This window comes from Mycoplasma suis str. Illinois, assembly GCF_000179035.2.
GTDB classification, from domain to species: Bacteria; Bacillota_I; Bacilli_A; order Mycoplasmatales; family Mycoplasmoidaceae; genus Eperythrozoon_A; species Eperythrozoon_A suis.
Map to the genome: position 1 here is coordinate 173,014 of NC_015155.1, position 57,671 is coordinate 230,684.

The following is a 57,671-nucleotide window of genomic DNA, read 5'->3' on the forward strand; positions in this document are numbered from 1 at the left end:
TTCTAAGCAAGAACAACTTCAAGCAAGTTCTATTTGCGGTAGATGAATTGATGGTAAAGCTGAGCTTTTGAAACCAAAAGAGTGTGAAAAATTAGCTAAGCAAAAGTGGGGAGAAAAATTAGAAAATCAGCCAGAAGTTTGATTTAAATCCAATGATTCAAGCCTTGAACATGCAATTTCAAATTATTTTGAAAATGAACAACAATCTTTATTGCCATTATTAAAGAAAACTTCTTCAGGTTGAACATATGGAAGTTTGGAATGCAAAAGAGAAGAACATAAAGATTTGGAAGGAAATATTCAAGTGAATTGCAATTATTCTTAAAAACTAAATTTAAAAAATGATTGGAGGGATACTAACCAAAAAATTAATTCCTTCAATTCTTGGGATTGCAGGAGTTTTTGGTGGAGGTGGAATTGGTCTTACAAGTTTATTGATGAGAGGTACTGAAGAAGTTAAATACAATTCAGGACCTTCAGTTAAATCTGAAGTTCCTAGAGAAGCTCCGAAGAAAGTAGAAGAACAAGGATATAAATATGCAACAGAAAAATCTAGAGTTGCTGCAGTATTTATATATAGAGATCAAATTAAAAGTGGAGATAATGACAAACCTATTTGTCATTATTGAGTTGATACTGTTTCTTCTAGAGATGGAGTTCAGGGAACAATTGAGGAAAAAGAATGTTTAGAAGTTATGAAAGAGGTTGGTAATGAAGTAGATATGGATAAACCTTTTAAGTTTGTGTGAGCAGATAGTATTCATATTTCTAACATTCTTAAAAGATTTTTCTCTTCAGCATCTTCGAATGATGCGGTAGAGAAATACTATCTTACAGAAAATGAATGAACTCTTAATGAAGAGTGAAAGTGTAATAATTCCAGAGATTCAAAAAATAAAGAAATAATAAGTTGTAATAAGTTAGAAGTAACTAAGACTTAATTAGTAATGTTTAGGGTTTTAAGTGGTTATGGATGATCTTTAATTGCTGGAGGAGTAAGTGTTATGGCTCTAGGAAGTTATGGAGCTATTAGTTTATTAGGGGGAAGTAATAAAGGTTTATCTATTGAGGATTGATATAAGAGCGATGTACAAAATAATGAAAAGATTTCTTTTGCTAGATATGTAGCAAAAGAAGCTAGAGAAGGAGAAAAATCTATTTGTGGTCAGTGAAAAGATGGAAGATCAGAACTTATAGATTACAGAGAATGTGAGAGATTAGTTAAGGAAAAGTGAAATAATGAGTTAGAAGCAAGTCAACCAGAAGTTTGACTTGAATCAAATAAAGAAGTTATTGATGAGGTAATTTCCAGTTATTTCAAAAATGAATTTTCTAATACAACAATAGAAAAGACATTAAAGGGTTGGAAAGTTGGAAGTTTAGAGTGCATCAGAGAAAATTTTTCTGATGTAGAAAATAGAGTGCAAGTTAACTGTAATTATGAAAAAAATACAAGAAGTGATGTAAGTTATTCACTATTACTTCAGGGAGTTAGTTAGGATTTTTTAAATTTCCCTACGTTTGTAGGGAAAATATTTTTTTTAATAAATTTTTAGAGTTTTGTCCAAGAATAGGACAATTCTAAAGTAAAATTTATGTAATTTGTCTAATTTTTCTAAGAAAATGCCTGAATTTATAGTCATAAAAAATTCTTTCTTGGGGGGGGCATTACCACGAAATTCTTCACATAAAAATTACTTTGTAGTTAAGTTTTAGGCCGGAGTTTTCTCCGGCTTCTTAAAAATTAAAGCTAAAAAATGCTAAGTTTTTCTAGTACTTTAAAAACATTAATTACAACAATTTCTCTAAGTGGAATTGTTGCTGGAGGAGGTTATAGTGCAGTTAATTTACTTGGAAGAGAAAGAGGAATAGATTATGCCTCTTTCGATATGGACGATACTTCTAAAAAAGTTAATCAAAAAATAACTTTTGCAGAATATATTACTAGAGATCATGTATCTAATGGAAAAATAAATGGAATTTGCAAAGAGTGAAGAAATGGAAAAGTAGTTAGATTAGAGCAACTTGAATGTGAAAAAAAGATTAAGGATAAGTGAAATGATTCTTCTGAAAAACAACCAGAAGTTTGATTTAGAGCTGATGAAAAAAATATATTTGAAGCTTTGAAGGAACATTTTTCTTCAAGTAAGAACTTTGAAGAAGGCCAACCTATAAGGGAAGAATGAAAAGAAGGAGGGTTAACTTGTAAGAAAAAAACAGAACCTTCAAATGAAGGAAAAATTGAGGTTAATTGTAGTTTTGAAGAGACAAAACCTTTTGTTTCTAACTAAAAAGTGTTAGGAGATTTGTTATCAGCCAAAAGGCTGATAACTTCATTTTTTGGTATTGCTGTAGTGGCTGGTGGTGGAGGAATAGGTCTTACGAGTCTTTTAATGGGAAAAGATTCTACTGGGAGAGTTGAATTGCCACCTAAAGAAACTCCTTCAGGAAGATTGGAAAGAGATCCGGAAATTAAGTTAGAAAAAGAAAGAATAGCTGAATATATCTATAAAGATGAACAATCTGAAAAACCTATTTGTAGATTTTGAGATGCTTCGGGGATAACTAGAAAAGCTACAAGCTTAAAAATGACTGAAGAAGAGTGTGAAAAGTTAATTAAAGAGATTCCGGAATTAACTAGTTTAAATAAACCTTTTAAGTGATTGAAGACTGAATGAACTTATATATCCAAAACTTTAAAAGAACTTTTTATCCCCTCATTATCAGAAGATCCTGTTAGCAAATATACATCTCCAGAAAAAAATGAACAGTGAACTTTCAATAAAGAATGATTATGTACTAATTCAAGTTCCGAAAATAAAGAGATAGTAAGTTGTCAAAAAGTGGGCAGAGAAGAATTAATTAAGCAAGGTTTTCAAATTAACAACTAATGCTTTTTAAGGCATTAGGTAGTTATGGTTGAACTTTAGTGACTGGAATTTCTACAGCAATTGTTGCTGGTGGAGGATATGGTGTATTTAATTATTTTGGAAAAGATAGTCCAATAAATGGATTCTTAACTGATTGGCATGAAGAAAAGAAGGTTAATGAAAACATAACTTTTGCTGAATACATAAATAAGGAATATAGCGGAGTTAGAAGAGGTTCTTGTAAGAGATGGAAGAATGGTGTTTTTGGTGGAGTTAATCAAAGAGAGTGCGACCAAATGATTCAAAAATATTTAGATAAAGATTTTGAAAAACAACCTGAAGTTTGATTTAGAGCTAATAAAGCAAGCATTGAAGAAGCTTTATTAGATCATTTCTCTGGAACTCAAGAAGTAGAGAGAAGTAAATTCTTTCAAGAAACTTGAGAAATAAGTCAATTGACTTGTGAGAAAAAAGTATCTTCTGATAAGGATTTAGTTGAAGTGAGTTGTCACTTTAAAGAAGAGTCAACTCCTAGAAGAACAAATTAGAGAATGATTGGAGATTTATTCTCAACTAAGAAATTAGTAACTTCTATTCTCGGAATAGGAGGAGTTTTGGGAGGGGGTGGCTATGGAGCAGTTAATTATTTGGGAAATCAAAAACTATTGGATGTGTCTTCTTTTGATACAGAAAATATATCTGAAAAAGTTAATGAAAAAATAACTTTTGCAGAATACATTACTAAGGATTATTTATCTGGAGGAAAAATTAATGGAATCTGTAAGAAATGAAAAGGCGGAAGAGTTGTTATTGAAAATCAAGATGAATGTGAAAAAAAGATTAAAGAAAAATGAGATGGAAAAACCAATAAACAACCAGAAGTGTGATTTAATGCTGATTCCAAAAACATTTTGGAAGCACTAAAAGATCATTTTTCAGAAAACACTTCTTTTGAGGAAAGTATGTTTTCTGAAAATCAGTGAAAAGTTAGTGAACTAACTTGCAGAAAAACAACACATTCGGATAAAGATCAAATTGAAGTCAGTTGTGCTTTCGAAGATAAAGAGGAGTAATTAATTACTCCTAAAAAACTTAAGAAATGCTAGGGGGTTTACTAACTAAAAAATTTATGACTTCAATTTTCGGTATTGCAGGAGTAGCTGGAGGAGGAGGTATGGGATTAACTAGTTTATTAATGAATAATTCTGGAAAATTTGAATTTAATGTAGGGCCTGAAGTGAAATCTGAAAAGTATAGTGAATCTGCAGAAGATGTAGAAAGGAAAGGCTATAAATATGCAAGAGATAGTTCAAGATTGGCTGCTGTATTTATATATAGAGAACAAGAAAAAAGTGGAGAAGATGAATCAACCTATTTGTAATTATTGAATTGATACAGCAGCCATAAAAGATGGAACTTTAGGGAATATGGATAAAGGAGAGTGCTTAGAAATTATTAATAGTTCCGGAAAAGGAATAAATTTAGAAAAACCTTTTAAATTTGCTAAAGCAGAGCAAAAACATATGTCCAATATTATTAGAAGATTTTTTAAATCTTCTATAGAAGGTGAATTGCCTTGAGAAAAATATTCACTAACAGATAGTGAATGAACATTTAATAATGAGTGATTATGTAATAATTCAAGAGAAGAGAATGAGAATATAGAAGTAGTAAGCTGCCAAAAATTAGGGCAAGAAGAATTAAAAAAGAAATTTAGTTAATAATTAATGTTTCTCAAAGAATTAGGAAGTTTGGGCTGGTCTCTTATCGTCGGGGGGGGTGCGTTAGCGTAGCAGCTGTTGGTGGCCTCGGGGCCATCAACTTCTTAGGAAAAGAAAGAGCTCCTCAAGAAAAGCAAAAAACTATTCTAGATTGGTTTAAGAGTGATGTAAAAAATAATCCAAAAATATCCTTCGCAAGTTATATTGCGAAGAATCAGGGAAATCCAATTTGTGGTAGATGAGTTAATGGTCAATCAGAACTATTAATTCAAAGTGAATGTCAGAAATTGGTTGCTCAAAAGTGAGAAAACAAACAAGAAGAACAACCAGAAGTGTGATTTGAATCCAAAGAATCAATAATTCAGGAAGCCATTTCTAGTTATTTTGAAAATGAATCACAATCTTTATTGTCTACAGTAACTCCAACCGAAACAGGTTGGAGTTACGGAGGACTAGAGTGTAAAAAATCAGAAACTAGAAATTCAGAAGAAAACATTCAAGTTAATTGCAATTACTCTGGATAATTAATGTTCCTTAAAGAATTGGGTAGTTTCGGTTGAACTCTTATGGCCGGAGGGGCTAGTGTAGTTGCTGCAGGAGGTTATGGTGCAATCAATTTCTTCGGAAGAAATAGTGAGTCCCAAGAAAAAATAAAAACTTTGAGAAATTGATTTCAGGAAACTGTTAAGGATAATGAGGGAATATCTTCTGCTCAATATGTTGCGAAGAATGAAAGAGATGAAAGTACTTCAATTTGCGGGAAATGAGCAAGTGGTAAAGCATCTCTTTTGGATCCAAAAGATTGCGAAAAATTAGTGCAAGAGAAGTGATCTAAAGATTTTCAAAAACAACCAGTTGTTTGGTTTGAATCTAAGGATGACAATAGCATGAAACATGCTATTTCTAGCTATTTTGATAATGGTAATTCTCACTTTATGGAGGTGAAGGAAGAAGAAGGAAATTGAAAATATGGAGGTTTAGTTTGTTCAAGAGTTAATTCTGAAAGTACAGAAGGAAAGATTCAAGTAAATTGCAATCATTCCAATTAGTTTTTTTCTTCCCTTTTGATTAGTTTTTCACATATAAGTATTGGGGGGAAAAAGTTGAAAAATGAATAGGTTTGTTTTTGTTAATTAAAAAATAGTGTTTCTTAAGGAGATTGGAAGTTTAGGCTGAACTCTTTTAGCTGGAGGGGCTAGTGTAATGGCTGCAGGAGGTTATGGAGTTGTTAATTTTCTGGGGACAGGTATTAAGTCAGAGGAAAAAGTAAAGACTTTGAGAAATATTTATGAAAGTGATGTAAGAGATAATTCAAAAATTTCTTCAGCCCAATATATTTCCAAGAACGAAGGAGGAGATGAAAAATCTATTTGCGGAACATGAGTTAGTGGAAAATCCACTCTTTCAGGAACACAAGAGTGTGAAAAGTTAGTTAGAGAAAAGTGGGGAGATAATCCTCAAAATCAACCAATAGTTTGATTTGAAGCTAATCAAGAAAGTATTAAAGAAGCTATTTCTAGTTACTTTGATAATGGAAAAACTTTCTTCACAGAAATAGAAGAGACAGAGATGGGTTGAAAATATGGGAATTTATCTTGCACAAAAGTAATTCCTGTTGAAGTTGGAAAAAATATTCAAGTTAACTGTAATTACTCCTCAGATAGTTAATAATTAATGTTTCTTAAAGAATTAGGGAGTCTAGGATGATCTTTTCTTGTTGGTGGAGGAGTTAGCGTAATGGCTGCTGGTGGCTATGGAGCCATCAGCTTTTTAGGAAATGACAGAACTCCTCAGGAGAGACACAGAACAATTAGGGATTGGTTCGAAAATAATGTAAAAAACAATGATTTAATAACTTCTGCAGAATATATTTCGAAGAATGAAGGTAACGGTGGAAAACCAATTTGTGGTAGATGAGTTAATGGAAAGGCAGAAGTTTTAGAAGCTAAAAAATGTGAAGAATTAATTAAACAAAAATGAGAGAAAAGTTCCATAAGCCAACCGGAAGTTTGATTTGAAGCTAATGAACAAAGTATAGAGCACGCTATAACGAGTTACTTTGATAATGGTCAAGCTCATTATGCTACAGTCTCAAAAATTTCTAATGGTTGAAAATATGGAGGAATAGAGTGTTTAAAAGTTGAACCTAAGTTAACAGGACAAAATATACAAGTTAACTGTAATTACTAATTAAGTTAAAGAAAATTTCCTCTTAAGTCTGTTTAGGGGAATTTTTCTCAGTAAAATTTATGTAATTTGTCAAGCCTTTCTTTCAAAATGTTTGATTTTTCAGAACTAAATAACTTGTTGCTGGGGGGGGGCATTCAATGAATATTTTTCATATAAAAATCAACCTGTAGTAGGTAGTTTTAAGTCGGAGGAAACTCCGACTTTTATCAACTAAATCAAAGAAATTATGGGAGGATTATTTCTTGTTAAAAAATTAATACCTTTAGTATTGGGTATTGTTGGGATTTTCGGAGCCGGAAGTTATGGAGCCTTTAATTATTTTGGTAGAGAAATATTGGAAGATATTTCTCTAAATAAGTGATTCAATGACAATACAGATAATGATCCAGAATTAATTTCTGCCGAATATATTGTCAGAAATAGAAATAGAGGGGAATCAGATATTTGTAAGAGATGAAAAGGAGGTAAAAAAGAAGAAATTACTAAATATGATTGTGAAGAAAAAGTTAAGAAAGAGTGAGGAAGTAATATGGAGAGAAGACCAGAAGTGTGATTTAAAGCTGATGAGCAAAGCTTAAGACCACTATTACTTAAATATTTCCCTGAATACAAAAGTCAATTATTAGGGCAAGAATCTTTCCCTAAGGGAAGTTGAAAAGTAAGCGGTTTAGTTTGTAGAGGGAATGAAAAAGATGAGACAGAAAAGAAATTTTTCGAAATTAGTTGTGAACATCAAGAATCTGATGAACCTACAACAAATTAATAAAAAATGTTAGGAGGTTTAAGTAAAAAATTTATATTAATTTTTCTGGGAATATCAGGAATTTTCGGAGGTAGTGGAGTTTATTTAATGAATAATTCTGGAAGTAATTTGAAATCTATTCCCAAAGTTGATCCCAACACAATTGCTGAATATATTTACAAAGATCAGGAATCACAATTGACTTGTGATTACTGAATTAATAATTTGAAGGATAGTTCTAAGAAAACAAAGACACAAGAAGAGTGTCTTTCTCTAATCAAAGAAGTTGTCGGAGAAGAAAAGAAAGATAAACCAATTAAGTGGTTGAGAGTTCAGTCTATTCATTTCATAAATATTTTCAAAAGACTTTTCTTTTCTTCCGCAACAAATGATGTTCCTTGAGAAAACTATTTGTCATCTGAACAATGAATTTTTAAGGGTAAAAGTGAAGAGGATAAGTGATTATGTTCGAATTCAACTGATAGTAGCGACAAAGTAATTATCAGTTGTGAAAGAACAGATAAGAATGAAATAGATTCCAGCTCTTTAAGTAATAAATAATGTTTAGGGGAATTAGTGGTCTTTGATGATCACTTATTATTGGAGCAAGTAGTGCTGTAGCTGCCGGCGGTGCCGGCGCAATTAGTTATTTTGGTAAAGAGTCTATAGTTGATTTATCTCACTCTACTTGATATGATCAACAAGTTAAAGATGATAAAGACATAACTTTTGCTGAATTTATTGTTAAAAAACCTAAATCAGATGATAAAGAAATTTGTAAGAGATGAAAAGAAGGGAAAGTTGTTTCAGTAACTCAAGAAGAGTGTAGACAAATTATTAAAGATAAATGAAATGATCGAGATGATCGACAACCAGAATTATGATTCAATGCTGATGAAAAAAGCATAGAAAAAGTTTTATGAAATCATTTTTCTAATGAACATTCTGAATTAGAAAGAAGTGTTTTTTCCGGAGAAACTTGAAAAGCCGGAAATATGAAGTGTACTAAAAAAGTATCTGAAGAACCAAAAAGATATATAGAAGTTTCTTGTGCATTTGAAGAATCTCGAGAACCGGAGGTAAATTAAAAGATTTAAGCTTTAGAGACAAAAAATATTCCACTAATTTAAAGTGGAATGTTTTTCTCAGTAAAATTTATGTAATTTGTCTAGTTTTTACTTCAAAATGTTTGATTCTTCAGAACTAAATAACTTGTCGCGGGGGGGGCATTCAATGAATATTTTTCACATAAAAATCAACCTGTAGTAAGTAGTTTTAAGTCGGAGGAAACTCCGACTTTTAATAACTAAGACAAAGAAATTTTGGCAGATTTATTTCTTACTAAAAAATTAATTTTTTCAATATTCGGGGTCACAGGAATTTTTGGCGTTGGAGGATATGGAGCTATTAATTATTTAGGAAAAGAACATAAAGTTGATACCTCAACTTATGCGTGATATAAGGAACATACAAAGGATGTTCAGGGAGTAACTTTTGCAGAATATATTTCCAAAGATCATCAGGATGAAAATAAATCAGTTTGTGGAGAATGAAGGGATTCAAAATCAAAAATCTTAAGTCCTGAAGAGTGCAAGAAAAAAGTTCAGGGAAAGTGAAATGGGCAAGATAAAAAGCAACCAGTAGTTTGATTTAATGCTGATAAAAATAGCATTCAAAAAGCTCTTGAAAGTCATTTTTCAAATGACTATTCAAATGTAGAGCTAAAAGAATTAGAGGGAAATAAAGGTTGGGATACTGGAGGATTGAAATGTATTAAAGTGGAAAACTCTTCTGTAAATACAGAGGAACATGTAGAGGTTAATTGTGTTGAAAAAGAAGATACAAGTAATTGAGTTTCTAACTAATGATTTTTAAAGGTTTGGGAGGTTATGGTTGATCTTTGATGGCTGGGATTGTAGGTGCAGTTTCAGCCGGAGGTTATGGAGCAATTAGTCTTTTGGGAAAAGAACCCTCAGTAGATTTATCAGCCTATAAATGATATAGAGATAATACAAAAAATGTTCCAGAAATAACTTTTGCTGAATATATCGCAAAAGATCAAGAAGTAGAAAAGAAAGAGTCAGTTTGTGGCGGTTGAAATAATGGTCAAGCAGTATTTTTAAATCCTTCTGATTGTCAGAAAAAAGTTAGTGAGAAATGAAAAGATCCTCTTGAAAAACAACCAATAGTTTGGTTTAAGTCAGATCAAAAAAGTATTCAAAAAGTTCTTGAAAGTCATTTTTCAAATGACTATTCAGAAGCTCAATTACAAGTAACAGATAGAGGTTGAACTGCAGCTGGAGGATCTTTGGAATGTATAAAGAAAGTTTCTGAACAAGAGGAACAACAATATATAGAAGTTAGTTGTTCTTATAAGGAAGAAGAAAAGGGACCTCCAAATTAATGTTTAAAGGTTTAAGTAGTCATATATTATCTTCAGTTTTTGGTTTAAGTGTAGTTACTGCAGGAGGTTATGGTGCAGTAACTCTTTTAAGAAAAGAAGTTAAAGAAGATAATTCTTTTCTTAAGTGATATGAAGGGGATTCTGAAAAAGTTTCAGAAATAACTTTTGCAGAATATATTGTTAAAGGTCAATCTAATGGAGAGGGACAAGTTTGCGGAAGATGAGAAAAAGGAAAACAAAATTCTTAGATTCAAATAATTGTTCAAAAAGAATTAAGGAGAAATGAGAATATAGTTTAAGCAAACAACCAGAAGTTTGATTTAAAGCTACAGAAGAAGATATGGAAAAAGCTCTTTCAATTCATTTTTCTAATGAAACATGAACTGTAGAAGTTAAAAAAGTTGGTAATGACTGGGAAGTTGGGCCAATGAAATGTTCTAAAAGTTCAAGCTCTGTAGAAGATTTAGATAAAAAATATGTTGAAGCTAGTTGCTCTCATAAGGATGAGGATTCAAAGAATCCTAATTAGTTATTAATGATTAAAGGATTAAGTAGTTATGTTTTAACTGCTTTCTTGGGTGTTGGTGGAGCTGCTGCCGCAGGCAGTTATGGAGCCGTTAATTATTTTGGAGGAAAAAATCAATCTAATTTGGAAAATAAAGATTTAGCTTCAACAAGATCTTCTTTTGACGGGGTCGGAAGAGAAGATTCTCCGACTGATGATAGTCATTCAGTTAACTCTCAACAAGAATTAACTGAAGGTCAGAGTGACGATATGGGAGATAGTTTGCAAAACTTAGAAGAATCTGGTAGAAATGATGAGTCCTTGAATCATTCTCGACAAATACAACATGAAGATCAATCATTTGAATCTACAGAACAAAGAAGAATTGATTTAGTTGAGGAAAGTGAAACAATAATTTCGACAAATAAGGTTGCAGTTTCTGGAGTTAATGATTCTATACAACAACAAGATAAAGATTCTCTTACTTTTGCAGAATATATTTACAGAGGAGAAGAAGTTTCTCCTTTTTGTAGCAAATTAACTTATAAGGATAATGAAAAGAAAGAATATATCAAGAAAGAAATGGAAGATAATGAATGTTTAAGTTTGGTTAGGGAAATTTCTGAAGATTGAAATTCTCCTAACAAAATACCTGTACAGTGACTAAGAGTTGAAAAAGATGGATTTAGTGATGCAATAAAGGAATTTTTCTTTCCTTTAGAAACTGATAAAGATAACTTAACTTTTGAAAAACTTAAAGATGGAATAGATCTTGGAAATTTAGATTGTCCTTTTATTGAAGAAAATACAACAGGAAAAGTAATTGTTAATTGTTATCAAAAAGTAATAGAAGTGGTAGATTAAATTAATAAGTTTTTATGGTTAAGGGAGTAGGGAGTTACATACTTTCCGCAGTTTTAGGAGTTGGTGGAGCTGCAGCTGCCGGTAGTTATGGAGATGTTAATTACTTCAGCAGAAGTAATCAGGTAAATGTAGAAAAAATAAGGATTCAGGAGGGGTAGATTCTAGTGACTCTAGAGGAGTTGAAGGGGTTTTGGGAGATAGAAGTAATACTGATATAAGTCCAGAAGATGGAAGAGTTGAAGATAGCTCAAACCATATTGATAATTCTCGCCCCGAGAACACTCAAAGATTAATTGGCGATCAAGTAAATATAGATAGTGACTCTCCAAATTCAAAAATTCTTGAAACAAGTGATGATTCCTCAACTTACGCTAATCACCCACAAACTGATGGTCAAGGTGATGAATTTTTAAAAACACCTAAAAGTCAAGATATTGAGTTAACTGTCGAAAGCAATCCTTTAGATTTCTCAGTTAGCACAATAAATTCTGAAATTAGTGATTCTATAAATTCACAACAAGAAGTAAGTTCATTACCTTTTGCAGAATATATCTACAATGTAGGAGATAAATCTTCTTATTGTGAAGAACTAATTTATAGTTCTTCAACACAATATAGAAGAAAGGATATGGGAAATACAGAATGCTCTAAATTGATGGAGAAAGCAAGAGAAATGTCCGGAAATCAAGAAATACCTTTAAAGTGATTTAGAACAAATGATTCTGGTTTTAAAGATTCTGTGAAGGAATTTTTATCTTCAGGTAGAGAAGATATAAATTCCTTTACTTATGAGAATTTTTCAAGAGGAAAAGAAATTAATGGTCATAATTGCTTTTCAAGTCAGGGAGATGATTCTGAAGAATTAATAGTTAGTTGTTTTGGAATTTCACCAGATTCAGAGGAAGAAGATCTAAGAACTTATGAAGAAGTTAATTTCACTGAAGAAGATAGAAGATTTAATTTACAAGAAAACTAGAAAGTTTTCTTAGTACTTTAGCTTTAGTAAATGATTAAGGGAATGGGAAGCTATATATTGTCAGCAGTGTTAGGAGTTGGTGGGGCTGCTGCCGCAGGCAGCTATGGAGCTGTTAATTATTTCAATAATAGAAATATTCAAGTGAAGGGAGAAATTGAAATTAAATCTTCAACAATTTCTTTAAATGAGAAAGGAGTAACTCCTAGCGTTAATGATCTTAGCGGAATATCAAAAGAAAATAATGAACATTTATCAAGTCAAACTCCCAGAACAGAGGAATCTTTAGGAAATGAATCAGATTTAAATTCTGTAGGAATTCAACCAAGAGATAATGTTTTAGGGACTGAAAATCTTGATAGATCAGTTTCAGATAATGATTCTGTTATTCCTGAAGACAAACAATTAGAAGGTGAAGGATCTCTTGCAGGAGAAACTCAAGAAAAAACTAATCTCTTTGGGAAATTCATTTATAACGGAAAAGATCAATCTTCTCATTGTGAAGAATTAATAATTGGAGTTGATAAACAACCAAGTAAAAGAGATTTGCAACATCAAGAGTGTTCTGAAATTTATAAAAAGGCTAAAGAAATGTGGAGTTATGGTTATGAACCTAAAAAATGATTAAAGACAAATCAGGAAAGCTTTAGTGATTCTGTAAAAGTATTTTTACTCCCAATAGAAGAAAAGAGAAATGATTTATCTTATGAAAAATTATCTAATGGTTGAAATATTGAGGACTCTAACTGTATTGTTAGTTCAGGAGATTTTGATGGAGAAATAATAGTTAGTTGTTATGAATCTGTATTAGAGACAGAAGAAGATAATAATACTGGAGAAATTGTAGATTTCAGTGAAGATGATCAAGAATTTGGAGAACCACAAGCTCAAGAAAGAGAAGATTCAGAATAGATGTTTTTATTTAAAATCTAGGTAATTTGTCAAGAAATTAATCATTTTTTAGTTGCTGGGGGGGGCAAATAAAAAAAGAAAAAATCAAATTGTAAGGGAAATATGAACCGGAGGTAACTCCGGTTTAATAAAAGACCTTTAAAAGATGGGCCTACTAGCTTTATCTAAATTAACAGTATCTTTATCTACAGTAGGAGGAGCTCTTTTAGGGAGTTATTTTGCGGTACCTTCCCTATTGGCTGGCGAAAACGGATCTACAAACCCTACTGTTCCTGAATTAAGTAAAGTTAGTCAAAATGTTGGAAGTGTAGATTCTTTACCTTTAAATCAACAACCTTCTAATACTCCAGAACAAGGATCTCAAGGGGCACAGGAAACAGAAAAGAGAGAAGAATTAGGTGGAGTGGAAGCTCATAAAGAAACTTCACCAACTCCAGAAAAAGAAGGTGAAGGTCAAATCTTGAATTCTTCCCTAACAAGAAGTGATGAAAAAACAAAAGATCGCCAAGAAGATAATTGAAGAAATATTGAATTTTCAGATGACACTCTCAAAAATGAAGATACAACAATAAAAGAAATTGATGGATTAGGAGGTAATGAATCAAATGACGAAAATGTTTATCTTTCTGATTCAGAAGAATCTGAAGAAGATAAGGAGGAAATAGAAGAAGAACTCCAATCCTTTGAGTATTATGAAGATGATTATTCAGATGAAGAAGATGAAGAAGGAACAACTAATACAAGATTAAATGTCGCTAAATATATAAAGAAGGTTGGTGATGATTTGGGGAATTCAGTTTGTGAAAACTGAATGAGAGGTTCAGGAGTGAATATTAAGAAGTTAGTTGATCAAGAAAGTTGCAAAAATGAAGTTAGAGGTAAAAGATGAAATAGAAAAGGAGACTCAGAACAACCTACAGTATGATTGGAGTCTGAATTAAGTCAAACTAAAAAATTGTTATTGGAATATGGACTTTGAACTGAAGGCCACCAATTTAGATCTGATTCAAACAGTAAATGAGATATCGAGCATAAAGAAAATTCAGGACTTCAATGAAGTTGTAAAAGAGAAATTTCTTTAGATGAAAGAGATTTTTGAATTTCTTGCGATTTATTTCAAAAATCTCATTAAAGACTAAAAAATGGGAATAATTTCTTTAACTAAGGGAATAGTTACTCTTTCCACCGTTGGTGGAACTTTAATAGGAAGTTATTTTGCAACTAATACATTAAGTAATAGTGAAAAAGAATCTCCTGCACAAGTAGTTTCAGTAGATAATGGTGGAAGTGTTGGAGCTGTAAAAAAAGATTCAGAAGAATTGAGGGGAAAGGAGGAAGCGGAACAAAGTAAAAGTATTTCTTCAGATTCTTCTGAAGGGACTAGAGAAATTAAAAATCCTGCTAAGACTGAAGATTCATCTCCAGAAGTAAAAGAAAATAGTAATACTTCTGCCGAAGATTCTTCACAACAAGAGGGAGAACGACGAGATATAAGTGGGAAAGAAATTCAATTTACAGATGAATCTTTAAGAAGCGAAGATACTTCTTCTTCAGATATTTCTAGTTCGGAGGAAGAAGATAATACAGAAAATTTAGAGGTAATTGAAGAAGAACCAAAAGAAGTTTTTGATAATTTCGATGACTACGAAGAAGATGATTTAGATGATGATGAAGAGGAAACTAGGATACAACTATCGATGATAGTTGGAGAATATATAGCTAAATTACAAGAAAATGATAATGGTGATGTTCTAGAGGTTTCTTGTGATAACTGAATAAGAGAAAGTGATCAAAGAATAGGAAAAAGAAAAGTTGAAGAAGAAACATGTAAATCTAGAAAAAATAGAAGTAGTTGAGGTAAAGGAGGGAGAATTTCTCAACCTACAGTATGACTAGAGGTTGAGAAAAGCAAATCTAAAGAAATACTTAATCACTATGGTTTGTGAAGAGATGGAATCTCTAAATTTAGTGATACTGAGAAAGCTAAGTGAAATACAAGAGATAAAGATAACAATGGAAATTGATCTTGTTCTAGAGAAACTTGTCAACAAAATAAAAAGAAGTTCTTAATTTCTTGCGATCTTTTTGCAGAACAAAACAAATAAATAGATAATTTTTCTGGGTTATTCCCAGAAAATTAACTAATTAAAGAATTTAGAAGTTTTGTTTTTCGTAAAATTTATGTAATTTGTCAAGTTTTTAGTTAAAAATTGTTAATTAATTTTCTAAATATTTTTTTAGCGGGGGGGGCATTCAGAAAAAAGACTACTTGTAAAAAGTAGAAAGGCCGGAAGTAATTCCGGCAAATATTAATTAAAAAAACTAAATAGTGGGAGTTTTTACTCTAGCAAAAGGAATAATAACTCTCTCCACTGCCGGCGGATCTCTCTTGGGAGGTTATTTTGCTTCCAATTTATCTACTGAAAAAGAAAATGTTGAATTAGTATCTCCTGAATTACCTCCTCAACAAGATCAAGAATCATCTATTAAAAACGATTCAGATGAAAGTTTAAAGGGAGAAAAAGAACAACCTTCAGTTGATGAGTCCAGAGAGTTAGGGGAGAGTGAAGACAGAAATAAAGATGAGGGAGATCGCTCTTCAGGAGATATTTCTGATGAAGAAAATTCTCAAATTACTGAACCAGAAATTGATAACAATAATGTAACTTTTGATAGCCCTTGACTTAATCAAGCACTAGAAGGAACTGAAAAATATGTTCCTTTAAAAGAAGAAGAAAATGATAAAGAACGAGAAGATGATGGGGAAATTTTTGAAGAATTCTATAACGATGATGAATTTGCGGGTGAAGAAGATGAAGAACTAGAACCAAAAGATCCTAGGGTAGCTTATTACATTAAGACAGGAAGTGAAGATTCAATGGAGCAAAGAAAAGGTCCTATTTGTCAAAGTTGAGTTAGAGGAAATGGGATTCACCATTCAGTACAGTCATTAAGCGATAAAGATTGTCAAGACTCAATTAAAGGTAAGTCTTGAGGGCAAGAAAGTTCTATCCCTCTTTTAGTTTGAATAGACGTAGATCAAGGTCAAACTAAAAGAGTTCTAGAACACTATAAGTTATGAGACAATACTTCTTCTTTCAAAAATAATCAAAAAAGAAAGTATTGAACTACAGGTAATTGAATGTGTAGAAGAGAAAGATCTTCAGATAATAAAAGATTTTTAATTGATTGTGATTATCACAATAACTTAAGAAGTTAATAGTGAATTTACCACTATTAACTAAATTACTTGTATCTTTTTGTACAGTAGGTGGAGGATCTGTGGGAGCTTTTTTCGCAAGTAATCCTTTTATTGGTGGAATAAAAGGGGGAGAAAAAGAACAAGTTGTAAAGTCTCAAGAGAAAGAAAAGGAATCTCCTACAGAAGTTAGTCCTAAGACCACTACTGAAGAAGCTCAAGGAGTAAAAACTCAAGAAGAGGATTCTAAATCCAAAGAGGATTTAGAACAATCTCAATCAGATCAGGAATTAATAAATTCTGATCAACAAACCGATTTAAAAGTTTCGGAAAATGATTCAAAAGAAACTCAATCCCAAGAAATTCAATTTGAGGATCAAACAATTAGAAGAGAATTAGAAAATTCTTCAGGATTTTCTGATGAAAATACTGAAGAAATAGAAGAGGTTAAGGAGGAAGTAAAAGAAAGCTTTGATACTTTTGAAGAATATGAGGAAGAAGATGATTTAGAAGATGAAGAAGGGTTGAGTAGTAGCGCTAAAGTAGGAGAATATATTGGAAAAGTTAGAGAAGATGGAAGTGGTAATGTACTAGAAGTTACTTGCGATAACTGAATAAAAGAATATGACGGAAATATAGGAAGGAGAGAAGTTAAAGATAAACAAGAATGTGAGGGAAGAAAAAAGAGAAGTAGTTGAGGCAAAGGAGGATTAACACAACCAACAGCTTGATTAGAAATAGATAAAAGTAAAGCTAAAAAAGTACTAGTACATTATGGATTGTGAATTGATAAAGTTTCTAGCTTTACCGGAAAAGAGAAAGATAAGTGAAATACAAGAGATAGAGAAAATAGAGGAAATTGAACATGTTCTAGAGAAACTTTCGGACACAATGAAAAGAAATTTCTAATTTCTTGCGATCTTTATCAATAAATTAGGTAAGGAAATTTAGGAATGAATTTTCCTTTACTGACTAAACTACTTGTATCTTTTTGCGCAGTAGGTGGGGGTTCTGTAGGAGCTTTTGTAGCTAGCAATCCTTTTGGCTGGAATAAAGTTTCTGAACCAACTGAAGGTTCAGAAGCTAATGAAGTATCTAGTGGAGGAAATTCCGAAGAAAAAGATTTAGTAGTTAGTCGAGAAGAAGGTGGAGATCATTCAGATTCTTCTGAAGAGAGTGTCATTAAACAAAATCAAGAAAAAAGTGAAAAAGATAGACATATTGTTGCTGAAGACAAAAGTGAAGAAATTCCTAGCGCCGAAGCACAAGAATTAGAGGCTCCTCAACAAATACAACCTGAAGAAACTGAAACTTTAGTCGAAAAAGTTCCTCTTAATGAACCAGAAATTGAGTTTGAGAGTGAAGAGATTAAGAAATTGTTGGGAGATTCTTCAGGATCTGTTGAAGAAGATCATTTAGAAGAAATGGAAGCTCAAGGAGAATTAAGAAGATTGGAAGAATCAAAAGAAAAATTCCGAAGTTTTGATTTTTATGAAGAAGAGCTTAGTTATGGTGAGTTATCTGTTGATGAAAGTTTGACAGTTGCAGAATATATAAGGAAGGGAGAAGGTTCAAATGGACCTATTTGTGAAACATGAATGAGAGGAGTTGGAAGGAATATAAAACTTCCAGCTAAAGATAGAAAAACTTGCGAAGAGTCACTAAAGGGCAAGAGTTGAGGTAAGAATGGTGAATTACAACCTAGGATATGACTAGATGTTGATAAAGGACAAGCTAAAAGAATATTAGAGTCATATGAACTACTAAAAAGTAGTTCAACATTTAATGAAAGAGGAAATTTATGGGATACAGGTCCTTGAGGGTGTGTTAGAGAAAGCTCTGTTGATGGAGATAATTTCTTAATTTCTTGTGAATACTATTTAGGCAGAGAAAATAGAAATAACTAGAAATTAAAAAGAAATTTCAGGAGAATTACTCCGGAAATATTTATAAGTGTTTTTGTTTCGTAAAATTTATGTAATTTGTCTAGTTGAATTTATTTTTTAGGAATTTTTAAAGTACCAAGTAACTTGCTGGGGGGGGCACAACAAAGAAGAACTTGTAGAAGTTTTAAAGCCGGAGTTTTCTCCGGTAATTAAAAACAAGAAAAACTAAATTATGGATATTTTTACATTGACAAAAGGAGTAGCTGCTCTTTCTACAGCTGGCGGAGCTGTTTTAGGCGGTTTTTTCGCTTCCAACACATTAATAGATAAGAAAGAAGAAAAACCATTAACTAGAGTAGATGGAGGTTCAGAAAATGGTTCTGAAAGTGGTAATGCTGGTAGTGAAAGTGAAGCTTCTGCACCATCAGTTAATCGAGAAGAAAGAGAAGATAGGGGAAGTGTCGGTGAAGAAACTTCCAATAGAGCAGAAGAAAATTCAGATTCAGAACAATCTTCTGTTCGTGAAGCAGAAAGTGTTTCTGCTTCTGATAGTGATGTTGGCTCACAAGAATCTGAACCCCAAATAGATGGAAGCAATATTGTTTTTGAAAGTTCTTTCCTTAATGATGCCTTAACAGGAACTCAAAATTATGTTCCTCCAGAAGATACAAAAGATGAAAATGAGGAAGAACAAGGGGAGACTTTTGAACCTTTCCAAGATGATAGTCATTATTACTACGATGAAGAAGGTGAAGAATTGCAAAGTCCTATGATTGCTGAATATTTAAAGACTAGAAGTGAAAAACAAGAAGAAAGGAATCAAGGTCCAGTTTGTGAAACATGATTCAGACAAACTGGAGGAGGAAGTTCTAAAAGCAAATCTTCTTCCGAAGATTGCAATAAAAAAGTAAGAGAAAAGGTTTGAGGTAGAAGAAATGTACCCTCTTTAGTGGGAATAGTTGTGGAAGAAGGTTGAGCTAAAAAAGTTCTAGAAAGTTATGGTTTGTGAGATTCAAGTTCTCAATTCAAAAATTCTAGAAATAGTAGTTGAACTACAGGAAATTGAATGTGTTATAGAGAAAGTACATCAGATAGACAAGAAAACAAAAGATTTTTAATTTCTTGTGATTATTACCCGCAAGGTAATAATTCAGTAACTACAAGAAACTAGTAAATGGATATCCCTCTTTTAACTAAATTACTTGTTTCTGCTTGTACGGTTGGAGGAGGATCTTTTGGAGCTTATGTAGCTGGATTTACAGGAAATAGTAAAAAAGATTTTGTTCAAATTCAGGAAAAAGGTGGGAAAGGGGTTGAAGGGGTAAAAACTCCAGTTAAAGAAGTAGAAGAATCTCCCGAAACAGAAATAGAAGATTCTTCACATCAAGAGAGTGATTTACAAGATGAAGACAATTCAAAAACAACACCCAAACAAGAAGAATTAGATTCTCAAAAAGAAGTAGAAACTAATCCTATATCTCCGAAAGAACCAGAAATTCAAGAATTTCAAGATCCATTACTTCAAGCTGAATTAGATAGTTCGGAAAATTCAGGTCAGTTGGATTTATTAAACAAAGAAGAAGAACCGGAAGTTAAGGAAGAAGAGGAGAGATTTGATAATTTTGAACTCTATCAATGGGATGAAGATGAGGAAGATGAAGATGTTGCTCCCACTCTCGAAGTAGCTGAATATGTACAAAAAACAAGAGAAGAAAGAGAAACTGGTAGAGTATTAGAAATATCTTGTGAGAGTTGAATGAGAAATGGAGATGGTATTTTTAAGAAATCTACAGTAGATAGAAATAAATGTGATTCTTATAAAAAGAGAGAAAGTTGAGGTAAAAGAGGATGATCTCAACCTACATCTTGAGTAGATGTTGTGAAAAACAAAGCTAAAGAGGTATTAGGACATTACAAGTTGTGAGTTGATAAAAATTCCAAATTCACTAATGATGAAAAAAGTAAGTGAATTACTAAAGATGAATCAGGAAGATGAGAATGTACTAGAGAAAGTTCTTTGAATGAAAAGAATTTTTGAATTCACTGTGATTTTTTCTCAGAAAGAAGATAAATATTTTTAGTTAAAAGACTTTAAAAATGGATTTTCCATTTCTAACTAAGCTTTTAATTTCCACTTGTACAGTTGGAGGTGGATCTGTTGGAGCTTATATAGCAGGATTTACAGGAATCAATAAAAGCTCACCTTCACAAGAATTAGTAAAACTTCAGGAAAAAGAAACTAAAGAAGAAGATTCGCAAACACCTTCAGAAATTAGCCCTCAACAAGAAGAACGATCCGAAAGAAGAGATGAATATGTTGAGCCTTCAGAACCTGAAACAGATACCTTTAGTTTTTCAGATCCTGTAATGCAACAGGCTATGGAAGGATTAACTGAAGAAGTTCATGATGAAGAAGAAACTTTCGAAGCTGATGTAGAAGAGGAAGGAGAACAATTTGGTGATTTTGAGGAAGATAATGGATATGAAGAAGAGGGAGATTCTGTAAATATAGCTGAATTTATTAAGACAGGAAATGAAAATAGAGAATTATCTGATGATACTGGACCTACTTGCCAAAGATGACTTAAAGGGGGAGTAAACGGATACTCAATCAATGATGTTTCAAAAAATGATTGCGAATCTCTAATAAATGGAAAAGGTTGAGGGAAAGATGGCAATAAAACTCTTACAGTTTGACTAAATGTAGATCAAGTTAAAGCTAAAAAAGTATTAACTCACTATAAGTTGTGAGATAAAGATTCTTCTTTCATCAATAAGAAAAGAAAGCATAACTGAAAAACATGTAATTGACTTTGTGTGAGAAAAAGTTCAGGAACTGATGAAGAAAGATTTTTAATTGAGTGTGATTATCACCTATCAGCTAGATAGGTAATTAAGAAAAACTAATTATGAATTTACCTTTACTAAGTAAATTGTTAGTTTCTGCCTGTACAGTTGGTGGAGGATCTTTTGGAGCTTATGTTGCTGGTTTTATGGGAAACAATGAAACTAAACAAGAAATATTAAGAAATGAAGAATCTGATAGTAGTTTGGAATTAGGGAGTGGTTCCTCTGAAGGAAAAAGAGAAGAAGGGAAAGTAAGTCAAAGTGATAATAAGGGAGAGGAACAACAAACTTCAGGAGAAACTAGGGAAAGAAAAGAAAGTCTTTCTTCAAAACCAATTCAAAAAGATTTAAGAGAAGATTCTGATTCTCATAGCGATCAACAAGATCCTGCTACTTCTTCAGAGCCTAGAGAACCAGAATTTAGTTTTGATAGTGAATTATTACAAAGTGAACTTCAAAATTCAGTAGATATTTCTACTGAATTAGAAGAAGACGAAGTAGAAACTCAACAAATTTCTGAAGAGGAAAAGTTTGACGATTTCGAGGAATATGAAAAAGAAGATTATGACTCTTTTGAAAATGATGATGATTTGGAAGAGGATGGCGAAGAAGGAATATTTTCAAGACGTAATTCCGCTGTTTCTTTAGAAGTAGCTGAATATGTTGTTAAGGAAGAGGAAGATTATTACGGTACTGTTACTAAGGTTTCTTGTAAAAAATGAATAAGAGGTTATGGAGATGAAATAAATGAAAGAGAAATGGATAGACAAGATTGTGAATCTAAAAAGAAAATAACTGAATGAGGAAAAAAGAAGGGAGCTCAATCCAAAGTGTGATTGGATGTTGAAAAAAGTAAAGCTAGAAAAGTATTAAATCACTATGGATTGTGATCTAAAGAATTATCAGAATTTACCACTTTAGGAAAGAGTAAATGAATTACAAAAGGAAAAGATAATTCTTTAGGTTGAGAATGTGTGAGAGAAAATTCTCCCTATAAAAATAATTTCTGAATTTCTTGCGAATATTACAGAGAACCAACTAAATAGCTAGATAAATAATTTCGGAGTTTTCTCCGAAAAATATTTAGTAATTTTTAAAGTTTTCAGAAAACCTAAAAATTCTGTTAAAATTTAGGTAATTTTTCCATAGTTTTGTTGATTTTTTATATAAAAATTATTAGTTTCTCGGGGGGGGGCATTTAGAAAAAAATAGAGCTGGAGGTAACTCCAGCTACTAAAAACTAAAAAACTAAGTTATGAGCATTTTTGTTTTTTCAAAAGGGATTGCAACAATCTCAACTATTGGAGGAGCTCTTCTAGGTGGTTATTTCGCTACAACCTCCTTAGATAAAGGAAATACTGAACAATTAGAAGTTACAGAAGTAGGTCATTCCGGAAATTCAAGTTTAGGGGAAGATGGCTTAGTTTCTCCTAAACAACAAGATGTTGAGGAAAATAAACAAGGAGCTGCAGAAGTTCAAGCAACTCCTATTATTCAAGAAAATGATAGTTCTGAAGTAACTGAATCAAAAAATAATGAATTAAATGAACCGCAACAAGATAGTCAAGTAAGTGAAAATGTTGATTCAGAAAGTTCTGGCGGGGATTATCAACAAGATTCTGGAATTCAAGAATCTCAAGATATTCAACTTACAGACCCCACATTAGTTGAAGCTCTAAGAGATACAAAAGATTACACTACTTCTTCTAATAACGATGAAGAAGAGCAAGATCAAAAAGATTTAGATTCTGGAGAACAATTTGAAGATTTTGAAGAAGATGAAGAAGATATTTTTGATGATGAGGATGATGTAGAAAGTTCTTTAATAATGGCTGAATACATTAAGACATGAAGTGAAAATTCAGACTCTTCAAAAGCAAGGCCCTACTCGTCAAAAATGAATTAGATTGGGAAGAAATGGTCATCAAATTAAAGAAGAAGAAAATTGTGAAGGTTTAATGAATAGAAAATTGGGAGAAAATAAAAACCTATTACTTTCTTGAATGGATGTGGAGCAATCAAAAGCTAAGAAAGTTTTGAAGTATTATGGATTGTGAAATAGTGATTCTAAATTCACTAATAATAAAAGAAAAAGTTGAAAATCTGGTAATTGATCATGTTCAAGACAATTTTCAGGAAAAGATAGATTTGCAATCACTTGTGACTATTATCGATAAATTGGAATTAGTTTTTAAAAGTTACTAGTTATGAATCTTCCTTTGTTTGCTAAATTACTAGTTTCTGCTTGTACAGTTGGTGGAGGAAGTTTCGGAGCTTATGCTGCTGGATTATTAGGGAAAAGTGAAATTGGTTCTAATTCAGAATTAATTAATAATCCTAAATTAGAGGAAAATAGTTCTCGACATTTTAATTATGCAGGGAAAGATAGAAAAGAAATAGATCGAGATAACTCTTCAGATGATATAGATTCTGGAGATAATACTTCTTCATCCTTGGAGGGAAAAGGTTCTTCTTCCGATGCTCAACCAGTAACCGATGTAAAGAGTGCAAATCAACAAATAAATAACTTCCAAAGAGAAGAAAGTTCAGATACTCCTTCTACTACAGAAACTAAAACTTTTAGTTTTCAAAGCACAGCTCTTCAAAGTGAATTGGATAATGCAACTTCAGATATTTCTGAAAAAGAGGATTTAGAAGAAGATAAAGAAGCAAGTCAAGAAATAGGAGAAAAATTTGAAGATTTTGTTGAAGATTATGACGATTCCAATGAATATGAAGAAGGAGAAATTGATTTAAAGATAGCTGAATATATAAAGACAGGAAATGAGAATCAAGAGTTATCAGATCAAGGACCTACTTGTGAAACTTGAATGAGAAAAACGGGAAATCAACATTCAATAAGTAAAGAAAATGGTGAAAATTGCACTTCTAGAATACAGGGAAAAGAATGAGGAAGAGGAGATAGTGTTTTACTTCTAACTTGGTTAGAAGTAGATCAAGTTAAAGCTAAAAAAGTGTTAAAGCATTATGGTTTGTGAAGTGATAATACGCAATTCAAGAATGATAGAAAAAATAGTTGAGATGCGGGGAATTGATCTTGTTCAAGACAATTCTTTGGAGAAGATAAATTCACAATTACTTGTGATTATTATTCAAGAACTAATTAGTTTTTAGGAAAAGACAATTATGGATTTTCCTTTATTTGCTAAATTATTAGTTTCTGTTTGTACAGTTGGAGGTGGTTCTGTAGGAGCTTATGTAGCTGGCTTTATGGGAAATAATAATAGTGAGTTAAGGGAACAGGGAGAAAATCAACATAATTTAGTAGAACAAGAAGGACAACATCCTTCTTCGAAGGCAGAAGGATCTTCGGATAATACAAAAGAAACAGAAGATAACAAAGATCAATCTTCTGAAGCAGATGAACAACAAAGAAAATCTCAAGAACAAGTTTCTAGCTCAGAAACTAACTCAAATCCAACATCTGCTGAATTAAATTCTCAGAATCATGAACAAAAAGATGAACCTTCCGTCACCAGCTCTACTCCTACAGAACCATTTAGATTTGAAAATCAAGAATTTCAATCCATACTAGATGGTTCAGAAGATGTTTCTGATCAGGAGAATTCTTATGAAGAAGAATTAGATGAACAAGTTAGTCAAGAGTCAGAAGATGAAGAAACTTTTGGAAGTTTTGAAGATTATGAAAAAGGATACTATAGAGATGATTCAGATGACGAAGAAGAAGGAATAAGTAATCCTTCTTCTCTTTTTGTAGCTGAATATATAGAAAAGAAGGGAGAAAATCAACAAGGAGAAGCATTAGAAGTTACTTGTGAAGATTGAACTACAGATAGTTGAGGAGAATTAAGAAAAAAATCAGAAGTAAGTAAAAGTGAATGTGATTACAGAAAGAAAAGAGATATTTGAAGTAAAAAGGGAGGTTCACAACCTACAGTATGACTAAATGTTGAGCAAACTAAAGCCAAAAAGATTCTCGAAAAATATGGTTTGTGAAAAGGAGAAAATTCTAAATTCACAACCCAAAAACAAAATAGATGATTTACTGAAAAAGCAAATTTCAGAGAAACTGAGGGAAAATGAGATTGCAATAGAGAGTATTCTGAGCACAATAGCAAGAATTTCTTAATTTCTTGTGATTTCTTTATAGAAAGTCAAAATACTCGTTAGAAAGTAAATAAATTTTCGGAGGTAACTCCGAAAAGTTAATTAAAAAAAGACTAAAAACTCTGCTAAAATTTAAGTAATTTTTCTCTAGTTTTCTGAATTTTTATATAGAAATTAATAGTTTTTCTATGTTGCTGGGGGGGGCACAACAAAGAAAAACTTGTAGAAGTTTTGTGTCCGGAGTTTTCTCCGGCAACTAAAAACTAAAAAACTAAATTATGAGTATTTTTGTTCTTTCGAAAGGAATTGCAGCAATTTCTACTATTGGAGGAGCTCTTTTAGGAGGTTATTTTGCTACAACACAATTGAGAGAGGAAGAAAAAGAGAAAACAATTGTTCTCGAAAAAGAAGATCCTTCTAAACCAGAAATAGAAAAAATTCCTGAAGAACCTAGAGGTTCTCCAGAATTACAAGGAAATCCTATATCAGGAACAGAAAGTGATGTTGGGGTAAATCAAGGAAGAAGAGAAGATGAAGTAGATCAAAAAAAAGTAAATGATCAACATGATACTAAAGATGAAGGATCTTCAAATGATTTGGAAAGAAACTTAACAGGTCAAGATGTTGAGTTAACTGACTCTAGATTATTAAAAGAGTTGGAGGGAACAACAAATTTTGAAACATCTTCCGGAAAAGAAGATCTTGAAGAATCAGATGAAGTTAACGAAGAGAGTGAAGAAGAATTTGATGAATTTGAAGATGACTATGAAGTTTCAGGTGAAGATGATGAAGAAGAAATGTCAAGAGAATTAAAAATAGTTGATTACATCAAAACGGGTAATGAAAATAGAGACTGAACCGAACAAGGACCTATTTGTGAAAAGTGAATTAGAAGTGGAGAAAATAATCACTCAATTAGTAGAGAAAAAAATATTGGTGAATGCAATAATCTAATAAATCAAAAAATTCCAAAACAAGAAGAACAACTTCTTCTTTCTTGGTTGGATGTAGATAGAGTAAAAGCTAAAAAAGTTCTAGAACATTATGGTTTATGAAAAACTGGAATAAGATTCAAGGATGAAAAAAGAAAAAATTGACAAATAAATAATTGATCATGTTCTAGAAAATCTTTCGGAAATCATAGATTCATAATTACTTGTGACTATTACCCTGAAACTAAATAGTTTTTAAGAGGAATTAATTATGAATCTTCCTCTTTTTTCTAAACTATTAGTTTCTATTTGTACAGTTGGAGGTGGCTCTTTTGGAGCTTACGTAGCAGGATTTTTAGGTAGTGGCGAAAGTGAGAAAAAAGTTCAGGAAAATAACAAATTAGTTTCAAAAGATCTAGAAGAACATCGTTCTTCCGGAACAGAACAATCCCTGAAAACAGAAAAGGATGATGAGTCTAAAGGGCAAGCAACTGAATCATTAGGAAAAAGTGAAGATGTAAATTCAGAAACTCAAGAACAAGCGACATCTTTAGAAAGTTCCTCAATATCTAATCATCCGCAAGTTCCTGAGCATTCAGATAATTTAGAAAAGACTTCCGAAAATCCTTCCCAAAACTTCACTTTTCAAAGTAAAGAACTTCAGGAAGCTTTGAGTAGTGCCACTTCAGATGATTCTGAACAAATAGATTCAGAAGAAACACTAGAAGAAATTGCGGAAGAGGAAGAAGGTTTTGAGAGATTTGAAGAGTATGAAGGTGATGAAGAAGAACAACAATCTTTAGAGGTTGCTGAATATATAAAGAAAGAAGAAGAGAATGAAAGAGGAGAAGTATTAAGAGTTAGTTGTGAAGATTGAACTTTGGATGGAATTGGAGGAATAAAGAAAAAAGGAGCCGGAGTAAGTGGTGAGGAATGTGAATATAGAAGGAGAAGAGATAGTTGAGGCAAAGAAGGAATGCCTCAACCTTTAGTTTGAATAGATGTTGTTCAAAGTAGAGCTAAGAAAATACTTGAAAATTATGGATTGTGAAAAGATAATGTATCAATTTTTAAAACAAATAAGAATAAAAGGTGAACTACAAAATCACAATATAAAGAAAATACTGGTGAATGAGATTGCACAAGAAAATATTCTCGACAGAAAGAAGGAAATTTCTTAATTGCTTGCGATTTCTATAAAAGTCAAAGTTAATTAGTCAAAAAATTCCGGAGATTTCCTCCGGAATAATGAAAAATTAAAACTCTGTTAAAATTTAAGTAATTTTTCCCTTGTTTTGATGAATTTTTACTGAAAAATAAATAATTTTTTGACTTCGGGGGGGGCAAAGAAGCAATCAAAATTTTGTAAAAAATTTTTAAGACTGGAGGTAACTCCAGTTTCTAAAAAAATTAAATAATGAGTCTTTTCACTTTAGCTAAGGGAGTAGTTGCTCTCTCCACAGCTGGTGGAGCCATTCTAGGAGGTTACTTTGCTAAAAGTTCTTTTAGCGATTTTTCTAATGAAACTGAAGAGAAATCTAAAAAATCACTTCTAAAGGATGAAAGTCATAGTGAACATAAAGCCGAAGTTGTTGAAACAAGAAGAGAAGGTTTAATTTCTTCTGTAAATGAAGAACAAGAAGGCAATATCCCGCCAACTAAGCATGTTTCTTCTCCGGAAGATACTTCTCGAAATTCAACAAATTTAGATTTAGAAAATGTTGGGAAGCAAAACACTTTAAATCCTGAAAATAAAGAATTACATAATGAATTTCCAGATGAGCAAGAAAGTTTATTGAAGGGGGAAAATAATTGAGATCCCTTTATAGAAGAACTAGAAAGAGAGAAAAAATATGGTTTTGAAGAAACTCAAGAGGATGAAGATTTGGAACAAACAAGTTCTCTTTTAGTTGCACAATATGTTAAGCGAGGAAGTGTTAGTGAAGAAGATCAACAAGAGGGGATTGTGTGTGATCAATGAGGGTTAGAGGGAGATAGAGCTGTAAAGCGAAGATCGGGATGCGATACATCTTCGCTTGAAAGAAAAGTTTGAAGTAGAAGATCTTCTTCTAATGAACCTTTAGCTTGATTAAGTGTTTCTGAAGATCATGCTGAATCAATCTTGAAATCTTATGGACTAATAAATGGTAAAACAATTTTCAAGAAAAGTAATGGAACTTGAACTACAGGTCCTTGAGCTTGTGACGTAGAAAAATCTTCCAAAGTATTATTAGTTTCTTGTGATTATTACAGGAATGGGTAATTCAAATTAGAGAAGAGAATTAAATTTTGAGCATTATTTCTTTAACTAAGGGAATAATTACTCTCTCCACAGCTGGTGGAGCTGCCTTAGGAGGTTACTTTGCTAAAAGTTCTTTTAGTGATTTTTCTAATGAAACTGAAAATCAAGAGAAAAAATTATTTCCGAAAAGTGAAAGACGTGAATCAATTAAAGATGATGCTGATTCTAAAAAACTAGAAGTTACTCCAACTTTTCCCAGAGAGAAAGATGAAAGTTTTGATAATCAAGTTCCTTCACAAATTGAATCAAATCATACTACTGGAATAAAAGATCCAACAAGAGAAGAGAGCTTAATGAAAAAAGGAGCTAGTTGAGATGATTTCTTAAATGAGTTAGAAAATAATTCTGAATTTAAATATTGAGATAAAGATAATGGGGAAGAACAAGAAGAGATTCATTTAGTTTCTGAGTATATCAGGTATTATTACGTGGATAACGAAGAGGAAAGAAGTTCTAATTGTGAAACATGATATTCTTGAGGAGACAATATAGAAAATATTCAGAAAAATAAATGTAGTGATTTTTCTGAAAAAAGAAGTAGCTGAGGGGAGAGATCATCATATAAGCCTGCAATTTGATTAAAAGTTGATATGGATTATTCCGAAAGAGCTTTAAGGGAATATAAGTTAATTGATGAAACAACTGATTATAAGAAAACTAATGGTAGTTGAACTACCAAAAATTGACTATGCACACTAGAAAAAGTTTCAGGTAACTTTTTGATTGCGTGTGATTTTTATCAAAATCCAAAAATTACTTAATAAAGTAATTTAGTTTCTTATTAATTATCAGTAATTAAAGAATGAATTTTCCTTTACTAACTAAATTACTATTTACTTTTTCTTCATTAGGTGGAACTGCTATTGGAGGTTATTTTGCTACAACTATAGCAGGTAATGAAAAATTAGAAATTGATAAAGAGAAGGGAGAAAAAGAGCTAAAAGAGGAAGTTGAATCTAAACAAAAGCAAGATAAAAATGGTCAAACGGAAGATGTTGGAAAAGCTCAACACATAGGATTAATAAATTCTGAAGATGGAGATATTAATAAACATTCAAGTTCAACAAATTATTTGTTTCAACAGCAAAAAAGCAATGAAGCTTCGGATACTACTTTTGAAAAAGAGACCCTTGAAGAAGAAAAAGATTTAATTAGGGGAGGAGAAAGGTGAGATGATTTTCTCGCTGAATTGGAAAGTAAAGGGGATTATGGATTTTCTTCTGATTCTTTGGAAATAGATGAAAAAGAAAGTGAAAAACAATATGTCGTGGTAGCTGATTATGTCAAATATAAGAGTTATAGTCAGGGAGATGAAGTGTGTGAACAATGATATTTAGAAACAAATAAACCTAAAAAAAGACAAAAGAATCAATGTGATTCTTTTGCTAAAAAGGAAAGTTGAGGAACAAGATCCCCTCATTATCAACCATTAGTATGAATTAGTTTAGTGGAAAATTATGCAGAAACAATTCTGAAAGATTATGGATTAATCAGTGGAAATACAAAATATAAGACAAGTAATGGGACTTGAGAGACAGGACCTTGATCTTGTACTATAGAAAAATCTTTAGATAATTTGTTAGTATCTTGTGATTTTTATGAAAATAAACAAATAACTTAAAGAATTAAATTTTGAGTATCATCTCCTTAACTAAGGGAATAATTACTCTTTCCACAGCTAGTGGAGCTGCCTTAGGAGGTTACTTTGCTAGCGGTTCTTTCGGTAATGTTTCTGAAAACTCTGAAGATCAAAGTAAAGAAGGGGATCATGGTGATGTAAAAACTCAAGATTCTTCTGATACTTTAGAAAGCGAAGATTCAAAACATAGTGATGGATTATCTATAAAAGAACAAGAAGATTTAAAAAGTAAAGCTTCTTCTAAAGAAGGCGAAAAAACTTCTAGAGGAATTCAAGTAGAAAAACAAAATTATGTTCCACTGAATAGTGGAACAAATGATTTAAGTAGATTTTCTAGGGAAGAAGAAGGGTGATTGGAACAAGGAGCTAACTGGAATAAGTTCCTAAATGAAATAGAGGGAAATATTGAACATTGAGATAGTAATGATGGGGAAGAAGTAGAAGGTGTAGGTTTAGTGGCAGAGTATTACAGAGATAAAGATAAAAGTTATGGTAGTGAAGAAGAAATTAGTTGTGAGAGATGATATTTAAAGAGAGAAAATAGTGAAGACATGACAAGAATTTCTTGTCAAGACTTCAATACTAATAGAAATTGAGGAAAAAGAACTTTGGAAAAGCCAGCAGCATGAGTAAAAGTTGATATGGATTATGCAGAAAAAGTATTACAAACATATAAATTAATTGATGAAAGCACTACTTATAAAAAGACAAATGGAACTTGAACTACCAAGCATTGACTTTGTACATTAGAAAAAACTTCAGGTAATTTTCTAATAGGTTGTGACTATTATTTAAGTCCCTTCACAAACAATAGTTAGTAAAGGTTAGCAGTGAACTTCCCTTTACTAACTAAGTTATTATTTACTTTTTCTTCAGTAGGAGGAACTGCTATTGGAGGTTATTTCGCTACAACTTCAATTTCTTCAGATAAACAGGAAAAAGTTGAAGAAAAAGATCTAAAACAAGAAAACTTAGAGTTAGAGAAATCAAATCTTTCTCCAGTTATTGAGGGAGAAAGAAGTGAAGATAAAGGAACTCAAAAAGAAAATTCAGGAAATACTCCCTCAAATATTCCTCAACCGGAAAGTTCTCCTGAACCTATTAGTTCGGAGAAATTACAAGATGTTTTAAGTAATAAGTCAAAAGTATTAACCGATGAAGAAGAAAGAGAATTACTTAGGGGTGCAGATAAGTGAAATGAATTTCTTATTTCACTTGAAGGGAGAGAAGAATATGGTTTTAAGAATGATGATATTGAGGAAGATGAAGAAAATCAATCAGTTTTAGTTGCCGATTACATTAAATACAAGAATGAAGATCTGGAAAGTACGGAAGAAGGTCCAGTTTGCGATAAATGAAGTTTGGAGAATGGAATTCCAAAAAGAAAAAGAAGAGATAATTGTGAAGACTTAATTAATAAAGAAAGTTGAGGAATTAGAACTTATTCAAAACCATTTTCATGATTAAGTGTTTCTGAAGAACATGCTGAGACAGCGTTAAAAGAATATGGATTAATTAATGAAAAAACAGCTTTCAAGAAAAGTAATGGTACATGAGAAACAGGTAATTGATCATGTACTCTTGAAAGATCTTTTGGTAGATTGTTAGTCGCTTGCGACTATTACTTAAAAGGAAACATTAGGGGAAATCAATCTTAATAATTAGTTAATTTTTTTCTCTCCCCCCTTTTTTTTGGGGGGGATGAAAAATAAATTAAATGTATAATTTGGCTTTTAAAAAATTATGAACTTACCTCTTGCGGTTAAGTCTTTTACAGCTCTTTCTTCGTTAGGTGGGGCTGCGATAGGAGGTTATTTTGCAACCTCCTCAATAAGGGAAAATAAAGAGTCAGAAGTTAAGAAATCTCTCGAAACAGAATCTCAACAACCAGAAACTTTACCTTTGCAAATAAGTTTGAAATTAGAAGATAAAGAAAGTTTTGAGTTTAAAGAAAAACAGGAAGAAGAATATTACGAAGAAGAAAAAGTAAAAGCATCTTTAGAGTTAGGGAGAGATTTGGAGGAAGGAGAAAAAATGCAAGATTTTTTTGATGAAATTGATGAAGAAAATTTAGGATCAGAAACTTTTTATGATAGTGAATCCTCAACTATATTTGTTGAATATTTCAATCGTAAAAGTGAGGAGTATGAAGAGGGAAGAGAAAAACCAATCTGTGAAAGATGATATGCAGGACATAATTCAGGAAACAGAATGAGTGATGAAGATTGTTGAAATTTAATTGATAGAAAAAATAAATCTAATGAAAGCACTGTAGCTTGATTGAGCGTGGATAGAGAAAAAGCTAAAGAAGTTTTGGAATCATATAGATTAATTGTTAAAGAAAAAACAGTTTATAAGGAGAGAACTAAGAGTTGAATAACTGGACCTTGACTTTGTACATTGGAAAAATCTACAAGAAAGCATTTAATTTCTTGCGACTATTATCCCAATAGGAATGAGAATTTAAATTAAGTTTTTAAAAATTCTTTTTAAAAAAGTATGTCTTGATTCTCTTCTAATTTTTCTTTAGTTTCTTTTATTTTGTTGGGTGGAGGAGTTTTGACAACTTCTTATCTTCTAGCCTTAAACACTGAAGGAAAAGAAGAAGTTCAAATTAAAGAAGAATCTTCTGAAAAATATTTGAAAGGATTATCGAATTATTTACCTAAAAATTCTGGAAAAAAGAATTGCAAAAAAATAGTAGATAAAGAGAAAAATGCTGAAGTATATCTATTAGAAAACAGTTGTTCAGAAAAAAATGTTTTGGAAGTTGAGGAAAGTTATGGGGGAGTCAGTGACAGTTATCCTTATTACACCCTTCAGGGAAATTAATTAACTAATTGATAAAAAGATTAGGCGCCAAATTGGCGCTTGGTATCGGTTCAACAATGTTACTTGCAGGAACAGGAGTTGGTGCTGCGTTTTTTGTAAATAAAAATAATAAATCTCCGGAAAATGATCCAAATATTATTGGAGAGCTTGTTTTATTCAAAGATAGTCGAAAAAGTTGTTATGTTTTTATGAAAGAAATTAATTTAAAAATTCCTACCGAAGAAGAATTAGAGAGAAAAGAAGAATGTTTATTAAGTTGATCTAAAGAAATTAAAGGTTATGAAAATTCTTTATTAGTGAAAGTAAAAGAAAGTTCGATTAGAGATTTATCTTCCAATGAAAATTCTGAAAATTGAATTAAAAAATTAGCTTTTGAATGAATTCCGGTAGAAAAAAGATCTTTGGAAAACTACGAATCTAATGAAGAAAAGAAAAATCAATATATTGAACGACATTGCAAAACTAAACGGAAAAGAGAATGGTTTCCTTTTAGAAGCTGAGTAGAAATAAAGTGTGAGTGAGATAAAACAGCAAATAATTAAGTAAATTTATTTTTTCTAAGGAGCTTGTAAGCTCCTTTTAAGAGTTATAGAAGATAATTACAGTTTTTGTTAGAATTTTCTTCTTTTAAAAAAGAAGAAAATATTAAGTATTTTTAAAAAATTAATTAAAGGCAAATAAGGAGTTTGAAAAATTTCTTGAGAGTTAATTAATTTATTAATAATTGTTTTTTAAAATAACCTAGAAAATGTTAGGGTTTGTTTCTTGATGAGCGAAGGCCGCTCTGATTACTTTTTCTCTGGGGGGGGGGGCACTAGGAGGAGGTTATCTGTTAAGAGGTAATTTTTTTAAAGGTCCAGAAGAAACCTTTAAAAAACCAAAAAAAGTTAATGATTATTCAGGGAATTATTTAGGCACAGGAACTTATTTTCAAAACATGAATACAAATGGGGAAAATTGCGAAAGAGTTGAAGATAGCGGGGTAGAAATACTTTTGGATTGCATCGCAATTCCTCCCACAAACAAAAATAGAAGTGGTCAGGGAAGAGGCAAAAATCAAGTAGAAGCAATTTACAAAGTAGATATTGATAAAAATAAATAGTTTTGTTTAACTACGCGGGGGGGGCGAAGCCAGTAATAGTTACTTCTCGAAAAATTATTTTTCAAATGAAAAACAAGTTGTAGATTTAGAAAAAACCGGAGATATCTCCGGTTTTTAACTAAATAAAAGAATTAGATGCTAGATATTTCTACTCTAGCAAAAATAGGTTTAACTATTTTTTCTGTAGGCGGTGCAGCTACTGGCGGTTATGCCGCCAGCATTGCACTAAATAATGGTGTTAATTCAAAAAGAATCAGAAGAGAAGCTTCTTTAGAAAAAGAATCCCCTTCAACAGACAAACATCACACTGATAATTCTCAAGACACTAATAATGAGGAAGTAAGGAAAAATATATTGTCTTCTGTATTAGAAGTTCAGGAAATTTCAGATAATGAGGATGATGTATTAGAAAATGACTTGACTGAAGAAGAATCAAAAGATATTTCAAAACTAACAGTATCTGCACAATATATCCAAAAAGATGGAGGGACTAATTATGAAGAAGAGAGACAATGACCCTCCTGTAAACAATGATTCAAAAATAAAAAGTCTGGAAAAGAAATGAGCTCAGAAGAATGTAAACAGTTAGTAAATCAAAAATGAAATCAAGATGGTGTAATTCAACCAACTATTTGAATAAGTTCTGATAAAGATACAGTTCAAAAAGTTCTTGATGAATATGGATTATTAGAAAATTCTTCTTTAATTGGAAATAATAAGTGAACTGTAGGTACTATGATTTGCTCTAAGCAAGAAAATCAGGAATCAGATGGAAAGTTAATAGTTACTTGTGAATATAAAGTAGATGATCAATTAGTTAGTGTTGAAACTTCAAACACCGTAATTCATCAACAATAAATAATCTATGGCATTAGCGGGAAGTAATTATTTAATAGCAGTAATTCTTGGAGTAATGGGAGCTGCATCTGCTGGGAGTTATGGTTTCTTCAATTACATAAAAGAACAAGGCACACAACAATTAGAAAACAATGAAAAACAAAGACTTGTTGCAGAATTTTTTGAAAAAGAATCTTTCGATAATTCAAAAATTTCTTGCACCAAATTACTTAAAAGTACTAATATAGAAACTTTTGAAGAAAAGAAATTAGATGATCAAGAATGTCAAAAAGTAGTGAATGAAAAGTGAAAAAACAAAAATCAAGAACAACCATGAATTTGAATAAATGTAAATAAACAAGAAGTTGAAAAAGTATTAAGAAAATACAATCTCCTTTTCGGAGATGTTTATCATTCTCAAGAACCTAAAGATAAGAAATCATGATTTGAAGGTTTCTTAGGTTGTGTTGAGGAAAAAGATTCTTCAAATGATCAAAAAGTAGTAGTTACTTGCAAAAAAAATGGAGATGAATCGAAAGCGAAAAGTTTTCTTTCAATAACTAGTTAATGATTTTTTCAGGATTAAAGGGAATAGCTTTCCCTTTAATTGTTGGCGTTACAGGAGTATCAGCTGGAGGAGGATTTAGTTTAGCTAGTTATTTAAGTAGTAACGCTAACAGCGTTACTTCTGAAAAAGATTTAGATTTAAGTCAACCAGAAATTAAATCTTTAGGTTCAGGGACTTTAGAGGGGAGTCCTGATGTAATTTCTGGAATTTTTGGCAAAGATGTTCAAAAGGGTGTTAAAGATTTAGGTGTTGAAATAGATTTCCCTGACCAGCGAGTTACAGAGGAACAAAAAGAAGAAAGAAGAAGTAATGATTCCTTGACTTCTTCAGAGAATGAAAGATTAGTGGCAGAAGTAATTCATGATGAAGGTAGAAGTTATGGGATAACTTGTAAAGAATGAAAAGGAGAGGAAAGTGAAGGTAAATCGTTAGATGGGACTGTCTGTTTAGGAAAAGTTAATGAAGAATTAGGAGGAATAGGAGAAAGTAAAACAACATTGTGACTTAGAGCTGAACAAAGCAAAGCAGCAAAAATTCTAGGAGAATATATATCTTTAAGAGAAGAAGATTACTCCTTAATTAATAAAGATCAAAGAGAATCTTGAGATTTTGGAAGCTGAAAGTGTAAAAATAAGGAAGATGATAAAGATACTAATAAAGTAATTGTTAGTTGTGATTGATCTGGAAATAATGAACAAGGGGATGAAGAATCAGCTCAATCTCTTCCTAGAGAGCTAGGTGATAATGAACAAACTTTAGAGGAACACAGTTAGTTAAATGCTAGGTTCTAAGATTCTTTTATTTTTAAGTGGAGGAACAGTAACTGCTGGAACTTTAGGTGTTGAAATTAATTTCCTTCTCGGGGGGGGCAATAAAGATCAATTAAATAAGAAAGTTGAAAAAGTTGATTTCAGAACAAGAACTAATAAAAGTAAAGATTCATTAGCTTCTTCTGTAGCTCCCTTTGGGAGCTTAGAAGTGGAAAAAGTAACTAAGGAAATTGATGAAGACGATTTAGATTGAGAATACATTTTGTATTACGGACAAGATCAGAAGAAGTGTGAGTCCAGCGTTGAAAAAAGTTGTAATACAAAATGACTAAAAGAAAGAGAATCTAAATGAAATAAGAAGAATCCTAAATCAACAACTGAGTTGTTGATTAGAAGAAAAAGAGGATTTACTTATGCGAGAACTAAGTCTGAAGAAAGTCAAGAAGAAAATCCGATAAGATGAATTGATTATTTTTTAGATGAATTTAAAGAAGAAAAGATAACTCTTGATTTTGACGCTGCAGATTGCAACGAAATAAAAAAAGATCCAGAAGATAATAAATGACAAGAATGAGGTTGTCATTTAGCTATTCACAAAATTAACTAAATATTTTGAATTAGTAGTCTAAAAAGTTGATAGGTTCTAAATTATTGCCCCTTCTTTTTGGAGGGGCAATAACTGTCGGAGGTGTTGGTGCCGGAATTAATTGATTTTTAGGAGAAAATGTTTCAAAATTAACTCAAAAACCTAAACAAGTAGATTACAGAAATAGACCTAAATCAATTCAAGAAATAACTAATTTAGTAGGTGAAAACTCTTCAAAACAAGAGCCAATAAATACAGTTAATGAGTCAGATTTAGACTGAGAATATATTTTGTTCTATGGCAATGAACAAAAGAAATGTGAATTTGGAGGTAAAGATAAAGAAAGATGAGCTCCTAAATTAGGTACAGAATGTACAACAGATTGATTAAGAACTAAAAAGAGTCAAGGAAAAAAGAATGATAATCCAAATTCAAAAACAGATCTAACAATAAGAAGAAAAAATGATTTTGTATATGGAGATATAACAAATTTAGAGGGAGAAGTCCCTCTAAATTGAATTAATTACTTCTTGGATGACTTTAAGAATAAGGAGAAAATAGAACTTGATTTTGTTGCTGCAGACTGTACTGAAGTTAAAGAACAAATAGAAAGTAGTCAGTGAAAAGAGTGGAAGTGTTTTGTTAGATTGCCAGATAGCAAACTAAATAATTAAATAAATTTTGTTAAGTTCTAAACTTTCTCTCCTTTTAGGAGGAAGTTTTTTAGCTACAGGGAGTTCTGTTGGTTTAGGTCTGAAATATTTTTTAGGAGAAGTTTATGGACAATCATCACAAACTCCTAGAAAAATAAATTTCAGAGAAAAAATTGAAGATAATCCCCCTTCTCCCGAAGAACAACAAGAAAAAATAACAGAAGTTAAGGAAGACGATCTATTTTGGGAATACATTTTGTATTACGGAACAGATAAGAAAAAGTGTGAGTTCGGAGGTAGAAATAAAAGAAATTGAGAAACTGGTTTAGGTAGTGATTGCACTACAGAATGACTTAAGAAAAAATCTTCTAAGTGAGAGAAAAAGAATGATAAATCTGAAACAGAATTATCAATAAGAAGAAAGAAGGATTTTGTTTATGATCATGAGACATCAAATAATGGAGATGAGAATCCAAGAATATGAATTAGTTATTTCTTGGATGAATTTAGAAAAGACAATATAAAGCTTGATTTTGATCCATCGGATTGTAATGTAATTCCTCAAAATGAGGAAAGTAAAAATAGATGAAATGAATGAAATTGTTATTTAGCTGTTCCCAGTTCAACTAATTAATAATTGAATTCAATAATTTAGAACTTGTTAGGTTCTAAATTATTTCTTCTTGGAGGAGGTCTTCTAGCTACAGGTAGTTCTGTAGGTTTAGGTTTGAAATATCTTTTGGGACAAAATTTTGAAAAATTTGTCCCAAAAGTTAATTACAGAAAGAGAATAAAACCCGAAAATGAAAGTTCTTCCACAGAAGTTTCTTTAGAAAAAATAAGAGAAGTTCAAGAGAATGATTTAGATTGGGAGTACATTTTTTACTATGACCAAGATAAAAAGAAATGTGAATTTGATGGAAAGAATAGTGAGAGATGGGAATCTAATTTAGGAAAAGAATGTACTACAAGTTGGCTTTCTGAGAAAGCCAAGCAGTGAAATAAAAGTAATCCTAACTCTAAAGTAGAGTTATTGATTAGGAGAAAGAAAGATTTTGTTTACAATCATGAACCTTCCCATAATGGGGAAGAAAATCCAAGACAATGAATTAATTATTATTTGGAGGAATTTAAGAGAGAAAAAATAAGTCTTGACTTTGATGATGCTTCTGATTGCAATGAAATTAATAAAAATATTGGAGATCAAGGATCTCAAAGTCAATGACAAGAATGAAGTTGTTATAAAGCTATCTCAAGAGAATCTAACTAACGAAAGAATTAGTTAGATAAAAAATGATCAGCCTTAAGACTTTTCTTTTGACGGGAGGAGGAATCCTAGCTACTGGAAGTACTGTCGGAGTTGGCCTTAGATTTTTAATGAATGAGAATTATTCTCCTTTAGTTCCGAAAATTAATCCAGTTAATTTTCGAGACAGAATTGGTAGAGCCCAAACCAAAGAATTTATTCCTGAAAAAACAATAACTTCTAAAGAACAAATAAAAGAAGTTACTGAAGATGATTTGGATTGGGAATACATTCTGTATTACCAAGACAATAAAAAGAAATGTGAGTTTAGTGGAAATAATAAAGAAAGATGAGAGAAGGGATTGGAAAAGAAGTGTGCAACAGAATGACTTAAAGAAAAAGAAAAGAATTGGAATAAAACAAATTCAAAATCTACTACTGAATTATTAATAAGAAGAAAAAAGGATTTTGTTTATGAACATGAAAAAACAGAAGATGAAAAAGAAAATCCCATTAGATGGATTGACTATTTCTTAGATGAATTTAAAAGAGAAGGAATTTCATTTGATTTTTCAGATGCCTCTGACTGCAATCCAATAAATCAAAAAGAAAAAGAGAATAGCAAATGAAATGAATGATCTTGCCATTTGCCTTTCGAGACAAATAGCCAATAATTAAGTTTTTAAATTTTTATTTCTAGGAAGAAGGAAAAATAATAAAAATATTTTTTATTTAGGGAGAATTAATCAAAAACTTGTTAATTCTTGAATTAAAAAATAGATAAATTATTGCAAAATAATAATTATTATCTAGATTCTTTATTAATTATTTTTTTCTAATAAAAAGATGGTCAGATTTTTAGGTAAATATATTAATTATTAAGTAAAGTTATTAAGAAATGCTAAGTTCAGCAGCAACTAAATTAATGTTGCTCTTAGGATCAGGAATTGTTTTGGGAGGAACAGCTGGAACTGGATTAGGAATATTAAAAAGTAAAGGTATTTTGGGTCAAGCCCAAAATACTGAACGGAATGAAGAAGATGATTACGAAATAAAAGATGTCAAAGAAGATGATATAGTTTGGGAATATTTCTTTAATGATGGAAAAGATAAACAAGAATGTAGGTTAAATGTAAGACCATCAGATGGGTCAGAAGGAGTTTCTGAAGATCAAGAAGTAAGTGAATGTTTAACAAATTGATCTAAAAAATTAAAAGAGCAAAGTAAGAAATATGAATTATGGTTAAGAGGGAGGAAAGACAAAATAAGTTCCACTGAAAATAATTCGATAGAAAATTGAGTTAAAGAATTTATTAGTGGAGAATCATCTTCTTTTCAATTGCAATTTGAGAATTGCAATAAGTGAGAAGATAATGAATTAGAAAAAAGTAAATGAGGAGTGTGACACTGCACTAAAACAGTAAGTTAAGAAATTAATATCTTTTTATAAGCAAATAAAAGATGTTATTTATATATAAAGTATTGCTGGGTACAGCAGGTACTTTGACTGCAGGTGGACTTATAGGTAGTGCCTATAAGTACAGTGTTGAACAATTCAATGATGATGAGCATGGTTTAAAAAAATGAGCTCATGAATTGGGGATAAAAGGACAAGGTGAACGAGGAGTTGATGGAGGAGGATTAATAACTCCTCCTAGTTTAGTTAAGGGAGATCAAGGAACAAAAGGTTTAGGTAGTGGAAATAGTGGTAGGGGAACTTTAAGTCCGAGTGCGGAAGAAGAATCAAATAGATTTAATGGTCAACTTCAAGGAACAGTTGAAAGTGCATTAAGTAGTGGAACTCAAACTAGAACATTCGGAAATTAAAACCATAAAATCTTTTATGGTTTTAATTAATAATTAATGGCTCTTAAACTAATTCACATTATCGCGGGGGGGGTCATTGCACTTAGCTCATTAGCTAGTGTTTCTTTAACTTACAAACTTGGAGCTGCCAGTGGCAGCTCAATTGTTCAATTAAGTGCAATAGATAAAGGAGCATTATTAAGTAAACAAGAAATTACAGATATTAATTCTCTTCCTCAGAGAATTAAGGAAACAGTTAGAGATAGTAGAAATAGAAATTTCCCTATAATGCTTTTCAAAGGAAATGAAAAGATGTCAATTAATAAGTTAACTATTGGAGATATTGCAAATTACTGAGATCATTATTTAAAGAAAGAAGCTAAATTAAAGGAAGAACACTTGAAATATAGAGTTTGAGCTTTATCTAGAACTTGTGAGTTCACGATAAATAATGGAGAAGGAGAATGATATTGTTGAGTAGGATAATTTTCTATAAATAATTAATTAGAAATTCTCTCCCAAGTGAGAGAGAAAAATTAATTATTTAAGGAAAAAAGAACATAAAAACTAAAGTTAACTAGTAATGTTATTTATCTATAAGTTGTTACTGGGAGCAATAGGTACAGTAACAACTGGTGGACTTTTAGGAGCGGACTATAAGTACAGTGTAGATCAATTTAATGATGATTCAGATTTAAGGGAAATGTCAAATGGATTAAGTTCTGGGAATGCAGATCTTTTAGAACCGTTCAAGAGAACTGAAAAAGATGGCAGCGGGGATGGATCTTTGGAAGCAACAGTTAAAGGTGAAAGTGGAACATTAAAACCTGATGTTGGTTTAGAAGCTAGAAATTTACAAGATCAATTACAAGGAGTTGTAGATGATGTAACTAACAGGGCAAGTACAATAAGACTTCCTAATAGATAAAAACATAGAAATTTTTATGTTTGTCATAAAATTTTCTATGTTTTAAATAGTTAGTTTTTAAGAATGGCTTTGAAGTTAATGCACTTAATGATTGCGGGGGGGGCATTCTTTTCTCTTCAGCACTTGGAACTTCTTTAGCTTATAGTCTTAGCGGAGGTGCTGGTAACAGCACTCCTAAATTATCAGAAAAAGAACAATCAATTAGAAAGGGACAAAAATTAAGTAAAAAAGTTTTATCTGAGAATGGAAATAATTCAATTTGTGACTCTAAAAATGGATTGTTTGACAAATCTTGTCCTGAACCAGTACAAGATTTATTGGTGTCCGGAAGAAATAAAAGATTCCCAATAGTTATGTTTGGAGGGAATCAAGAAATAAAAGCTGGATCATTGTCATCAAGAGATTTAGCTCATTATTGAGATAGTTATTTAAAGAATGATGCAAAATTGAGTGAAGAGCTAAAAGGTAAAGTTGACAAATCGACAAGAACTTGTCAATTTGCCTGAAATAGTCAAAAGAAAGTTGGGGAATGATATTGTTGAGTAGGTTAAAAGAAAAATAATTTCTTTTAATAAATAGTTAATAGAAGGAGATTCCCTTAAAATGGGGAATTTTCAATAAATTAAGAAAATTAGAAATTAATATCTGAGTAATGTTTTAAAAAAGTTTTTTAGAGAATGTTATTAATTTCTAAAGTACTACTAGGAATAGTGGGCACTTTGGCAACTGGTGGACTTTTAGGAGCAGCCTATAAGTATAGTTCAGATCAATTTAATGATGATTCTGAATCATCATCATGATTAAGAAGTTTACCTGAACATGGTCGAGGGAGAGATGGTTTTCTACCAGTTCCAGATTTAACTTTGAGAGCTCTTGATGAAAAATTTACAGAAGGAGGAAGCCCTAATGTTTCGGGAAGTTCTGGAGTTGAAGGGGAAGCTAATAGATTACAAAGACAATTGCAAGAACCTTTAAATAATGTAAATGGACAAATTCCTCAAATAAGAGTTCCGGGAAGGTAAATTTTTTCCAAAACAATTAGAAAAAGTCTCCCAAAAGGGAGCTTTTGAAAATTGTTAAAAATTTAATAAATTTTTATTTAGTATGCCTAAAAAAGAGGGGGAGTGAGAATGAGTTATTTTAGATAAATTGGGATTATTGGAAAGCGGAAAACCATTATCCATGAAAGTAGGAGATTCTGAAATTTTATTTAGAGGAGGAAATGTACCCTTAATAGATGGACAAGCAATTAGTGATTCTAAAAGTAATAGATATTTCAATCAACAAGGAGTTAATCAAAATAAATTGTTTCCTCCCCATACGGTTTGTTTTGTTAGATGCGGAAGTGTGGGCGATTGTTCTATCCTGAAAGAAAATGCCTGCTTAACGGAAAGCATTTATGCATTTTCTTTTTTTGAAGGAATTTCAGATCCAAAATTCATTAAATATTGCTTTGATTTCCCAAAAATAAAACAAAAAATTCTTCACCTCTCTAATACAACGACAAGGAATATATTGTCTTTTCAAAAATTACAACTTATTAAATTCCCTTGCCCCCCCCCGCAGGAGCAAAAGCTAATTGGAGATATTCTTTCAGCTTACGATGAACTTTTTGAAAACAACAAAAGACAAATTGAAATTCTTAATAGAGTTAGAACATTAATTTATAAGAAGTGATTCGGAGAATTTTATAGAGATAATGTCCCTCTTCCTGAGGGATGAAGATTTGAGAAACTTGAAAATTTAGTAACTATAAAAAAAGGTTCTAAGCCAGCTAGTCATGCCATAAAAGTTGAACCTGGCGGGGGGGGCATCAAATACAAACTTATCCCTTCTTTACTTGTTCAGTTGAAACTCAAAAATCCAAAACATTTTCTTATGACGATTTTTCAATTTTGGTTTTTTCTGGAGGTTTTTTTCATGCAAAAATTTACAGAGGAAAATTTGAAGCTTCAACTGATACATTTTTATTAATTTCTGAAAATCACAAATATTTATATTTGTTATTTTTCAGTTTGCAAAAGAAATTAATTTTCTGAAATTCAGAAATTACAGGAACAACTTTAAAACACCTTAAAAAAGGTATATTACAAGAACATTTAGTTCTTCTACCAGATCAAAAAACTCTAGAAAAATTTAATTCAATTTGTGAAGATATTCAATTAAAGATTGAAAAGTTAACTAAGAAAATTGAAAATTCCGAAAGAATAAGGGATAAGTTATTAGATAAATTGTTTAGTCAAAAAGTAAAGATTTCCTATTAATTCATTTTTTTGTAGGTATAGATAAAAAATGAATGAATTTGAAGGAAGAGAAGTAATAATTATTGACGGAAGCGCTATAGCTAGAAAGTGTTTTCATGCTGTCACTTCCGACAAAAAAGATCAAAAAATTTATGAAAATAATGACTTCTCTTATAAAAAATTTTTGAATTGTTTATTTTCTGGAATTAAAAAAATTATGAAAACAAAAAGATATTTCAGAAAAATAATAGTTTTTGATAGAAGAGGAGGAGATAACTTTAGGAAAAAAATATTTCCAGAATATAAAGCTAATAGAAAAAAAGTAGATGAAAGTTTTTATTATTGAATCGAAAAATCTAAAAGTCTATTGAAAAGATATTTAGGTTTAGAAATATATGTTTCAGAGAATGGATATGAAGGTGATGATCAGATTGGAACTATTGCTAAAAAATTTTCTGAAAAATTTTGTTATGTCGATATTTTCACTATTGATTCAGATTTTTTACAACTTGTAGATGAATTCATTTCTGTTCATTTGTTTAAAAAATCCTTTATCAAAATTTCCTACAATTTAGAAAATTTTTCTAAACTAACTGATGGGCTTTTGCCCCATCAATTCCCATTATTTAAAGCTTTGTCTGGGGATTCTTCAGATAATTATCCCGGAATTCCAAATATTGGTAAAAAAACAGCCATTAATTTAATAAAACAATTCGGGAGTGAAGATAATTTTTTAAAAAATTATCAGAATATAAAAGATTGAAGAATAAAAACTTCTATTTCAGAAAACATAGAAAAATTAAAGATTTATCTTGAAATAGCAAAAATTAAAACCAACTTATTTTTTCCTCTTTAAAGAAATAAATTAAAGAAAAGGCTCCTTGAGAGCCTTTTTAAAAATTACTAAATTTTGATTTAGTGTTTATGAATAAATAATTTTTATGACTCAAAAGTGAGAGTTAGTAACTTTGGATAAGTTGGGGAGAATTTCCAAAGGAATTCAAAAACATAAGCCAAATCACGACAAAAAATTGTTTTGTTTCGGAAAAGTTCCATTAATAGGATGCAAAGAAGTTAGTGACAGTAGATTGACAGTTTTGAAATCGAATAGAAACTACAACTTTTACGGTTTATTGCAAAGCAAATTGTTTCCAAAAAATACAGTTTGCGTGGTGGAAACAGGATCTTTAGTTACTGATTCAGCACTTCTAAAGTTTGAGGCTTGCTTATCTTCTGACTTATATGGATTCATACCTTTTTCAAAAATTTCTACTCCCACATTCATTAAATATTGTTTAGATGCCCCAAAAAATAAAAGAAAGTTAAAGAATTTGGCGAGCCTTTATATAACACAACCTCACCTAACACTATCTAAATTATTCCAAGTTAAGTTTCCTAAACCCCCCTTAGAAATTCAACAAAAAATAGGAGAAATTCTTTCCAGATATGACCTAATTCTGGATAACCACGAAAGACAAATTGAATTATTGAAGAATTTGAAGGCATCACTTTTTAAGGAATGGTTTATTAAGTTAAGGTTTCCCGATTATGAAAAATATTCTTCTGAAAATGGTATTCCCGAGGGTTGAAGAAAGATTAGGTTTGGAGATTTAACTGAGATTCAAATTGGAAAAAAACCAGCAAGTCATTCAGAATTACTTGATGGATTAGGGAAATATCCATTTTTTACTTGTTCCACAAAAACTAAAAATTCTTACACTTTTTCATATGACTTTCCGTCTCTTTTAGTTTCTGCGGGGGGGGCTATCACTGTAAGTTTTATGATGGGAAATTTGAAGCTAGCACCCACGTTCTTGTTTCGAAATTAAAATTTCGAAAATTTTCATATTTAATTCTTGAAGCTTTGAATTTAGTTCATCTCCCGAAGCTACAAAGATTCACTTTTTCTGTAGCCATTAAAAATCTTTCTCCCCAAAAACTCAAAGAAATAGAAATCCTAATCCCCGATCAAAAAATTCTTGAAAAGTTTAATAATTTTTGGAAAAACATTCATTCCAAGATTGAAAAATTAGAGCTAAAAATGCAAAAATATGAAGAAATTAAAAAGAAACTACTAGATTCTCTTTTCTCTCAAGAAATTCAAGTTTATTAGTGAATTTTTCTTAAATAAAATTTCTGTTTTGGAAGTAAAAAAGAAAATCTAATTATATGAGTGATTTAGCAAAAAGTCTTTGAAATTTTTGTAATGAGCTAAGAGTTTATTTTCACTTAAAGCAAAGTGAATATTACAAGCCCGCTTTAGGGGCTTTGTTCTTGAAATATATGGATGTTAATTATCAAAAGACTTTAAAAATACTTGAAAAAGAAATGCCAATAATTGAGGGAGTTAGAGTTTCTCCTAAAAAATATGATTTTGAAAAGAAAGGAGTAATTATGCTTCCAGAGGAAGCACAATTCTCCAAAATAATAAGTCTTCCAGAAGATGTAACTTTAGCAAAAATTAAGAATATAGATGGTGAAGAAATGAGCAGTCTAGGAGAAGTCCTAGACAATGCTATGAAATTAATAGAAAGAGAATCTGAATTATTTGAGGGAGCTTTATTTAAGGAATATAAAAAGATAAGAGATAATACCTTAAGAGATCTTCTTAAGGTATTTGATAGAGAAGATGTTTCTGATAATTCTGATAAATTAGGTGAAGTTTATGAATACTTTTTGGGACATTTCTCCCTAGAAGAAAAGGGAGATGAAGGTGTGTTTTTCACACCTAAATCTCTAGTAAATATGATTGTTAATATTTTGCAACCAAAAGGAGGAAAAGCGCTAGATCCATTCTGTGGTAGTGGAGGTATGTTTGTTGGAATAAAGAAATATATGGAAAGAGAAACTGATTCAACTTGCAATCAAGATTTTGTATTTAGAGGATATGAATTATTGCCAGCAAATGTAAACATTTGCAATATGAATTTGTTTATGCACAATATTCAGATAAACAGCGTAATAAAGCAATGCAATACTTTTGAGAATGACTTATTAGATTTGGAAGGTAAGTGTGATTATGTTCTCTCAAATCCTCCTTTCTGTGTGAAAGGAGTAAATATTGAAAGAGCTAAAAGAGCAGGCAGAATTCCTTTCGCTCTTCCTAGAGGAAATAATGAATCATTCACAAATGCTGACTATTTGTGTATTCAATATTTCTATTCATACTTAAATGACAGGGGTAAAGCTGGTTTTGTTATGGGACAAAACTCCCTAGCATCTACAGGAGATAAAGAAATTAGAAAGCAAATAATTGAGACTAAGCATGTAGACATAATTATTGGAGTTGCAGATAAATTTTTCCAAAGTGGATTCACTGGAGAAGTTTGTCTTTGATTCTTCAATAAACAAAAAATTGAAGAACAAAGAGACAAGATTTTGTTTATTGATGCTTCTAATTATTTTTCACAAGTGAAAGATAATCCAAAGCAAAATACTTGGAGTTACTGACAATCAAAGAATTTGATTGCAGTGGTTTGACTTTATAGAGGTCAAGTTGAAAAATATCAAAAACTATTAGAAGAATATAGGGAAGCTTTAGATAAGTATGCAAAAGAGTTCAATGTTCAAGTTCCTGAAAGTGGAAATTATTTAGATGCTTTCAAGGAAGTTGGAGAAAAGCTAATAGTAGAGGGAGAGGAAGAACTCTCCAAGGCAGATAAAAAAGATAAGAATAGGATGAAAGAGGAATTAGATAAGAAATGAGAAAGATTTGAAGAAGCTCTTTCAGTAGTTAAGGAATATGATTGAATTCGTTCCAAATTTAAGAAAGGGATTTACAGAGACGTTCCAGGTCTCTGCAAGGCAGCAGATATTAAAGAAGTTATGGAAATGGACTATTGTTTAGGTCCTAGAGTTTATGTCGGTTTCGAAGAAACTGAAGAAGATAGAGAAGACAGGCCAGCTTATATAAAAAGAATGAAAGACATGCATAAAGAGTTAGTTGAACTTGAGAAAGAATCTCAAGAACTAACTCGGCAAATAACTGAAAATCTTTCCTTGTGGGGCGAATAGAGTGAGCAATTTTTCTGAAAAGAATTTCGTACAACAAGCTTCTTTAAATGTTTTAGAAAAATTAGGTTGAAGGATCGCTGATCCTTCAGAAATTTATTGAAGCAAGAGTAGGAAAATTCCTATTTATAAAAAAGAACTTCGGAATTCAATCAAAAAATTAAATGAACATAAATTAAAGAAATTAAGTGAAAAGCAAGTTGAAAAAGTAATTATCGAATTAATAGAGTGTCTTGAAAAAGACACTTTAAGAGAATTTGACCTTCAGATTAATAAAGATAAATATGAATTAATTAAGGAAGGAAAAAGCATAACAGTAAGAGGGGAAGGTGGTGCCGAAGAAATAATTCACTTTAAATTTCTGGATTTTGAAAATCCAGAAAATAATTCTTTTGTTGCAGTCCAAGAACTAGTAATAGATGATTTAGAGGGAAAAAGTAATTGTAGACCTGATATTTTGGGATTCCTTAACGGAATCCCTCTTTTATTTATTGAATGTAAAGCGCATGGGGTTGATTTAGAGAAAGAGGCTTATGAGGGAAATTACAAAAAATATTTAAAAAATATTCCTCAACTTTTTGCTTATAATGCTTTCTGTGTTTTAACCTCAGGAGATCAATCTAAGATAGGGGCTGTTAAAAGCCCCTATGATTTTTTTAGTGATTGACACAGATTGAAAGAAGATGATGAAGGGGATACTTCAATAGAAGTTCTTATCCAGGGAGTTTGCGATAAGAAAAACTTCTTAGATTTATTCGAAAACTTTACTCTCTTTAAGAAAGAGGAAGGTGTTTTAGAAAAAATAATTGCTAGAAATCATCAATTTTTAGGAGTTAATAAAGCTTTTCAGAATTATCTGAAAAGAAGAGATCTTAATGGAAAATTAGGTACTGTTTGACATACACAGGGAAGTGGAAAAAGCTTATTTATAGTGTTTTTTGCAGAAAAAATAAAGAGAAAAAGTGGAAGTAATCAATCTTTCTTATTGCTTACAGACAGAATAGATTTGGAAGAACAATTAATTAGTACTTTTTCTAGTTGTGGTTTTTTAGGAAGTAATGATAATTGCAGTAGAGTTACAAAAAAAGAAGAACTTATTTCGAAACTAAAGAACAATAATACAAGATATTTGTTCTCTCTTATTCATAAATTTGATATCAAAAAGAGAGAACAAATATTAAAGGAAATGGTAATTATTGTTGATGAAGCTCACAGAACAAATTATGGAAAGCTAGCAGATTCAATGCTTGAAATATTATCTAATTCCCATAGAATAGCTTTTACTGGAACTCCTCTTAGAGAGGAAGAAAAGACAGCTCAAAAGTTTGGAGATTATGTTTCTAAATATGACTTTGAAAGAGCACTTAAGGATAAAGTGACAGTTCAACTCTACTATGAAGACAGAACAACTTTTTTAAAAGGAGTTTTCAATCCGGAAATAGATAATTATACTAACGAAGCTTTAGGGGATATTGAAGAAAGAGAAGAACAAGAGGAAAAAGTATTAACTTCAAAAAAATATGTGAAGATTAAGGAAGCATTAATGAATAAGAATAGATTGGAAAAAATATCTAAAGATTTTGTTTCCTACTATTCAGAAAGAATGGAATTGGGTAAAGCTCTTTTCGTTTGTATAGATAGATTAATTTGCATAGTTATGAAAAACTATGCTGAAAAATTCTGACAAGAAGAAATAGAGAGACTTAATAATCTTCTTACTTCTTGTTCTGATTCAGAAAAAGAAGGAATTAGGAAAAGAATAGAGAGAATGAAGGGAACTCAAATGGCATATGTAATTAGTAATCCAAGAAATCTAAAAGATGAAAAATTGAAATATTATGGAAATATTTCAAAAGAACAGAATTTTAGTGGTGAACAAGAAATAAAAGAGAAATTTAAAGAGAAGGGTTCTTCTCTGAAAATAGCCTTTGTGTGTCAGAAATGACTCACAGGATTCGATGTTAAGTGTTTATCCTTCTTGTTTTTGGATAGACCTATCCAAAAACATTCATTAATGCAAGCAATAGCTAGACCAAATAGAAGAGATGTCGGAAAAGATAGAGGATTAATTATTGACTATATAAAGAATGCAAAAAACTTAATTAAATCTATAAAAGATTATTCTGGAGAAAATGCTCTTAAAACAATAGAGGAATTAAGACAAGAAATAATTTCTTGTCTTGAGCGAATAGAAAATTTCTTCTCAGAAAGAAATATTCCTTTTGAAGAATTATTGAGTGAAAAAGATACTCACAGAAAAAGAAATATATTGAATGAAATTAAAGAGAGAATGTGTTCTCTTCAAAATAGTGAGAAATCATCATTTAGGAAACAATTTTTAAATTTGCATAAATATTTCAGTTTTTTAGACAAAAAGCAATGTCAAGAATTTAAAGATAAATTTGAAGCAATTAAAGAAATTAGTAGATTGTTATCTCTACAGGCGGGAGAAAAAGACAATTATTTCGAGGAAATGTACCCAGAGAATCAGGGAATAATAAATAAATATGTTGAATCTGAAGATGTTAGAAAACATCTTTCAGTGGAAAATATTTTAGATTTACCAAAAATATCGGGAAATGAAAAACAAGATGAAAAGAGCAAACTCATTGAAAAAATCAATAAAGATAAGAAATTAGCTTATGAAGAAATAGAAGAAAACTTTGAGAGAAAGATGAATTCAGAGAAGAGAGAAAATTTTCAATGAAGAATTAATAAGCTCATTGAAAGTTGAAATAATCTCGTTGAGTTAGAGATTCAAGAATTAAAGGAGTTATATGAAAAATTAAAAGTTGAGAGACAAAAAATAAAGGAAGATAATGAAAGTCACTTAAAGAGCGGACTTACCATTTCTGGTAATGCAATTTTTGAAAAAGTTAAAAATTGCGATGAATTAAAGGAAATAGAAGATGAAAAACTTAAAGATGGATGTGTTTATCTTGATGAAGAGATGATGAAGACTTTTGAAGAATATAAAGATTCACAATTTAATCCTTTTAATGACAATGTAAGTACAAGTTCCGATATTAAAAGTAAAATCCGATTATCCTTGATAAAAGGAACTAATTCTTTGAAATTTGAATCAATCAAAGAAGAAAATTTTGAATTTATTTATAACTATTACGAAAAATTGTTTTCAAAAAAACCTGTTTGATGTGATCAACAATTACAGCAAATTTCTATTTAGTTAGTTTTTTCTAACTATCTAATTCCCCCCCCCTTTGAGGGTGGAAGAAAAAACTAAAACATTACAAAATGGTGGAGACTATGGGGTTCGAACCCACGACCTTCTGAGTGCAAATCAGATGCTCTACCAACTGAGCTAAATCCCCGCATGGTGGAGGTAGATGGGATCGCACCATCGACCTCTCCCTTATCAGGGGAGTGTTCTAACTACTGAACTATACCTCCGAGATTACTCCCAAATTTAATGTTATTTACTTATTAATAATCATCTAATAAGAAAGAATCATTAAATTCCAATTTCAAAAGAAATTGGTAATTATATTGATACTTTAAATCAGTCTCTCTGACTGTTTTAGCCACATTCTTTTTGAAATCTTCTAGAGAAGTTCAATTGAACTTCTCTGGATTTAAAAATATCTTAATAATATGACCTCCAGCAAGGAATTCTACTCTAGAAATTCCATCTATTCCAGTTAAAAGAGAATGCATTTTCTCTTTTCTTTCTTTTGTTTTTTCCAGCTGGAAAGGTCTGGCACCTAGTCTTCCAGCTGATAATTTATCCATTGACCTAACAATGGATAAATAAGGATTATTTATATTAGTGTCATAGTTGTGATGAAACTGGATAGTTTCAATTATGTAACTATCCAGTTTGAATTGACTAGCTAGTTTTACTCCTTCAATAACGTGATCTGAATATTGTCCAACTACTTTTCCAATATCGTGGAAGAAAGCTGCTCGCTTCGCTTCCACAGTATTTAGATTTAGTTGGTAAGCAAAGTTAGCGCTAAAGATGCTAACTTCTAGTAAGTGTTCTAGTAAGTTTTGGTGATATGAGAAGAAAAATTTAGATTTACCAACTAGATAAGTTAATTCTTCATCTATTTGATCTTCCTTGTAATCAAGGAAGTCAATAAGTATTTTTTTACCTAGTTCTCTAGTCTTTTCTTTTCGCTCTTCAATTATTTGATTGAAGAACTCTTTTAAGCTTTCACTAGTTATTTCTTGGAGAGAAATATCAGAATCATTTATAAGTTGTTGGAAAAAATAGGAAGAAAATTCCATTTTTTCATAGTCAAACTTAAGTTTTGACTGTTCTTCAGAAGTTTGTGCAGACTCTATATAAACTGGGAAAATTGTTCTTTTTTCATAGTCTTTAGTTGCACAAACTTTGAAACCAGTAATCTCTCGGGAGAGATTACTTATTTGACTCTTAGGATCTAATAATTCCTTTATTTTTTCTTTTTTGGCTTCAGAAGAAGTTGAGTAATTTAACTGAAACTTCTTCTTTATTGGAATGAAGTGGGAAGAATAATCAGAAGGAATTTTTAAGTTGTAAATAGTTTTTAGTATTAATTTCTCAAATAGACATTGGTCTATTGAGAATTCTTTAAGTTGACTCTTTTCTTCCAGAAGTACTTTAAAAAACTATTGAGTTTTAGAAACTAATCTAAAGATTTCCCCTTCTTGATATATTTTTAGCCTATATAAAGAAGGCTTGTCTTCTTTATTAGGCAATCAATAAAAAGTAATACTCAAACTGGATAAATCCAATTGAGTATCTTCTTTATATTTTTCTTGAAGTAAATTATTGAGCTTGTTAGTTCATTCTTCTTGTAGAGAAGATTGTTCTTCCCTACTACTAGCTTCATTAAAAATGAATCAGAAGTGAAGACCAGAAGAAAGAATATAGAAATTAGATATTCTTTCTTCTTTCTTTTGTTCTTCTAGGAAAAACTGAAAGTTTTCTTTTAGATTTATTGCCTTAGTTTCTGAAGGAATGAAGTGAATTTGTGTAAGTATTCTATTTATAAGAGAAACTAAGGCAATATAAGGAGAAGAAAAAGATAATAGAGAATCATGATGTGTTTTTATTATTTCTTTTATTTCCGGATCTTGAATATCCGGAATATATTGAAATACTTTTTCGGAAGCATGTTCATAATAGGGAAGGAATAGCTTCCCTATATCGTGATAAAAAGCTAGTTTTTTAGTTCTTTTTGATTCCATATTTAGTTGAAGGGCAGCTTGTTCAGAAGCTTCAGCCATTTGAAGAGAGTGTTCTAATAATGTTTGACTATTAGAGTATTGTTCGCTGCCCATTCGACCAATAATTTGAAATAAATATGGACTATCTATTTCAGAATCAATATTTTCTAGAGTTGATCTTCCGAGAACTTCTTCTTCGGAAGTAATTTGTTTTTCTACTTCCTTAAAGTTCTTGTGAATAGAGCTAGAAGATCAACTTTTAGAGATTTTGAATTTTTGAGTTAGCATACTCGCTAACTTAATGTCTCTAACGTTATATTTAGAGAGAATTAGGATAGGATCTTCTCCTGAATATTCTAGATGGGGTTTAACTCCAGTCAGGAGAAAGAATTCATCTTTTCTTTCTCCTGATTTACCTAGAAGTTGTCCTACTGTTTTGTCGCTAAAGAACTTTCCCTCGGAAAGTTGAAATTCGTTATAGCAACCAGTAAATAACTTAGGAGATTTATATTTTGTCAGTAAATGAATCATCTTTTTGGAAAATTTAGATAAGTATTCTTTATTGTTAGAACCATTATTACTAGATGATTCATTTACTTCTTGAGTAATGTTTTTTTCTGAAGACAAGGAAATTAAAGCTTTATATACTTTTTATTTAAAGCTTTAATTTAATTAAAAAATCCCTTTTAAGTTAGTGAGTTTTAAAAAGATATTAGAAACTAAACATTATTTAATAGTAGATAAAGATTCTGGTATATTAGTCCACAAGGACAAATATACTAGGGGAAAAGATACATTAATAGATATTCTTAAGGAAGAATATGGAGAAGATATTTATCTAGTAAATAGACTAGATAAAAATACTAGTGGTCTTCTATTAATAGCTAAGGGTAAATTATCTCTTTTAACTTTAAAGGCATTATTTGAGGAACAAAAAATAGATAAGAAATACTTAGCTATTCTTTCTTCTCCTTTACCACACCCAAAGATAAAGATTACTTTTTCTTTGGGAAGAGATAAAGGAAAGAAATTGAGATTTACTGCAACTAACTCTAAGAAGTACAAGACAGCTTTAACTTATGCTGAGACTATTAACTCTCAATTAGTTCTTCTAAGTCTGAAGACTGGAAGAACTCATCAGTTGAGAGCTCATCTTTTTACTCTTTCTTGTCCTGTCCTGAATGACTCAGTCTATGGAGTTCCATTAGAAAATGATTCATTCGGACAGTATTTACATTCATATAGTCTCAGCTTTGTAGATCCTTGAGAGAAGAAACCTGTTAATGTGTGAACTCTACCTCCGTTAGAGTTCACTAATAAACTTATAGAGTTAAATATAGATACTTCTTCCTTGTCTTCTTTTAGTCCAGAACAAGTCTGGACTGAATAATTAATTTTTGCAGGAGGTCTCTCTTTACTTAACTCTCGAAGAAGAAGATCTCCTCTTTTCCCTTTTCGAGAGAAATAAAGTTGAATTTATTTCTCATCAAAGCATTCCTAAATTAAAAATAGTTCCTGATTTAGTTAGTCTACTAAAGCAGGAACTACTAAAGATAAATCTAAAGTTTTCTGATCTTCACTCAATTTATTGAGATGAAAAAGAATCAAGTTGAAATAGTAATAGATTAATTAGTATATTTCTGAAGACTTTGGGATTCTCTATCCCAAAGTTATCAATATATATAAGAAACTACAACAAAGATGATTTAGTTTCTTTTTCAACTATTAAAGATGAGAAAGAATTGTTTCTTTCTCATTTAGGAAAATTTAAATTAAATAGTTGAAGAGAAATAAAAGCACTTTATAACTCATGTCAGATTACAAATACATAGTAATTTCAGATTTGGATGGTACCTTGTGTACCACCCAAGGAGATATTTCTAAGGAAACAGTAGATTATTTAAAAATGTTTCAGGAAAAGAGACCCGATGTTCTCTTTACGTTCTCTACTGGTAGAGCTTGAAATGACTCTAAACCGATATATGACCAATTAGGACTTAAGTCCTATATTTCTTGTCTAAATGGGGGTTATATTTATAACCCCAAAACTAATCACTTAGTTTCTTCTTGTCTTAGCGAGAAGTTTTTAAAGTATTTACTATTCTCTCCTTTTGTCCTTTCTTGTCTTCAGTCAGGAGATATCCTGACTAATACAATGAGAATACCTTTAGATTCTGAATATCCTAATAAGTGTTTTGATGCTTTTAAAACATCAAATTCTGTATTAGTTGGAGTAAAGCTATTCTATAAAGAAAGTGATAAGGAAAAAGTAAGGGAAATAATACGGAATATAAAGAAATTTGATCCTGAACCTAAAGTAAGTATTTTCTACTATCCAGGATTAATTAATTTGGAAATACAAAGTAAACAAGAAGACAAGTTTAGCTTTGTGGAGTTTGCTGCAAACTTCTTTGGAGTACCTTACTCCAATATATTGACATTTGGAGATAATCACAATGATATTCCAATGACAAGGGGAGGAGTAAGGAGTTGTGCATTGGCTAACTCACTATTTTTACTAGGTCAGGAAGCTTCTTATATATCTAAGTATTCCAATGATGAAGATGGACTGATAAAAGAATTAGATCTTTTCTTTGGGCCTCTTTAGAAGCTTCCTGAAAAAGACTCAAATTTTAAAATTGAAGAAAGGTATTAAATATTTTTTTTAGTTAGTTAAGGTGTTTTTTAGAAAGAAAAGAGTTTTTGATCAAGTAATAACTCAAAAGGCTAAGGAAAGAGATTTCTTTCTAAAAAACTTTCAACATTATGTAAGAAGATTTACAAAGATTGTTATCTTCATCCATGAAAGACCGGATGGAGACTGTCTTGGTGGTGGATTGGGGATGAAGGAAGTATTGAGAAGTCAATTCCTTGATAAGGAAATATATTTAGTAGGAAGTTCTCAAGGGGTTTTTCCTTGACTAAATATGGAATTTGATGAACTTCCACATGACTTTGACTTCTCAAGTGCAATGGCACTAGTAGTTGATGTAACAATTGGAGAAAGAACTCAAAAATTTGTTGAATACTTTAAGAGCTTGGGAACTGAAAAATGAGGAGCAGTTATTAGAGTAGACCATCATGATGTACATACTGATTTCTATACAGATTTGTCTTGAGTAGATGGAAGTTATGCAGCAGCTTCTTGTCAATTGTTCCAAATTTGCGATTACTATCAATGACCAATAAACAAGAAAGCTGCTACATATTTCTATTTGGGAATACTAACTGATAGCGGATCATTTAGTAATTCAGAAGTTTCTCCAAGAACTCTAGTTTTGGCTGCTAAGGCTTTGAGAGCTGGAGCAGATAGAGAGTTCTTGATAAATAACTTAAGAAGATTAACTGTTAAAGAACTTAAATTGAGAGGACATATTCTCTCAAACTATCATCAAGATGAAAAGTTTGCGTGATATCTAATAGAAAAAGAAGTAGTGGATCAATATACTCCATATGCTACAAGTAGTGGATTAGTATCCACTATTGGACATATTGAGGACAATGTTCTTTGAATGTTGTTTGCTCAAGAACAGGAAAATGTAATAGTTACAAGTTTCAGATCACTTGGAAATTTTGATGTTAGAGTATTAGCTGAAGAATTTGGAGGAGGAGGACATATGAATGCAGCTGGAACTACATTAGATAGTGTAGAGAAAGTAAGTATGGTAGTTGAAAGAGCTAGAGAATTAGTTAAAGAATTTATTGAGAATGGAGGAATGTTGAGTAAAGATGAGGAAAGAAATAATTCCAAGGAAGAATTTGAAGAAGAAGCTTATCCTCCTTATCAATTAGGTTTGGATGAGGAACAAAAGGAAACATTGGAAGATTCTCAAGAAGTAGTTGAACAAATTAAAGAAGAGCTTGCTTCAGAAGATCAATTGGAAGAAGTATTTAGTCCAGAAGAAGAAAAGAATAGTTCAATTGAAGAATTAGAAGATTCTATTTCTGAAGAAATTCCAATGGAAGAAATTTCTGATTTTGAGGATCCAGAAATAGAAGTGGAAGAAAGCGAAGATGAAGAAGAAAGTTCAGAAGATGAAAATGTTAAAATAGAAGAGTAATATGAAATTCGAAGAAAATAGTATGAATAGCGAAATTTTGGGAGAATCATTTATGAGTATGAGTGAGTTTGAAATGATGGGAGACGACGACAAAAAGATTCATTCAGCTGAAGCTCAAGCAATGGAGGGTGGAGAAAAAATTGAAGATACTTCACTAGATAGTGTAGTTGAAGAACTTAAGAAGGAAGATGCAAAGGAATCTAAGGCTAAGAAAGGAAAACAATCTAAAGATGACAAATCTGAAATAAAAGCAGCTAAGGCGGCTAAGATGCAAGATCCTGCTGAAGGTCCTGAAGCTTCGGGAGAAAAACCTAAACCACTTAAGAAAAATGAATTTGCTGCTGCTACAGCTCAAAAGATGCAAGATGATGAAGAGCAAGGAGATGATGACATTGTTGGAATGGAAGATGAAGAGGAAGAAGAAGGTGAATGTTGTGGAGAATGTTCTTCAAGTTTTGCTTGCAAATTAAAAGAAATTTCAAAGAAAATTGTTCCTGCAATTAATTCAATTAAGGAAAAAGTAATGAAGTTGTTTGCTGGAAGCAAAAAAGAAAAAGAAGAAGGAAAAGACAACTCAAAAGCTTAAATAGCTTTTAAAAGTCCTTCCGAAAGGAAGGATTAAAACTCTCAGCAGTTATGACAGGGGAGGATATAGTTTTATCTATTGATTTGGGATCTACAGCCCTTAAATTAATTCTTTTTTCTTCAACTAGAAAACAAATACTTTGTGAAGAACATCCATTTGGAACTTATTTTCCCAAAGAAGGTTGAGTAGAAC

General features: G+C 31.1%; 77 protein-coding genes and 2 tRNA genes (2 of these 79 only partly in view). 75 read left to right on the forward strand and 4 right to left on the reverse strand.

The genetic code is table 4. The features are described 5' to 3' along the window. The 69 genes from MSU_RS01030 to MSU_RS01365 form a co-directional block, all read left to right on the forward strand. A protein-coding gene (locus MSU_RS01030; RefSeq protein ID WP_013609705.1) for a hypothetical protein crosses the window boundary here: on the forward strand, window positions 1-325 show its 3' portion. The gene continues 197 nt to the left of window position 1, outside the view; the window shows 325 of its 522 coding nt (coding positions 198-522); its start codon lies beyond the left edge, outside the window; its stop codon occupies window positions 323-325. Between the two features lie 16 nt (window positions 326-341). Continuing rightward, the gene (locus MSU_RS01035) at window positions 342-941 is read left to right on the forward strand and encodes a hypothetical protein (RefSeq protein WP_013609706.1); all 600 of its coding nucleotides are present in this window, start codon (window positions 342-344) and stop codon (window positions 939-941) included. Between the two features lie 6 nt (window positions 942-947). Beyond that, window positions 948-1,499, forward strand: a complete 552-nt coding sequence (locus tag MSU_RS01040) for a hypothetical protein (RefSeq protein ID WP_013609707.1) — start codon at window positions 948-950, stop codon at window positions 1,497-1,499. Between the two features lie 258 nt (window positions 1,500-1,757). Next, window positions 1,758-2,291, forward strand: coding sequence for a hypothetical protein (locus MSU_RS01045; protein ID WP_013609708.1), 534 nt, complete (start codon window positions 1,758-1,760; stop codon window positions 2,289-2,291). Window positions 2,292-2,294: 3 nt separating this feature from the next. Further along, complete coding sequence (locus MSU_RS01050) at window positions 2,295-2,891, forward strand: hypothetical protein (RefSeq protein WP_013609709.1); 597 nt, start codon at window positions 2,295-2,297, stop codon at window positions 2,889-2,891. Next, window positions 2,891-3,418 (forward strand): hypothetical protein, encoded by a 528-nt coding sequence (locus MSU_RS01055; protein WP_013609710.1) that lies wholly within the window; start codon window positions 2,891-2,893, stop codon window positions 3,416-3,418. The genes MSU_RS01050 and MSU_RS01055 overlap by 1 nt, the downstream gene beginning before the upstream one ends. Window positions 3,419-3,421: 3 nt before the next feature. Continuing rightward, entirely contained in the window at window positions 3,422-3,943 is a 522-nt protein-coding gene (locus tag MSU_RS01060) for a hypothetical protein (protein ID WP_013609711.1), read from the forward strand. A gap of 26 nt (window positions 3,944-3,969) precedes the next feature. Continuing rightward, entirely contained in the window at window positions 3,970-4,251 is a 282-nt protein-coding gene (locus MSU_RS01065; RefSeq protein ID WP_013609712.1) for a hypothetical protein, read from the forward strand. Then, on the forward strand, window positions 4,223-4,591 hold the full coding sequence (locus MSU_RS01070) for a hypothetical protein (RefSeq protein ID WP_148221833.1): 369 nt from the start codon (window positions 4,223-4,225) through the stop codon (window positions 4,589-4,591). The genes MSU_RS01065 and MSU_RS01070 overlap by 29 nt, the downstream gene beginning before the upstream one ends. Window positions 4,592-4,878: 287 nt before the next feature. Then, complete coding sequence (locus MSU_RS04730; RefSeq protein ID WP_013609714.1) at window positions 4,879-5,115, forward strand: hypothetical protein; 237 nt, start codon at window positions 4,879-4,881, stop codon at window positions 5,113-5,115. Window positions 5,116-5,118: 3 nt separating this feature from the next. After that, complete coding sequence (locus MSU_RS01080; RefSeq protein WP_013609715.1) at window positions 5,119-5,640, forward strand: hypothetical protein; 522 nt, start codon at window positions 5,119-5,121, stop codon at window positions 5,638-5,640. 94 nt (window positions 5,641-5,734) lie between these two features. Further along, a complete protein-coding gene (locus MSU_RS01085; RefSeq protein WP_013609716.1) occupies window positions 5,735-6,259 on the forward strand; it encodes a hypothetical protein in 525 nt (174 codons plus the stop codon). A 6-nt stretch (window positions 6,260-6,265) separates the two neighbouring features. Further along, complete coding sequence (locus MSU_RS01090; protein ID WP_013609717.1) at window positions 6,266-6,781, forward strand: hypothetical protein; 516 nt, start codon at window positions 6,266-6,268, stop codon at window positions 6,779-6,781. Window positions 6,782-7,007: 226 nt separating this feature from the next. Beyond that, a complete protein-coding gene (locus tag MSU_RS01095) occupies window positions 7,008-7,544 on the forward strand; it encodes a hypothetical protein (RefSeq protein ID WP_013609718.1) in 537 nt (178 codons plus the stop codon). 6 nt (window positions 7,545-7,550) lie between these two features. Next, window positions 7,551-8,084, forward strand: a complete 534-nt coding sequence (locus MSU_RS01100) for a hypothetical protein (RefSeq protein WP_013609719.1) — start codon at window positions 7,551-7,553, stop codon at window positions 8,082-8,084. Continuing rightward, on the forward strand, window positions 8,084-8,611 hold the full coding sequence (locus MSU_RS01105; protein WP_013609720.1) for a hypothetical protein: 528 nt from the start codon (window positions 8,084-8,086) through the stop codon (window positions 8,609-8,611). The genes MSU_RS01100 and MSU_RS01105 overlap by 1 nt, the downstream gene beginning before the upstream one ends. Window positions 8,612-8,845: 234 nt before the next feature. Next, a complete protein-coding gene (locus tag MSU_RS01110) occupies window positions 8,846-9,388 on the forward strand; it encodes a hypothetical protein (protein ID WP_013609721.1) in 543 nt (180 codons plus the stop codon). Then, window positions 9,388-9,927, forward strand: coding sequence for a hypothetical protein (locus MSU_RS01115; protein ID WP_013609722.1), 540 nt, complete (start codon window positions 9,388-9,390; stop codon window positions 9,925-9,927). Before MSU_RS01110 ends, MSU_RS01115 begins: the two co-directional genes overlap by 1 nt. Then, complete coding sequence (locus MSU_RS01120; RefSeq protein ID WP_043885142.1) at window positions 9,927-10,175, forward strand: hypothetical protein; 249 nt, start codon at window positions 9,927-9,929, stop codon at window positions 10,173-10,175. The genes MSU_RS01115 and MSU_RS01120 overlap by 1 nt, the downstream gene beginning before the upstream one ends. Next, complete coding sequence (locus MSU_RS01125; RefSeq protein WP_013609723.1) at window positions 10,139-10,456, forward strand: hypothetical protein; 318 nt, start codon at window positions 10,139-10,141, stop codon at window positions 10,454-10,456. Before MSU_RS01120 ends, MSU_RS01125 begins: the two co-directional genes overlap by 37 nt. Window positions 10,457-10,462: 6 nt before the next feature. Then, on the forward strand, window positions 10,463-11,296 hold the full coding sequence (locus tag MSU_RS01130; protein ID WP_013609724.1) for a hypothetical protein: 834 nt from the start codon (window positions 10,463-10,465) through the stop codon (window positions 11,294-11,296). Between the two features lie 14 nt (window positions 11,297-11,310). Next, a complete protein-coding gene (locus tag MSU_RS04625) occupies window positions 11,311-11,454 on the forward strand; it encodes a hypothetical protein (RefSeq protein ID WP_013609725.1) in 144 nt (47 codons plus the stop codon). Window positions 11,455-11,486: 32 nt separating this feature from the next. Continuing rightward, entirely contained in the window at window positions 11,487-12,272 is a 786-nt protein-coding gene (locus tag MSU_RS01135) for a hypothetical protein (protein WP_013609726.1), read from the forward strand. 30 nt (window positions 12,273-12,302) lie between these two features. After that, entirely contained in the window at window positions 12,303-13,181 is an 879-nt protein-coding gene (locus MSU_RS01140; RefSeq protein WP_013609727.1) for a hypothetical protein, read from the forward strand. Between the two features lie 145 nt (window positions 13,182-13,326). Beyond that, window positions 13,327-14,313, forward strand: coding sequence for a hypothetical protein (locus MSU_RS01145; protein WP_013609728.1), 987 nt, complete (start codon window positions 13,327-13,329; stop codon window positions 14,311-14,313). Window positions 14,314-14,323: 10 nt separating this feature from the next. Then, window positions 14,324-15,286: a hypothetical protein gene (locus MSU_RS01150; protein WP_013609729.1), complete on the forward strand. Its 963-nt coding sequence runs from the start codon at window positions 14,324-14,326 to the stop codon at window positions 15,284-15,286. A 224-nt stretch (window positions 15,287-15,510) separates the two neighbouring features. Continuing rightward, window positions 15,511-16,401, forward strand: coding sequence for an ICP22 family protein (locus MSU_RS01155; RefSeq protein WP_013609730.1), 891 nt, complete (start codon window positions 15,511-15,513; stop codon window positions 16,399-16,401). 2 nt (window positions 16,402-16,403) lie between these two features. After that, window positions 16,404-17,312, forward strand: coding sequence for a hypothetical protein (locus MSU_RS01160; RefSeq protein WP_013609731.1), 909 nt, complete (start codon window positions 16,404-16,406; stop codon window positions 17,310-17,312). Between the two features lie 21 nt (window positions 17,313-17,333). Continuing rightward, a complete protein-coding gene (locus tag MSU_RS01165; RefSeq protein ID WP_013609732.1) occupies window positions 17,334-18,287 on the forward strand; it encodes a hypothetical protein in 954 nt (317 codons plus the stop codon). Between the two features lie 211 nt (window positions 18,288-18,498). Beyond that, complete coding sequence (locus tag MSU_RS01170) at window positions 18,499-19,437, forward strand: hypothetical protein (protein ID WP_013609733.1); 939 nt, start codon at window positions 18,499-18,501, stop codon at window positions 19,435-19,437. Window positions 19,438-19,440: 3 nt separating this feature from the next. Beyond that, a complete protein-coding gene (locus tag MSU_RS01175; protein WP_013609734.1) occupies window positions 19,441-20,337 on the forward strand; it encodes a hypothetical protein in 897 nt (298 codons plus the stop codon). Between the two features lie 26 nt (window positions 20,338-20,363). Continuing rightward, a complete protein-coding gene (locus MSU_RS01180) occupies window positions 20,364-21,155 on the forward strand; it encodes a hypothetical protein (RefSeq protein ID WP_013609735.1) in 792 nt (263 codons plus the stop codon). A gap of 20 nt (window positions 21,156-21,175) precedes the next feature. Further along, a complete protein-coding gene (locus MSU_RS01185) occupies window positions 21,176-22,159 on the forward strand; it encodes a hypothetical protein (RefSeq protein ID WP_013609736.1) in 984 nt (327 codons plus the stop codon). Between the two features lie 209 nt (window positions 22,160-22,368). After that, a complete protein-coding gene (locus MSU_RS01190) occupies window positions 22,369-23,019 on the forward strand; it encodes a hypothetical protein (protein ID WP_013609737.1) in 651 nt (216 codons plus the stop codon). A 1-nt stretch (window position 23,020) separates the two neighbouring features. Beyond that, complete coding sequence (locus MSU_RS01195; protein WP_013609738.1) at window positions 23,021-23,290, forward strand: hypothetical protein; 270 nt, start codon at window positions 23,021-23,023, stop codon at window positions 23,288-23,290. Between the two features lie 30 nt (window positions 23,291-23,320). Next, a complete protein-coding gene (locus MSU_RS01200) occupies window positions 23,321-24,241 on the forward strand; it encodes a hypothetical protein (protein WP_013609739.1) in 921 nt (306 codons plus the stop codon). 19 nt (window positions 24,242-24,260) lie between these two features. Next, the gene (locus tag MSU_RS01205; RefSeq protein ID WP_013609740.1) at window positions 24,261-25,265 is read left to right on the forward strand and encodes a hypothetical protein; all 1,005 of its coding nucleotides are present in this window, start codon (window positions 24,261-24,263) and stop codon (window positions 25,263-25,265) included. A gap of 215 nt (window positions 25,266-25,480) precedes the next feature. Next, window positions 25,481-26,386: a hypothetical protein gene (locus tag MSU_RS01210; RefSeq protein WP_013609741.1), complete on the forward strand. Its 906-nt coding sequence runs from the start codon at window positions 25,481-25,483 to the stop codon at window positions 26,384-26,386. Between the two features lie 19 nt (window positions 26,387-26,405). Continuing rightward, entirely contained in the window at window positions 26,406-27,347 is a 942-nt protein-coding gene (locus tag MSU_RS01215; RefSeq protein WP_013609742.1) for a hypothetical protein, read from the forward strand. Between the two features lie 204 nt (window positions 27,348-27,551). Then, window positions 27,552-28,397 (forward strand): hypothetical protein, encoded by an 846-nt coding sequence (locus tag MSU_RS01220; RefSeq protein ID WP_013609743.1) that lies wholly within the window; start codon window positions 27,552-27,554, stop codon window positions 28,395-28,397. A 26-nt stretch (window positions 28,398-28,423) separates the two neighbouring features. After that, window positions 28,424-29,197 carry a hypothetical protein gene (locus MSU_RS01225; protein ID WP_013609744.1) on the forward strand — a complete coding sequence of 258 codons (774 nt, stop codon included), beginning with the start codon at window positions 28,424-28,426 and terminating at the stop codon, window positions 29,195-29,197. A 41-nt stretch (window positions 29,198-29,238) separates the two neighbouring features. Then, a complete protein-coding gene (locus MSU_RS01230) occupies window positions 29,239-30,057 on the forward strand; it encodes a hypothetical protein (RefSeq protein ID WP_013609745.1) in 819 nt (272 codons plus the stop codon). Between the two features lie 11 nt (window positions 30,058-30,068). Then, complete coding sequence (locus tag MSU_RS01235) at window positions 30,069-30,893, forward strand: hypothetical protein (RefSeq protein ID WP_013609746.1); 825 nt, start codon at window positions 30,069-30,071, stop codon at window positions 30,891-30,893. A gap of 12 nt (window positions 30,894-30,905) precedes the next feature. Beyond that, window positions 30,906-31,733 (forward strand): hypothetical protein, encoded by an 828-nt coding sequence (locus MSU_RS01240; protein ID WP_013608908.1) that lies wholly within the window; start codon window positions 30,906-30,908, stop codon window positions 31,731-31,733. Window positions 31,734-31,818: 85 nt separating this feature from the next. After that, entirely contained in the window at window positions 31,819-32,547 is a 729-nt protein-coding gene (locus MSU_RS01245; RefSeq protein ID WP_013609747.1) for a hypothetical protein, read from the forward strand. 27 nt (window positions 32,548-32,574) lie between these two features. Continuing rightward, the gene (locus MSU_RS01250; RefSeq protein ID WP_013608911.1) at window positions 32,575-32,907 is read left to right on the forward strand and encodes a hypothetical protein; all 333 of its coding nucleotides are present in this window, start codon (window positions 32,575-32,577) and stop codon (window positions 32,905-32,907) included. Between the two features lie 56 nt (window positions 32,908-32,963). Next, window positions 32,964-33,449 (forward strand): hypothetical protein, encoded by a 486-nt coding sequence (locus MSU_RS01255; RefSeq protein WP_013608912.1) that lies wholly within the window; start codon window positions 32,964-32,966, stop codon window positions 33,447-33,449. A gap of 206 nt (window positions 33,450-33,655) precedes the next feature. Continuing rightward, window positions 33,656-34,009: a hypothetical protein gene (locus tag MSU_RS01260; RefSeq protein ID WP_013609749.1), complete on the forward strand. Its 354-nt coding sequence runs from the start codon at window positions 33,656-33,658 to the stop codon at window positions 34,007-34,009. A 135-nt stretch (window positions 34,010-34,144) separates the two neighbouring features. Next, entirely contained in the window at window positions 34,145-34,867 is a 723-nt protein-coding gene (locus MSU_RS01265) for a hypothetical protein (RefSeq protein WP_013608915.1), read from the forward strand. Window positions 34,868-34,874: 7 nt separating this feature from the next. Continuing rightward, window positions 34,875-35,414 (forward strand): hypothetical protein, encoded by a 540-nt coding sequence (locus MSU_RS01270; protein ID WP_013609750.1) that lies wholly within the window; start codon window positions 34,875-34,877, stop codon window positions 35,412-35,414. Next, entirely contained in the window at window positions 35,414-36,187 is a 774-nt protein-coding gene (locus tag MSU_RS01275) for a hypothetical protein (RefSeq protein ID WP_013609751.1), read from the forward strand. The genes MSU_RS01270 and MSU_RS01275 overlap by 1 nt, the downstream gene beginning before the upstream one ends. Window positions 36,188-36,191: 4 nt before the next feature. Beyond that, complete coding sequence (locus tag MSU_RS01280; RefSeq protein WP_013608918.1) at window positions 36,192-36,791, forward strand: hypothetical protein; 600 nt, start codon at window positions 36,192-36,194, stop codon at window positions 36,789-36,791. A gap of 26 nt (window positions 36,792-36,817) precedes the next feature. Then, window positions 36,818-37,444, forward strand: a complete 627-nt coding sequence (locus tag MSU_RS01285) for a hypothetical protein (protein WP_013608919.1) — start codon at window positions 36,818-36,820, stop codon at window positions 37,442-37,444. A 7-nt stretch (window positions 37,445-37,451) separates the two neighbouring features. Then, entirely contained in the window at window positions 37,452-38,057 is a 606-nt protein-coding gene (locus MSU_RS01290) for a hypothetical protein (protein WP_013608920.1), read from the forward strand. A gap of 24 nt (window positions 38,058-38,081) precedes the next feature. Next, on the forward strand, window positions 38,082-38,693 hold the full coding sequence (locus tag MSU_RS01295; protein ID WP_013608921.1) for a hypothetical protein: 612 nt from the start codon (window positions 38,082-38,084) through the stop codon (window positions 38,691-38,693). A 23-nt stretch (window positions 38,694-38,716) separates the two neighbouring features. After that, window positions 38,717-39,343 carry a hypothetical protein gene (locus tag MSU_RS01300; protein ID WP_013608922.1) on the forward strand — a complete coding sequence of 209 codons (627 nt, stop codon included), beginning with the start codon at window positions 38,717-38,719 and terminating at the stop codon, window positions 39,341-39,343. A 224-nt stretch (window positions 39,344-39,567) separates the two neighbouring features. Continuing rightward, a complete protein-coding gene (locus MSU_RS01305; protein WP_013608923.1) occupies window positions 39,568-40,098 on the forward strand; it encodes a hypothetical protein in 531 nt (176 codons plus the stop codon). Window positions 40,099-40,130: 32 nt separating this feature from the next. Beyond that, on the forward strand, window positions 40,131-40,496 hold the full coding sequence (locus tag MSU_RS01310; protein WP_013608924.1) for a hypothetical protein: 366 nt from the start codon (window positions 40,131-40,133) through the stop codon (window positions 40,494-40,496). Window positions 40,497-40,532: 36 nt separating this feature from the next. After that, on the forward strand, window positions 40,533-40,961 hold the full coding sequence (locus tag MSU_RS01315; RefSeq protein WP_013608925.1) for a hypothetical protein: 429 nt from the start codon (window positions 40,533-40,535) through the stop codon (window positions 40,959-40,961). A 97-nt stretch (window positions 40,962-41,058) separates the two neighbouring features. Then, window positions 41,059-41,403: a hypothetical protein gene (locus MSU_RS01320; RefSeq protein ID WP_013609752.1), complete on the forward strand. Its 345-nt coding sequence runs from the start codon at window positions 41,059-41,061 to the stop codon at window positions 41,401-41,403. 278 nt (window positions 41,404-41,681) lie between these two features. Then, a complete protein-coding gene (locus tag MSU_RS04530; protein ID WP_148221834.1) occupies window positions 41,682-41,954 on the forward strand; it encodes a hypothetical protein in 273 nt (90 codons plus the stop codon). Window positions 41,955-42,080: 126 nt separating this feature from the next. After that, window positions 42,081-42,425 (forward strand): hypothetical protein, encoded by a 345-nt coding sequence (locus MSU_RS01330; protein ID WP_013608928.1) that lies wholly within the window; start codon window positions 42,081-42,083, stop codon window positions 42,423-42,425. Window positions 42,426-42,507: 82 nt separating this feature from the next. Beyond that, complete coding sequence (locus MSU_RS01335) at window positions 42,508-43,377, forward strand: restriction endonuclease subunit S (protein ID WP_013609754.1); 870 nt, start codon at window positions 42,508-42,510, stop codon at window positions 43,375-43,377. A 26-nt stretch (window positions 43,378-43,403) separates the two neighbouring features. Beyond that, window positions 43,404-43,667 (forward strand): restriction endonuclease subunit S domain-containing protein, encoded by a 264-nt coding sequence (locus tag MSU_RS01340; RefSeq protein WP_013609755.1) that lies wholly within the window; start codon window positions 43,404-43,406, stop codon window positions 43,665-43,667. A 28-nt stretch (window positions 43,668-43,695) separates the two neighbouring features. After that, a complete protein-coding gene (locus MSU_RS01345) occupies window positions 43,696-44,502 on the forward strand; it encodes a 5'-3' exonuclease H3TH domain-containing protein (RefSeq protein WP_013609756.1) in 807 nt (268 codons plus the stop codon). A gap of 85 nt (window positions 44,503-44,587) precedes the next feature. Further along, a complete protein-coding gene (locus MSU_RS01350) occupies window positions 44,588-45,475 on the forward strand; it encodes a restriction endonuclease subunit S (protein ID WP_013609757.1) in 888 nt (295 codons plus the stop codon). Next, window positions 45,472-45,759, forward strand: a complete 288-nt coding sequence (locus tag MSU_RS04535) for a restriction endonuclease subunit S domain-containing protein (protein WP_237696915.1) — start codon at window positions 45,472-45,474, stop codon at window positions 45,757-45,759. Before MSU_RS01350 ends, MSU_RS04535 begins: the two co-directional genes overlap by 4 nt. Window positions 45,760-45,815: 56 nt before the next feature. Further along, window positions 45,816-47,660, forward strand: a complete 1,845-nt coding sequence (locus tag MSU_RS01360; protein ID WP_013609759.1) for a class I SAM-dependent DNA methyltransferase — start codon at window positions 45,816-45,818, stop codon at window positions 47,658-47,660. 1 nt (window position 47,661) lies between these two features. Then, the gene (locus tag MSU_RS01365; protein ID WP_013609760.1) at window positions 47,662-50,844 is read left to right on the forward strand and encodes a type I restriction endonuclease subunit R; all 3,183 of its coding nucleotides are present in this window, start codon (window positions 47,662-47,664) and stop codon (window positions 50,842-50,844) included. Between the two features lie 69 nt (window positions 50,845-50,913). Here MSU_RS01365 and MSU_RS01370 read toward each other — a convergent pair. From MSU_RS01370 to MSU_RS01385, 4 genes are all read right to left on the reverse strand, one after another. After that, a tRNA-Ala gene (locus MSU_RS01370) sits at window positions 50,914-50,989 on the reverse strand. 3 nt (window positions 50,990-50,992) lie between these two features. After that, window positions 50,993-51,068, reverse strand: a tRNA-Ile gene (locus MSU_RS01375). Window positions 51,069-51,101: 33 nt separating this feature from the next. Beyond that, window positions 51,102-51,908, reverse strand: a complete 807-nt coding sequence (locus MSU_RS01380) for an HDIG domain-containing metalloprotein (protein WP_013609761.1) — start codon at window positions 51,906-51,908, stop codon at window positions 51,102-51,104. A gap of 363 nt (window positions 51,909-52,271) precedes the next feature. Further along, window positions 52,272-53,459: an HD domain-containing protein gene (locus tag MSU_RS01385; RefSeq protein WP_013609762.1), complete on the reverse strand. Its 1,188-nt coding sequence runs from the start codon at window positions 53,457-53,459 to the stop codon at window positions 52,272-52,274. A gap of 67 nt (window positions 53,460-53,526) precedes the next feature. On the opposite strand from MSU_RS01385, the gene MSU_RS01390 reads away from it, so the two are divergent. From MSU_RS01390 to MSU_RS01415, 6 genes are all read left to right on the forward strand, one after another. Next, complete coding sequence (locus MSU_RS01390) at window positions 53,527-54,222, forward strand: RluA family pseudouridine synthase (RefSeq protein WP_013609763.1); 696 nt, start codon at window positions 53,527-53,529, stop codon at window positions 54,220-54,222. 7 nt (window positions 54,223-54,229) lie between these two features. Beyond that, the gene (locus tag MSU_RS01395; protein ID WP_013608934.1) at window positions 54,230-54,664 is read left to right on the forward strand and encodes a hypothetical protein; all 435 of its coding nucleotides are present in this window, start codon (window positions 54,230-54,232) and stop codon (window positions 54,662-54,664) included. Beyond that, window positions 54,643-55,440 carry an HAD-IIB family hydrolase gene (locus MSU_RS01400; RefSeq protein WP_013609764.1) on the forward strand — a complete coding sequence of 266 codons (798 nt, stop codon included), beginning with the start codon at window positions 54,643-54,645 and terminating at the stop codon, window positions 55,438-55,440. The genes MSU_RS01395 and MSU_RS01400 overlap by 22 nt, the downstream gene beginning before the upstream one ends. 70 nt (window positions 55,441-55,510) lie before the next feature. Further along, on the forward strand, window positions 55,511-56,893 hold the full coding sequence (locus tag MSU_RS01405; protein WP_013609765.1) for a DHH family phosphoesterase: 1,383 nt from the start codon (window positions 55,511-55,513) through the stop codon (window positions 56,891-56,893). Between the two features lie 22 nt (window positions 56,894-56,915). After that, window positions 56,916-57,479 (forward strand): hypothetical protein, encoded by a 564-nt coding sequence (locus MSU_RS01410; RefSeq protein ID WP_232500279.1) that lies wholly within the window; start codon window positions 56,916-56,918, stop codon window positions 57,477-57,479. A gap of 50 nt (window positions 57,480-57,529) precedes the next feature. Beyond that, window positions 57,530-57,671, forward strand: the start of a protein-coding gene (locus tag MSU_RS01415) for an FGGY family carbohydrate kinase (protein WP_013609766.1). The gene runs 1,367 nt beyond the window's last position; 142 of the gene's 1,509 nt are visible here — the first part of the coding sequence; the start codon lies at window positions 57,530-57,532; its stop codon lies off the right edge, out of view.